At 35.2% G+C, this 57,671-nt stretch carries 51 protein-coding genes, 2 tRNA genes and 12 pseudogenes (2 of these 65 running past the window's edge); 27 read left to right on the forward strand and 38 right to left on the reverse strand.

Annotated features, from left to right (window positions below; genetic code table 11):
- A protein-coding gene (locus ABWU31_RS06325) for an IS5-like element ISWpi1 family transposase (protein ID WP_353271068.1) crosses the window boundary here: on the forward strand, positions 1-722 show its 3' portion. It extends 112 nt beyond the left edge of the window; only the last 722 of its 834 coding nucleotides appear in the window; its start codon lies beyond the left edge, outside the window; it ends in the stop codon at positions 720-722.
- Between the two features lie 426 nt (positions 723-1,148).
- Here the strand turns inward: ABWU31_RS06325 and ABWU31_RS06330 are convergent, their stop codons facing one another.
- A complete protein-coding gene (locus ABWU31_RS06330) occupies positions 1,149-1,418 on the reverse strand; it encodes a transposase (protein WP_353271208.1) in 270 nt (89 codons plus the stop codon).
- Positions 1,419-1,429: 11 nt separating this feature from the next.
- Positions 1,430-2,251 (reverse strand): annotated as a pseudogene (locus ABWU31_RS06335) (IS982 family transposase).
- A 133-nt stretch (positions 2,252-2,384) separates the two neighbouring features.
- On the opposite strand from ABWU31_RS06335, the pseudogene ABWU31_RS06340 reads away from it, so the two are divergent.
- Positions 2,385-2,657: pseudogene (locus tag ABWU31_RS06340) on the forward strand (transposase); the annotation flags it as partial.
- A 395-nt stretch (positions 2,658-3,052) separates the two neighbouring features.
- Entirely contained in the window at positions 3,053-4,960 is a 1,908-nt protein-coding gene (uvrB, locus tag ABWU31_RS06345) for an excinuclease ABC subunit UvrB (RefSeq protein ID WP_236515154.1), read from the forward strand.
- Positions 4,961-5,032: 72 nt separating this feature from the next.
- On the opposite strand, the pseudogene ABWU31_RS06350 reads toward uvrB, so the two are convergent.
- The 4 genes and pseudogenes from ABWU31_RS06350 to ABWU31_RS06365 all read right to left on the reverse strand — a co-directional run.
- Positions 5,033-5,386 (reverse strand): annotated as a pseudogene (locus ABWU31_RS06350) (IS66 family transposase); the annotation flags it as partial.
- 10 nt (positions 5,387-5,396) lie between these two features.
- Positions 5,397-6,408 (reverse strand): IS630 family transposase gene (locus ABWU31_RS06355; protein ID WP_353271209.1). Its coding sequence is split into 2 segments (ribosomal slippage): positions 5,397-5,945 and positions 5,947-6,408, totalling 1,011 coding nucleotides; the frame shifts between segments, so codons are not numbered across the junction.
- A gap of 81 nt (positions 6,409-6,489) precedes the next feature.
- Positions 6,490-7,521: pseudogene (locus tag ABWU31_RS06360) on the reverse strand (IS66-like element ISWen3 family transposase); the annotation flags it as partial.
- Between the two features lie 444 nt (positions 7,522-7,965).
- The gene (locus tag ABWU31_RS06365) at positions 7,966-8,466 is read right to left on the reverse strand and encodes a Smr/MutS family protein (protein ID WP_353271210.1); all 501 of its coding nucleotides are present in this window, start codon (positions 8,464-8,466) and stop codon (positions 7,966-7,968) included.
- A gap of 92 nt (positions 8,467-8,558) precedes the next feature.
- Here ABWU31_RS06365 and rlmB point away from each other — a divergent pair, with 92 nt between their 5' ends.
- From rlmB to ABWU31_RS06395, 6 genes and pseudogenes are all read left to right on the forward strand, one after another.
- The gene (rlmB, locus tag ABWU31_RS06370) at positions 8,559-9,323 is read left to right on the forward strand and encodes a 23S rRNA (guanosine(2251)-2'-O)-methyltransferase RlmB (protein ID WP_353271211.1); all 765 of its coding nucleotides are present in this window, start codon (positions 8,559-8,561) and stop codon (positions 9,321-9,323) included.
- A 79-nt stretch (positions 9,324-9,402) separates the two neighbouring features.
- Complete coding sequence (locus ABWU31_RS06375; protein WP_010962942.1) at positions 9,403-10,125, forward strand: Bax inhibitor-1/YccA family protein; 723 nt, start codon at positions 9,403-9,405, stop codon at positions 10,123-10,125.
- Positions 10,126-10,662, forward strand: coding sequence for a cytochrome c oxidase assembly protein (locus ABWU31_RS06380; RefSeq protein ID WP_006279376.1), 537 nt, complete (start codon positions 10,126-10,128; stop codon positions 10,660-10,662). It begins immediately after the preceding gene.
- A gap of 170 nt (positions 10,663-10,832) precedes the next feature.
- Positions 10,833-11,819 (forward strand): quinone oxidoreductase family protein, encoded by a 987-nt coding sequence (locus tag ABWU31_RS06385; protein WP_353271212.1) that lies wholly within the window; start codon positions 10,833-10,835, stop codon positions 11,817-11,819.
- A gap of 495 nt (positions 11,820-12,314) precedes the next feature.
- The gene (locus tag ABWU31_RS06390) at positions 12,315-13,283 is read left to right on the forward strand and encodes an IS110 family transposase (RefSeq protein ID WP_236514440.1); all 969 of its coding nucleotides are present in this window, start codon (positions 12,315-12,317) and stop codon (positions 13,281-13,283) included.
- Positions 13,284-13,463: 180 nt separating this feature from the next.
- A pseudogene (locus ABWU31_RS06395) lies at positions 13,464-14,445 on the forward strand (IS4 family transposase); the annotation flags it as partial.
- 208 nt (positions 14,446-14,653) lie between these two features.
- Here the strand turns inward: ABWU31_RS06395 and ABWU31_RS06400 are convergent.
- Complete coding sequence (locus ABWU31_RS06400) at positions 14,654-15,601, reverse strand: IS110 family transposase (RefSeq protein WP_353271213.1); 948 nt, start codon at positions 15,599-15,601, stop codon at positions 14,654-14,656.
- A gap of 216 nt (positions 15,602-15,817) precedes the next feature.
- Between ABWU31_RS06400 and ABWU31_RS06405 the strand changes: the two are divergent.
- Positions 15,818-16,225 (forward strand): annotated as a pseudogene (locus ABWU31_RS06405) (IS4 family transposase); the annotation flags it as partial.
- Between the two features lie 86 nt (positions 16,226-16,311).
- Here the strand turns inward: ABWU31_RS06405 and ABWU31_RS06410 are convergent.
- Positions 16,312-17,144 (reverse strand): IS5-like element ISWpi1 family transposase gene (locus tag ABWU31_RS06410; RefSeq protein ID WP_353271062.1). Its coding sequence is split into 2 segments (ribosomal slippage): positions 16,312-16,775 and positions 16,775-17,144, totalling 834 coding nucleotides; the frame shifts between segments, so codons are not numbered across the junction.
- A gap of 279 nt (positions 17,145-17,423) precedes the next feature.
- Positions 17,424-18,104: pseudogene (locus ABWU31_RS06415) on the reverse strand (RluA family pseudouridine synthase); the annotation flags it as partial.
- A 75-nt stretch (positions 18,105-18,179) separates the two neighbouring features.
- Between ABWU31_RS06415 and ABWU31_RS06420 the strand changes: the two are divergent.
- Positions 18,180-19,191, forward strand: a protein-coding gene (locus tag ABWU31_RS06420; RefSeq protein WP_265029767.1) for an IS630 family transposase whose coding sequence is annotated in 2 segments (ribosomal slippage) — positions 18,180-18,641 and positions 18,643-19,191 — 1,011 coding nt in all. Because the reading frame shifts where the segments join, the coding sequence is not laid out codon by codon here.
- Positions 19,192-19,201: 10 nt separating this feature from the next.
- Here ABWU31_RS06420 and ABWU31_RS06425 read toward each other — a convergent pair.
- From ABWU31_RS06425 to ABWU31_RS06435, 3 genes and pseudogenes are all read right to left on the reverse strand, one after another.
- A pseudogene (locus ABWU31_RS06425) lies at positions 19,202-19,423 on the reverse strand (RluA family pseudouridine synthase); the annotation flags it as partial.
- Between the two features lie 71 nt (positions 19,424-19,494).
- Positions 19,495-21,180 (reverse strand): hypothetical protein, encoded by a 1,686-nt coding sequence (locus ABWU31_RS06430; RefSeq protein ID WP_077188323.1) that lies wholly within the window; start codon positions 21,178-21,180, stop codon positions 19,495-19,497.
- Positions 21,181-21,241: 61 nt separating this feature from the next.
- A complete protein-coding gene (locus ABWU31_RS06435) occupies positions 21,242-23,401 on the reverse strand; it encodes a ComEC/Rec2 family competence protein (protein WP_236514433.1) in 2,160 nt (719 codons plus the stop codon).
- 62 nt (positions 23,402-23,463) lie between these two features.
- Between ABWU31_RS06435 and ABWU31_RS06440 the strand changes: the two genes are divergently transcribed.
- Positions 23,464-23,540: transfer RNA gene (locus tag ABWU31_RS06440), tRNA-Met, on the forward strand.
- Between the two features lie 3 nt (positions 23,541-23,543).
- Here ABWU31_RS06440 and pdxH read toward each other — a convergent pair.
- On the reverse strand, positions 23,544-24,137 hold the full coding sequence (pdxH, locus tag ABWU31_RS06445; RefSeq protein WP_353271214.1) for a pyridoxamine 5'-phosphate oxidase: 594 nt from the start codon (positions 24,135-24,137) through the stop codon (positions 23,544-23,546).
- Positions 24,138-24,153: 16 nt separating this feature from the next.
- Positions 24,154-24,969, reverse strand: coding sequence for a bifunctional DNA-formamidopyrimidine glycosylase/DNA-(apurinic or apyrimidinic site) lyase (mutM, locus tag ABWU31_RS06450; RefSeq protein ID WP_010963068.1), 816 nt, complete (start codon positions 24,967-24,969; stop codon positions 24,154-24,156).
- Between the two features lie 247 nt (positions 24,970-25,216).
- Here mutM and ABWU31_RS06455 point away from each other — a divergent pair.
- Positions 25,217-25,289, forward strand: a tRNA-Thr gene (locus ABWU31_RS06455).
- 53 nt (positions 25,290-25,342) lie between these two features.
- Here ABWU31_RS06455 and ABWU31_RS06460 read toward each other — a convergent pair.
- Entirely contained in the window at positions 25,343-26,869 is a 1,527-nt protein-coding gene (locus ABWU31_RS06460; RefSeq protein ID WP_077188322.1) for an acyl-CoA carboxylase subunit beta, read from the reverse strand.
- Between the two features lie 107 nt (positions 26,870-26,976).
- Entirely contained in the window at positions 26,977-27,279 is a 303-nt protein-coding gene (locus ABWU31_RS06465) for a hypothetical protein (RefSeq protein ID WP_231115838.1), read from the reverse strand.
- Between the two features lie 154 nt (positions 27,280-27,433).
- On the opposite strand from ABWU31_RS06465, the gene ABWU31_RS06470 reads away from it, so the two are divergent.
- A protein-coding gene (locus ABWU31_RS06470; RefSeq protein ID WP_353271144.1) for an IS630 family transposase occupies positions 27,434-28,445 on the forward strand; the annotation gives its coding sequence in 2 pieces (ribosomal slippage) (positions 27,434-27,895 and positions 27,897-28,445; 1,011 coding nt in all).
- Between the two features lie 36 nt (positions 28,446-28,481).
- On the opposite strand, the gene ABWU31_RS06475 is transcribed toward ABWU31_RS06470, so the two are convergent.
- Positions 28,482-29,314, reverse strand: a protein-coding gene (locus ABWU31_RS06475) for an IS5-like element ISWpi1 family transposase (protein WP_353271062.1) whose coding sequence is annotated in 2 segments (ribosomal slippage) — positions 28,482-28,945 and positions 28,945-29,314 — 834 coding nt in all. Because the reading frame shifts where the segments join, the coding sequence is not laid out codon by codon here.
- Between the two features lie 125 nt (positions 29,315-29,439).
- Between ABWU31_RS06475 and ABWU31_RS06480 the strand changes: the two are divergent.
- A pseudogene (locus ABWU31_RS06480) lies at positions 29,440-30,298 on the forward strand (IS630 family transposase).
- 28 nt (positions 30,299-30,326) lie between these two features.
- Here the strand turns inward: ABWU31_RS06480 and ABWU31_RS06485 are convergent.
- From ABWU31_RS06485 to ABWU31_RS06510, 7 genes and pseudogenes are all read right to left on the reverse strand, one after another.
- A pseudogene (locus tag ABWU31_RS06485) lies at positions 30,327-30,446 on the reverse strand (transposase); the annotation flags it as partial.
- A gap of 58 nt (positions 30,447-30,504) precedes the next feature.
- Positions 30,505-30,669, reverse strand: a complete 165-nt coding sequence (locus ABWU31_RS06490; RefSeq protein WP_010082072.1) for an IS3 family transposase — start codon at positions 30,667-30,669, stop codon at positions 30,505-30,507.
- Positions 30,662-30,823: a DDE-type integrase/transposase/recombinase gene (locus ABWU31_RS06770; RefSeq protein WP_010082071.1), complete on the reverse strand. Its 162-nt coding sequence runs from the start codon at positions 30,821-30,823 to the stop codon at positions 30,662-30,664. The genes ABWU31_RS06490 and ABWU31_RS06770 overlap by 8 nt, the downstream gene beginning before the upstream one ends.
- Positions 30,824-30,826: 3 nt before the next feature.
- A complete protein-coding gene (locus ABWU31_RS06495; protein WP_353271215.1) occupies positions 30,827-31,009 on the reverse strand; it encodes a transposase in 183 nt (60 codons plus the stop codon).
- Positions 31,006-32,017 (reverse strand): IS630 family transposase gene (locus ABWU31_RS06500; protein ID WP_353271077.1). Its coding sequence is split into 2 segments (ribosomal slippage): positions 31,006-31,554 and positions 31,556-32,017, totalling 1,011 coding nucleotides; the frame shifts between segments, so codons are not numbered across the junction. The genes ABWU31_RS06495 and ABWU31_RS06500 overlap by 4 nt, the downstream gene beginning before the upstream one ends.
- 44 nt (positions 32,018-32,061) lie before the next feature.
- A complete protein-coding gene (locus tag ABWU31_RS06505) occupies positions 32,062-32,355 on the reverse strand; it encodes an IS3 family transposase (RefSeq protein WP_353271396.1) in 294 nt (97 codons plus the stop codon).
- A gap of 51 nt (positions 32,356-32,406) precedes the next feature.
- Entirely contained in the window at positions 32,407-32,670 is a 264-nt protein-coding gene (locus ABWU31_RS06510; RefSeq protein WP_338482282.1) for a transposase, read from the reverse strand.
- 136 nt (positions 32,671-32,806) lie between these two features.
- Between ABWU31_RS06510 and ABWU31_RS06515 the strand changes: the two genes are divergently transcribed.
- Positions 32,807-33,514, forward strand: a complete 708-nt coding sequence (locus ABWU31_RS06515) for a pyridoxine 5'-phosphate synthase (RefSeq protein ID WP_006279877.1) — start codon at positions 32,807-32,809, stop codon at positions 33,512-33,514.
- On the opposite strand, the gene ABWU31_RS06520 is transcribed toward ABWU31_RS06515, so the two are convergent.
- From ABWU31_RS06520 to rplM, 3 genes are all read right to left on the reverse strand, one after another.
- Entirely contained in the window at positions 33,507-33,818 is a 312-nt protein-coding gene (locus tag ABWU31_RS06520; RefSeq protein WP_006279876.1) for an HU family DNA-binding protein, read from the reverse strand. The two genes, ABWU31_RS06515 and ABWU31_RS06520, sit on opposite strands and share 8 nt — an antisense overlap.
- A gap of 146 nt (positions 33,819-33,964) precedes the next feature.
- Entirely contained in the window at positions 33,965-34,420 is a 456-nt protein-coding gene (gene rpsI, locus ABWU31_RS06525) for a 30S ribosomal protein S9 (protein WP_006279875.1), read from the reverse strand.
- A 10-nt stretch (positions 34,421-34,430) separates the two neighbouring features.
- Positions 34,431-34,889, reverse strand: coding sequence for a 50S ribosomal protein L13 (gene rplM, locus ABWU31_RS06530; protein WP_010082596.1), 459 nt, complete (start codon positions 34,887-34,889; stop codon positions 34,431-34,433).
- Positions 34,890-35,018: 129 nt separating this feature from the next.
- On the opposite strand from rplM, the gene ABWU31_RS06535 reads away from it, so the two are divergent.
- The 3 genes from ABWU31_RS06535 to ABWU31_RS06545 all read left to right on the forward strand — a co-directional run bounded on the left by ABWU31_RS06535 (position 35,019) and on the right by ABWU31_RS06545 (position 37,492).
- On the forward strand, positions 35,019-36,242 hold the full coding sequence (locus tag ABWU31_RS06535) for a TolC family protein (RefSeq protein ID WP_353271216.1): 1,224 nt from the start codon (positions 35,019-35,021) through the stop codon (positions 36,240-36,242).
- Positions 36,243-36,261: 19 nt separating this feature from the next.
- The gene (locus ABWU31_RS06540; protein WP_353271217.1) at positions 36,262-36,837 is read left to right on the forward strand and encodes a PopZ family protein; all 576 of its coding nucleotides are present in this window, start codon (positions 36,262-36,264) and stop codon (positions 36,835-36,837) included.
- Between the two features lie 76 nt (positions 36,838-36,913).
- Positions 36,914-37,492, forward strand: coding sequence for an RlmE family RNA methyltransferase (locus ABWU31_RS06545; RefSeq protein ID WP_006279871.1), 579 nt, complete (start codon positions 36,914-36,916; stop codon positions 37,490-37,492).
- Between the two features lie 167 nt (positions 37,493-37,659).
- On the opposite strand, the pseudogene ABWU31_RS06550 reads toward ABWU31_RS06545, so the two are convergent.
- Positions 37,660-39,042, reverse strand: a pseudogene (locus ABWU31_RS06550) (IS66-like element ISWen3 family transposase).
- Positions 39,043-39,570: 528 nt separating this feature from the next.
- Here ABWU31_RS06550 and ABWU31_RS06555 point away from each other — a divergent pair.
- The 4 genes from ABWU31_RS06555 to ABWU31_RS06570 all read left to right on the forward strand — a co-directional run bounded on the left by ABWU31_RS06555 (position 39,571) and on the right by ABWU31_RS06570 (position 44,437).
- On the forward strand, positions 39,571-40,404 hold the full coding sequence (locus ABWU31_RS06555) for an IS5-like element ISWpi1 family transposase (protein ID WP_353271068.1): 834 nt from the start codon (positions 39,571-39,573) through the stop codon (positions 40,402-40,404).
- 330 nt (positions 40,405-40,734) lie between these two features.
- The gene (locus tag ABWU31_RS06560; RefSeq protein WP_353271218.1) at positions 40,735-42,705 is read left to right on the forward strand and encodes an ankyrin repeat domain-containing protein; all 1,971 of its coding nucleotides are present in this window, start codon (positions 40,735-40,737) and stop codon (positions 42,703-42,705) included.
- A 505-nt stretch (positions 42,706-43,210) separates the two neighbouring features.
- Positions 43,211-43,381 (forward strand): hypothetical protein, encoded by a 171-nt coding sequence (locus ABWU31_RS06565; protein ID WP_353271219.1) that lies wholly within the window; start codon positions 43,211-43,213, stop codon positions 43,379-43,381.
- 44 nt (positions 43,382-43,425) lie between these two features.
- A protein-coding gene (locus ABWU31_RS06570) for an IS630 family transposase (protein ID WP_353271144.1) occupies positions 43,426-44,437 on the forward strand; the annotation gives its coding sequence in 2 pieces (ribosomal slippage) (positions 43,426-43,887 and positions 43,889-44,437; 1,011 coding nt in all).
- 36 nt (positions 44,438-44,473) lie between these two features.
- Here ABWU31_RS06570 and ABWU31_RS06575 read toward each other — a convergent pair.
- On the reverse strand, positions 44,474-45,307 hold the full coding sequence (locus ABWU31_RS06575) for an IS5-like element ISWpi1 family transposase (protein WP_353271068.1): 834 nt from the start codon (positions 45,305-45,307) through the stop codon (positions 44,474-44,476).
- 58 nt (positions 45,308-45,365) lie between these two features.
- On the opposite strand from ABWU31_RS06575, the pseudogene ABWU31_RS06580 reads away from it, so the two are divergent.
- Positions 45,366-45,836, forward strand: a pseudogene (locus ABWU31_RS06580) (hypothetical protein); the annotation flags it as partial.
- A 72-nt stretch (positions 45,837-45,908) separates the two neighbouring features.
- Here the strand turns inward: ABWU31_RS06580 and thyX are convergent.
- From thyX to acpP, 5 genes are all read right to left on the reverse strand, one after another.
- Complete coding sequence (gene thyX, locus ABWU31_RS06585; protein ID WP_015589436.1) at positions 45,909-46,763, reverse strand: FAD-dependent thymidylate synthase; 855 nt, start codon at positions 46,761-46,763, stop codon at positions 45,909-45,911.
- Between the two features lie 9 nt (positions 46,764-46,772).
- Positions 46,773-48,050 (reverse strand): UDP-N-acetylglucosamine 1-carboxyvinyltransferase, encoded by a 1,278-nt coding sequence (gene murA / locus ABWU31_RS06590; RefSeq protein ID WP_006279833.1) that lies wholly within the window; start codon positions 48,048-48,050, stop codon positions 46,773-46,775.
- Positions 48,051-48,205: 155 nt separating this feature from the next.
- On the reverse strand, positions 48,206-48,802 hold the full coding sequence (locus ABWU31_RS06595; RefSeq protein ID WP_010082032.1) for a CPBP family intramembrane glutamic endopeptidase: 597 nt from the start codon (positions 48,800-48,802) through the stop codon (positions 48,206-48,208).
- A gap of 479 nt (positions 48,803-49,281) precedes the next feature.
- Positions 49,282-50,553, reverse strand: coding sequence for a beta-ketoacyl-ACP synthase II (fabF, locus tag ABWU31_RS06600; RefSeq protein ID WP_353271220.1), 1,272 nt, complete (start codon positions 50,551-50,553; stop codon positions 49,282-49,284).
- A 13-nt stretch (positions 50,554-50,566) separates the two neighbouring features.
- Positions 50,567-50,791, reverse strand: a complete 225-nt coding sequence (gene acpP, locus ABWU31_RS06605) for an acyl carrier protein (protein ID WP_213863337.1) — start codon at positions 50,789-50,791, stop codon at positions 50,567-50,569.
- A 181-nt stretch (positions 50,792-50,972) separates the two neighbouring features.
- Between acpP and ABWU31_RS06610 the strand changes: the two genes are divergently transcribed.
- Positions 50,973-51,764 (forward strand): polyprenyl synthetase family protein, encoded by a 792-nt coding sequence (locus ABWU31_RS06610; RefSeq protein WP_077188418.1) that lies wholly within the window; start codon positions 50,973-50,975, stop codon positions 51,762-51,764.
- The gene (locus tag ABWU31_RS06615; protein ID WP_006279838.1) at positions 51,757-52,698 is read left to right on the forward strand and encodes an FKBP-type peptidyl-prolyl cis-trans isomerase; all 942 of its coding nucleotides are present in this window, start codon (positions 51,757-51,759) and stop codon (positions 52,696-52,698) included. Before ABWU31_RS06610 ends, ABWU31_RS06615 begins: the two co-directional genes overlap by 8 nt.
- A gap of 68 nt (positions 52,699-52,766) precedes the next feature.
- Here the strand turns inward: ABWU31_RS06615 and hslU are convergent, their stop codons facing one another.
- Positions 52,767-54,257 (reverse strand): ATP-dependent protease ATPase subunit HslU, encoded by a 1,491-nt coding sequence (gene hslU, locus ABWU31_RS06620; protein ID WP_077188417.1) that lies wholly within the window; start codon positions 54,255-54,257, stop codon positions 52,767-52,769.
- Between the two features lies 1 nt (position 54,258).
- Entirely contained in the window at positions 54,259-54,813 is a 555-nt protein-coding gene (gene hslV / locus ABWU31_RS06625) for an ATP-dependent protease subunit HslV (RefSeq protein ID WP_077188416.1), read from the reverse strand.
- A gap of 115 nt (positions 54,814-54,928) precedes the next feature.
- Between hslV and gshA the strand changes: the two genes are divergently transcribed.
- The gene (gene gshA, locus ABWU31_RS06630) at positions 54,929-56,089 is read left to right on the forward strand and encodes a glutamate--cysteine ligase (RefSeq protein WP_006279841.1); all 1,161 of its coding nucleotides are present in this window, start codon (positions 54,929-54,931) and stop codon (positions 56,087-56,089) included.
- 3 nt (positions 56,090-56,092) lie between these two features.
- Here the strand turns inward: gshA and ABWU31_RS06635 are convergent, their stop codons facing one another.
- Together ABWU31_RS06635 and hemH are read right to left on the reverse strand one after the other, a co-directional pair.
- A complete protein-coding gene (locus ABWU31_RS06635; protein WP_265029904.1) occupies positions 56,093-56,914 on the reverse strand; it encodes a hypothetical protein in 822 nt (273 codons plus the stop codon).
- 78 nt (positions 56,915-56,992) lie between these two features.
- On the reverse strand, positions 56,993-57,671 hold the 3' portion of the coding sequence (gene hemH, locus ABWU31_RS06640; RefSeq protein WP_236514410.1) for a ferrochelatase. Its footprint extends 269 nt past the window's final position; the window shows 679 of its 948 coding nt (coding positions 270-948); its start codon lies beyond the right edge, outside the window; the stop codon is at positions 56,993-56,995.

Below are 57,671 nucleotides of genomic sequence, written 5' to 3' on the forward strand. Positions count from 1 at the left end.
AAATATTAGAAGCAATTTTCTATGTATTGCGTACAGGGTGTCAATGGCGGTATTTACCAAATGATTTTCCGCTATGGAAGACTGTGTATGAGCAGTTCAGGCAATGGAAGAAGCAGGGAATTTTTGAGAAAATGAATTATGAAATTACAAAATATAGTAGAAGAAAAATAGGAAGGAATGAGCAGCCGAGTGCCTGTATAGTAGATAGTCAATCTGTAAAGACTACAGAAAAGGGGGGATCAAAGGCTATGATGGAAGTAAAAAAAGTAAAGGGTAGAAAAAGGCATATAATTACAGACACTCAGGGTTTTATACTAGGTTGTTACGTAGGCGCTGCTAACGAAAATGATAGAGATGGTATTAAAATAGCATTAAACAATATGAGAACAAAATATACTAAAGTTAAAAAAATGTGGGCTGACATGGGATACCAAGGAAGAAATTCAAAGAATCACATAAAGGAAGAATATGACATAGATATTGAAATTGTTACAAGGCCTCCATGTAGATTTTGGGTGCACAAAGATACGCCACCTGAGCTACTACCAACAAGAGAACAAGGGTTTAAAGTACAGCCAAGAAGATGGGTTGTAGAAAGGACTTTTGCTTGGGTTAATAGGAATAGAAGGCTATCGAAGGAGTATGATTTACTCACAACATCCACTGAGAATTTCATATACCTAGCTATGAGTAGGGTTATGTTAAAGAGGGAATATGCTTGAATTTACTAGTTTCCGGACAACCTCTTAGGTTCTCTAATTGCACATAAGTCAACAATAATTTTCACACAAATCAAAACAGCATATCTTCTCCATAATCCTTGGTAATTTTACATAAGTTAAAAGTAGCATATGGTTCTCTCCGCGGTCTGAGATGACAATAAATTTGTCAAGCCGCATTATACTTGTTAGGCGGAAGTGGACGGCAACATATTTACCACGAAGTCTAACTAAGTTCTTGCTTGTCCCTTCCATCGGCATTGCTATCTTTATTTTCAATAAAATTATTGTCCTATGCTCTTTTGATGTTTATTGATAATAAAATTCTGTTTTATCAACCAACATCCTATGCATAATTATAGCTCTTTTTACAATAATCCGAACAGACCGTAATATGCTACTGGCCTGCTATAGCCATAAACACATATCTTATCGCATTCGGACTATTATAAGAAAGGCTATACAGCTAATTTTCTTGCTACTGCTACAATTGCTTTTTTCATTCCTTTTTTCTTCGCAACCCCAGTTTTTTAATTTAAATGTCCTCTTGGTAACTGTAAGCATTGTTTGTGCAGCTTCATATAACATACTTCTACATTCCGCTGGTCCCATCTTTGATATGCTGCCATGCCGATCAACTTCTCCAGAAGAATATTGCCTTGGTGTCAACCCTATATACCCCAGTTGCGGATTAGCCAACGAAGTAAAGCTTAGAAATGCAGCGGCTGCATGGAATATGAAACAAGCGTAGAAAAAATGTGTACCAAAAAATTTATCGGTGATCTGTGGCGAGTATGCTCAATCTCAAATTTGTTTTTCAGAGAGCCAAAAACTGTCTCAATAATCGATCTTTTTCTTAACAAAATCTTCTCATTTAGCGCCATTAATGAGTTTTTCATACCCTTTTTTATACTGGTTACAAGCTTTAACCCTCTATCGAATAATTCGTGAAAAAGATCTTTTTTGATATATCCTTTATCTCCAAACAATAATCCAGTCAATTTCTTAGTTAAATTTGGCACAGGTATCAACGTTGCCTTTTATCACCGTAACCCCTTGAATTTCGCCAGTTTCATTGATTACTAGATGTACCGAAAAACCACCCATAAGTAGTCTTTCCAATCTTTGCCAACCCTTTGAAAACTTTGTTTCTCGAGGTCCTTTTTGGATGGCAAACAGCGATAGATGTTGCATCTATGTACGAAATCCCTGTCACTTTTGACTGTTCGCAAAACCATTGCATTAAGAGCGCTAAATACCATAAAACCCGCGATTTTAGCCTGATAAACCTACTATAGGATGGCAATTTTGGAAACGCTGATTCGTATAATAATTTCAAATAATGCACATAGAAAATTTTAAAATTGTCGCACTTGATATAGCAATATTATGGTAAAAATCTCTGAATGCGTAATCTCTGGCGTCCTGGTTGGTTTTTTGCCACTTGGTAGAAGTTTTTCTGCAAAATTTTCATCGACTGTATTGCAAAAATCATCGACTATACAAAAGATTTCTGTTACTTTCTCTTTCATTGGTAACCTCCTATTTTAGGAATGAATATCAAATACCTCGGAGTTTACCCTATTTCCTTACCTTTTCTATTTTTTCTAATTTACAACTGGGGTTAGCAGTGCTGTGAGAATGGTTGAAAGCGCAAAAGAAAACCTCTCGGAAGTTAAAAATATACTGGTCGATGCAGGTTATACAGGAGAAAATTTTGCAACTCAAATAAAAACGATTATTGGAGCAACTGTAGAAGTAATAAAACGAAGTGAATTACATTCCTTTGCTGTATTGCCACAAAGATGGGTTGTAGAGCGATCTTTCGCTTGGTTAGAAAAATGCAGACGATTGTGGAAAAATTGCGAGCGAAAACTTAACACTAGCCTACAAATGGTCGTTCTTTCCTTCATTTCTCTTCTATTGAGAAGATTTTAAACAGGTTCTAAATCTTTATTTTAAAAATGTCATATTGACCACCGGTACCTGAAAATACTATTCCAATTGATCAGAGCTATCCATTTCCTTAATTTTTGTAACGTTGTCATAGGAGTACTATAACTTTAGTATCAACTATGTTTTATTGTTTTTGCATCTAAAAAAATTTAGCTTATTCAAGCAGCATTTTGCCTTTTTTTGGATGTAGGGATTTTTTAGGAATTGTCTTCTTGAATTCTATGGTATTTTGTTTAACATTGAAACAAGATTCCAGTGTCAGCTACTTGCATGACATTGTTGGTTAATGTTTTATGGCTTTACGATAGCTATACAACTTATCTTAAAAGCAATATAGTGTTTACTATACAATGAATCAAAGATAGTAAGTAAAGTCTATGGAATTTCAAATCGCTACACATTTTCAACCGGCTGGGGATCAACCACAGGCAATCGATAGCTTAATTGCAGGGCTAAATAGCAATAAAAGAGATCAGGTTTTGCTTGGAGTTACTGGTTCTGGGAAAACTTTTACTATGGCAAATGTTATTGCAAGGACAAACAGGCCTGCATTAATTATGGCACACAATAAAACTTTAGCAGCACAGCTTTATGAGGAAATGAAAGGATTGTTTCCCCATAATGCTGTTGAATACTTCATTTCTTATTATGATTATTATCAACCTGAAGCCTATTTACCACAAACTGATACTTATATCGAAAAAGATTCTGCAATTAACGAAAGAATTGAGATGCTGCGTTATTCCACCGTCTGCTCCCTTTTGGAGCGCAGGGATACGATCGTAGTTGCCAGTGTTTCCTGCATATACGGTCTTGGTTCGCCTGAGAGCTACCGCAGCATGATCATACCGCTTAGTGTTGGAAATAAAATTCGTATTAATGATTTCCTGAGCAACTTAACTGATCTTCAATACAAGCGCTCTGATGCCAGGTTTGAGAGAGGATATTTCAGAGTGCGCGGCGATATTGTTGATATATTTCCTTCCCATTATGAAAATAAAGCTTGGCGTTTATCGTTATTTGGCGATGAAATAGAAGAAATTTCTGAAGTTGATGCTATAACGGGCAATGTTACCAAAGGCGTAAATAAAATCACCATTTTTCCAAATAGCTATTACATAACCCCGCGTGAGGCTTTGTTGCAGGCAATTGAACTAGTCAAAAAAGAGCTGCATGAACGCTTGGATTATTACTACTCGCAAAACAAGATTGTTGAAGCAAAGCGCCTCGAGCAACGCACTAATTTTGATATCGAAATGATGAGAACAACAGGAATATGTAAAGGTATTGAAAATTATTCGCGTTATCTCTATGGAATGGAAGCTGGGGATCCACCGCCTACTTTGTTTGAATATTTACCCAAAGAAGTAATTTTATTTGTTGATGAGAGTCATGTCACCGTTCCTCAGGTTGGTGCGATGTACAGTGGTAATGAGGCGCGTAAAAAGAAATTGATTGACTATGGCTTCAGGCTCCCTTCCGCTTTTGATAATCGTCCATTAAAATTTGAAGAGTGGGAGGGAGTTAGGCCGCAGACTGTTTACATTTCAGCCACTCCAGGAAAGTATGAGTTGGCAAAGACCAGTAATGTATTTATAGAGCAAGTTATCCGTCCAACAGGGCTTACGGACCCAATCTGCATTGTAAAACCAATAGAGAGTCAAATTGATGATGTAATTCATGAGGCACAAGTGACAATAGGGAAGGGATTTTGTGTTTTAATCACTACATTGACGAAAAAAATGGCTGAAAATTTAGCTGAATATATGAGTGAATTGAATATGAAAGTGAGTTATTTGCATTCTGATATTGGTGCGCTGGAGAGAATAGAAATTATATGTAAATTAAGATCTAAAGAAATCGATGTTTTAGTAGGTGTTAACTTGCTGAGGGAAGGTCTTGATATTCCAGAGTGTGGGTTGGTTGCAATTTTGGATGCTGATAAAGAAGGATTTTTGCGATCGGAAACTTCATTAATTCAAACGATCGGTCGTGCTGCGCGTAATGCTGAAGGTAGAGTAATTTTGTATGCAGATAAAATCACTGGTTCTCTGGATCGTGCGTTAAAAGAGACCGAAAGAAGAAGAAAAAAACAAGAAGAACATAATATATTGCACAATATTGTCCCAAAGACTATAATAAAACCTATATCAAACACCTTACAGGAGAGGGCAATAGCAGAACCGAAAGTAAATACTAATAAGGATGATTTGAGAAAGCAAATGATAGAGCATGCTGAAAATTTAGAATTTGAAGAAGCAGCAAGAATAAAAAAATTATTGTAAGGTTAAATAACACATGATGTAATGTGCATAGTATAAAAATGTAAATAATTTGTATCCGTTCAGGAGAGTGGTTTAAGAAACAATAGATAGGAGATTTTGGAAAGGATTGAGACCCCTTTGTTTCCAAGTTAAGTATAATGAAATTATCCGCTCAAGGAATGTATTTCCCCGCTTTGATTGTGTAAAATATGAGTTTTTGCGATAAACGACATAATGCCGAATTTGCCGTTCAGCGTGGTTATTTGTCAGCGGAATATTTTCTGGGTCATCTAAAAATTTCCACATCATTCTTTCAGATCTCAGAACATTTTTTGCAACTCGAGAGGCTCCAATTGCTTCAGGTAAACGAGATATCTCCTTCAAGTAATACTTTGTACGTTTTCTTAATTTTCTGGCACGTCTGACAAACCTCAAAACATCTATCTCATACCAATTCTCATTGTTGTCCAGTCAAATAGGAAACATTGCAGAGTTGTTTAATTGTGGAGCTGGCAAGAGAAGTAATAAATTTGCACAAAGCACCCTCAAGTAGAGCAATTGTATCGTATATTTTATTGCGCAAAATGTTCTGTTTTATATATAACCAAAGCCTCTCAACAGGATTTAGCTCAGGTGAGTATGGAGGTAGGTATATAATGTCGATATTTTTAGGTACCTTTAAATTTTTTGACCTATGCCAACTAGCACAGTCCATAACGAGAAAAGCCTCTCGTGTTTCTAGATATTGCGAAATTTGCTCAAGAAATATGTTCATGCAATCAGTGTTGACATTTGGTGCAAATAAGCTAGAACTCTCTCCATTTCTAGGATTAACTGCACTATAGAGATAGAAATTTTGCCTACCTAATTTTGTTTTAACCTGTGCTCTAATCCCCTTTTTAAACCACCCATGTCCAACTTTTGAATGTGTGCCAAACCGTGATTCATCAAAGAAAAATAGCTCTTTTTCTGGATACTTGCTAATAGCTCCATTGAGATTTTTTTTTGAATTCCTCTTGTTTGCTTTTATCTTGTCCATTATGAACTGGTCTTGGTGTAATATATGAGAATTTCATCTTTTGCATATGGCGGTGTACTGTAGATTTGCTGATATTTAATCCGAACTTTTCCTGGATTCTTATTCTCATTTCTTTAATGGTGATATTAGGATTTTCTTCTATCCACTCTTCAATTTGCTGTAGTTGAGCCTGATTTAATTTAGTTTTTCTACGACGTTGTGAAGGAGCAAACAGTTTTTCTTCTCTGCCAATTTTCAAGAGTTTTACCCACGAAGTTAGTGCGCTTCTTGAAATGCAATATATTTTTGCTACAGCCGTTATACTGTACTTTTTTGCTGCAATTACAGCATTTAGTTTTTTTGAAACATATGCATTATTCATTACTTTCTTCAGCATTTCTTTTGCTGATTCTACTACTTTTTCATCCAATAATTTTGATCTTAATGCCATTTAAACCTCGCTATTTTACTTACTTCAGTATGGCTTTTCTTCCATCATTGTCCATCTGTTTGCCCTGTAATGGGAATTGGTATCACTTTTTAGTAAAGCTTTTTTTAGTGCAAATAATTCAGTGGCCACGTTTCTCAAGTAACAACCCAGAACTTTAACTTCAATATTCCAACTATGTGCTAATCTTTCAAAATCTCTTGATAAATGTGCCCAACAGATTTGCCTGTTTTTATCGGCAAAATAATTCTATGCTGCATACCTGTCAGTTATTACCAAGCTATTGCGATTGCAGAATTTACTATTTTGTAAAACTTTCATTCCTCTTGACTCTGTAAATTTTACAAAACTTGCCGTATTGCTTGCAAACATCCAACACCAAGCGAGTTTACCTTTGTTATAATGGCTCGTTTCATCAATATGTAGAACTTTACTCCTACTTATCTCTTGTTCGATCTGCTCATACATTTTTTTGCATTTTGAAGCAACTCTATGTTCACTATTTGATATGCTACCGACGCTTATGTTCAAATTGAAGATATCATTTACGACACTCGCTATTTCGCGTTTTGAATTTTTGTAGAATCCGCTGAACGCTGCAATTATTGACTTAACCCTTGGACCAAATGTATCTGGCGTAACACCTTCCGGTAACTTGCTACTTCTTCTCTTTCCGCATCTCCGACAACGGCCATGTTCTAACTGATATTCCACTACATAAGGCTTGATTTCTGGAAGATCAACTTTCTGATGAATATATGGTTTTTCACATATTGCAATTTCTCCTCCGCATTCGCAAGTATTAGGCAACTCTATCTTTACTACTTTATCTGCATCCATGTTGGCGCGAAAACTTCCTTTATGACCAACCTGACCGCCAATATTCCTTTCGCTTTTCGGCTTATTCTTTTTTATTTTATACAACTCTTTGGAACTTGGTATTGATGAATTTTTTGAGCTTAAACCGAGTCTTTCTCTTAACTCAGCATTTTCTATCTTTAAAGCCTTATTTTCTGCTTTTAAACTTTCATTCTCTTTTTCCAATCTTTCTATTTTTGCTTCTAACCTTTCTATTTTTTGCTGTAAATTTTTGCAAAGTTCTAAAAGGTTTACCATATTATTTCACTTTTGCTCTATGATTATCTTTTTAGATCACCTTGTCTACCTTATTCTGCCACTCCGCTGAACGGATACAAAAAATGAATGTTCGTACAGCTATGGAATAAATCGCGGTATGACGGTTCGCAGCGGTATAGTAACTCGTCACCCCGCTACTTGTTAGCGGCTGAGATACCGCGGCGGTATGACGTAGAAGCTATACTTTTATACTCACCAACTCAGTATCCAATCTGGATCCAAGTAGTCAAGCTATTCGGATGACACCCTCATAAAGTGAAATGAGATCCCGCTAACACGTAGCGGGATGACGGGAAAAGAGGTACTGGGAGACATCCTTCCTGGTAGACCCAAATCACAATGTTCGCACAGTTGTGCGTCACGCGCTGCCGAACACTGTATGGTTATACAAGAAAAATTAAGGCTTAAAAGGAATTTTAAGTATCAGGACTCAAGGTTTTTATTCCTTCTTAATAAAACATAAAAAGCCCCTTTACCACCATGTTTTTTCGTAGCTTGTTGGTAGTATAGAACCATATGCTGGATTTTAGTGTCATTTAACCATTTATTTAAGTTACTCTTTATAATGTCTGTTTTATTTGTTGCACTGCCGTATCCCGTAATTACCAATAAACATCTATTTCCTGCTCGATAATTTTTGATAATAAAATCTATCAATTTACAGTAAGCATCCTCTATATTATAGCCGTGCAAATCGAGCTTATCGCTTATAAAATATTTACCCCTATCAATCTTTGATTTTGTGTTGTAGTCAAGACAAAATGATGAGTTACTATTATTGGTATTAAGAAAATTCCCTTGTAAGTCGGAGGTACCTTTATCAACCATAGACTTTATATTTACTTTATGATCAACTTTCAAAGTAACTTTTCCACATTCTATTGGCTTAACATTTTTTTGCCAATCCAACTCATCGTCCGACATAAACGCATTAATCGAATTGTATAATTTTACAACAATATCCAAACATAGTAAAATGTTGCTTATTCTATAAAAACCCGATTTTCAATAATACGATGAAATCGTCAAAAACTAATGAGAATTTTTGGCTGTATGGAAAGCACACCTGCATGTCAGCACTGAAGAATAAAAATAGGCGGTGTATAGAACTGTTAGCAACAGAAAATTTCTATAGAGAGCACAAAAAAGAAATTAGGCAATGTGTAGACAGTAAGGGCATTAAAGTTCGATTAGTAGAAAACAAAATACTTAATGACGTTTTACCCAAAGGTGCTAACCATCAGGGAATTGCTTTAAATGTTGCCCCTATTCTTTATAACTTAAGCATTGAAGAAATAGCTAAAAGCTCAAACGACAGCTCTACTATAGTCATTTTAGATCAAGTCACTGACACGCACAATATTGGGTCGATTTTAAGAACTTCAGCTTGTTTTAATGTCAACGCATTGGTTTTACCACATAACCATTCACCGAGTGAAAATGCATCTATTGCAAAAGCAGCAAGTGGGGCTTTAGATATTGTTCCGCTAATATACGTTACAAATATAGTAAAAACTATGCAGTATTTAAAAAAGGTCGGCTACTGGTGTTACGGGTTTGATTGCAATGCTAAAGAAAATATAGATGAAATAAAGAGTCTTGAGAAAAAAAGAGTAATTATTTTTGGTTCTGAAGAGAAAGGAATGCGGAGGTTAGTTAAAGAAAATTGTGATTATCTTTTAAAGATCCCAATATCAAACGTAATTGACAGCTTAAATGTTTCAAATGCAGCAGCAATAGGCCTATATTCTATTTATATTAAAACAAATGCCAGCGCATAGCTGTTTATAATAAAAACACTTGATAAAAATGTGGTTTTATATTATAATGTGTTAAATAATGGACAAAAGGAGTTATATTATGTCTTATATGAGAAATGAACAGGATATTCGCTCTCAAGGCGTTTACTATAGCGCTGGGCTTAGAAGTTACCTAACTAAAGTATACAATTACATGGCTTTAGCTTTGGGCGTCACAGGGCTTGTTGCATTTTTAACAGTATTTTCTGGTCTTTTTCAAGTAATTTATTCTAATCCCGTTCTATCGCTTGTGGTAATGTTATCTCCGGTTGCATTGGTGTTCTACATGTCTTATAGAATTCAACACCTAAGTGCTCAGTCTGCCGTTACTATATTTTTCTCGTTCTCAGTGTTAATGGGGCTTTCCTTATCTTATGTTTTTATAGTTTATACTGCAGAAAATATAGCAAGGGCGTTTTTCATTACATCAATCATGTTTGGCTCTATGGCTTTATATGGCAATACTACAAAAAGAGATCTTACAAGTATGGGCTCTTTCTTGATTATGGGAGTTTGGGGGTTAATCATTGCGTCTATAGTAAATTTATTTCTTGGAAGTAGTCCTCTCCACTTTGCAATATCGTTCATATCAGTAATAGTCTTTACCTTAATGACTGCGTATGATGCTCAAAGAATCAAGGACGTTTATTATAAACATAATGACGGATCAGAAGTTGCTACTACTAAATTGGCAATACTCGGTGCAACTAATCTTTATTTTGACTTTATTAATATATTTCTCAATCTACTCAGGTTACTTAACTTGTTCAACAATAGGGATTAGATGTTTTCCTTTTTAAGGAAAGGCAGTAAGAATTCTATAGTTTTCTTTTTAGTATCTTTAGTTGTGTCGATGATATGTCTTGCATATGCATCGGTACCTCTATATAGCATTTTCTGTAAAGCTACTGGGTATGGTGGCACAATAAGAAAAGTAACTAACACAACAACAAATATAACTAACCAAAAGATCAGGGTCCATTTCAATGCTGATATAATGTCCGATCTACCTTGGGAGTTTAAATCAGAAACTAACTACGTTGACGTAAACATAGGAGAACAAAGTTTAGCGTTTTATTACGCAAAAAATCTATCTGATCAGCCTTCATTTGGAATGGCGGTGTATAACGTTACGCCTTTCAAAGCAGGTAAGTATTTCAATAAAATTGCATGCTTTTGTTTTGAAGAACAAATGTTGCTACCAAAACAAAAAGCAGCTATGCCCGTATCTTTTTATATAGATCCTGAGATAATGCTTGATAACAATACAAAAGATTTGAGCGAAATAACACTGTCATACACGTTTTTTAAGCTTAAGTAACAGAATGTTTGCAAACCATGTCATTTCAGTAATCAATAGGGTGTCATCCAAGTAGCTGACACTGGAATGACAGGAGGTAACGCAAGAAGTCTATTGATTGTGAAAACAATAACTTTGCAAAATATTAATTGTTAGATAACATAATCAAAGTTTTTGTCTTAATATTCATCATGGTTAGAGCTATACAAATTAAAAAAACTGGGGGACCAGAAGTATTAGAATTTGTAGATAAGAGCATAGGTGAGCCAAAAGGCGAGGAAGTCTTAGTGCGTCACACAACTATCGGCTTAAATCGTTATGATTTAGAGCACAGAAAAGGTACACGCAAAATTAAAAATTTACCATCAGTGCTTGGAGTGGAAGCAGTTGGGGTTATTGAAAAACTTGGTAAAAAAATCAGTGATGGATTCAAAGTTGGAGACAGAGTTGGATATTGCACAGCTCCTCCAGGGGCATATTGTGAAAAGCGCATTATACACCAGAAATATCTGATAAAAATTCCAGATGACATATCTGATGAAGTTGCTGCTGCAGTGCTGTTTAAAGGTATGACAGCTCACTATTTAGTTAATCAATCTTATAAAATCAGGCCTGGTGCTTTCGTGCTAGTTCATGGAGCTAATGGTGGCTTAGGGCAAATAATATGTCAATGGGCAAAGGATAAAAAAGGTGTAGTGATAGGTTCTGTAAGCTCTGATGAAAAAATGAAGATAGCTTTACAAAGTGGCTGCACATACGCAATAAAATACAATGATAAAGACTTCGTTTCTAAAATTATGGAGATTACGCAAAACAGAGGAGTAGGTGCAGTGTATGACCCCATAGGTTACGCTACAAGTAAGCTCTCTTTTGAATCTTTAGGCAGGTTCGGCATATACGTTTCCTATGGGCAGATATCAGGTAACGCTCCTATTAGTTTTTCTTTACTTAGTTCACGTTCGTTATTTGCAACTGGAACCTCAATATACCATTATAAGCATGATAGATTCACATTAGTGCTTACCACAATGGAAATCTTCGAGATGATAAGAAAAAAACTTTTAACTGTACGGATCAATAAAAAATATAAATTTGATGAAATAATTCAAGCACATCACGATATGGAAAATAGAAAAACGAGTGGGTTAAATATTATTAAAATCTCTCAAATAAATTAATAGTTAAAATTAACCATTCATTAAATTATATCAACTAGAATTTCACATATTTAATTCTCCTTTTGGGGGAATTAAAAGCATATAGCTAAACTGACTTAGGCTTACCGACGATTTGAAAAACCATCATTTCGCTACTCGTTAGCGGAATCTATACCGCGAATAGACTTCTTGCATAACCCAAATTAAGTAGAAAGAGGTATCATCCGAGTAGCTGACACTGGTTCCTTTATGACGGTAGTAGCCCCCCTTCTCCTGTCATTCCAGTGCTCTCTTCTTGTCATCCCAGTGCCCAGACACTTGTATCTTTATGATGTGAGGCATTAGAGCTAAAATACCTCACAGGGAGGGTGAAGCTGATGCGACACTAATGCCATTAAGCCAGACTTTGCTTCCCTCCCATAGAGTTAAAGACTGAACAGTATCTTTTGGAATTATATCCCGTATTACAAGGTTAGTCTAAACTCTCAGTTTATTTATAGTCTTGGAGGCAATTTTATGCAAGTAAATGCTATTTTGGGTGTGGATATTTCAAAAAAGAAATTTGATGTTTGTTTGTTAGTGGACAGTAAAAAACGACACAAAGTCTTTCAAAATAATCAAGATGGTTTTGCAAAACTTGTAGTTTGGTGCAATGGCCATGGAGCAAATCTTACTCATTTATGTCTTGAAGCAACTAGTTGGTATGGAGAAGATTTGGCTACTTTTATGCACGATTTAGGACATAATGTCAGTATAGTAAACCCAGCCCAAATCAAAGCTTTTGGCAAAAGTGAGCTGCTCAGAAATAAGACAGATAAATCAGATGCAGCTATGATAGCTAGATTTTGTATCGCCAACAAACCTGCTCTTTGGAAGCCCATTGCACCTGAAATGAGGCATTTGAGGGAGCTTTACCGTTGCATGCAATCGCTAAAAGATGATAAGGTGCAACAGACAAATCGCTTGGAAAACAAAAATATGCATTCCAGTTGCAAAGAAGCTATATCTAAAGTAATTTTGGCAATAGAGGAGCAAATTATTGTTCTCGAAAAAGAAATTAATGAGCATATAAATAACTATCCACATCTAAAAAATATGGTGGAAAACCTTAAGACTATAAAAGGTATAGGATATCTTACTGCTGTTGCTGTTGTCGCAGAAATGCCATCAGTTGATAACTTTGACAATGCTAAACAATTTACAGCTTTTGCTGGTCTAAATCCAGGACATTATCAATCGGGATCGTCAGTAAGTAAGAGAAGTTGCATATGCAAAATAGGATCTGAGCGTATTCGAAAAGCTCTTTATATGCCAGCTATAGTAGTCAAAAACCATAATAATCATTTTCAAAAGTTTTGTCAGCGTCTAGCAAGTAAAGGCAAATGTCCAAAAGTCATAGTTCTTGCGTTAATGCGAAAATTAATGCATGTCTTTTTTGGTATTCTTAAAAATAATCAACCATTTAATTGTAATTTTGTTGGATAATTTGTTTGACAGCAGAGACAGTATCTGGGATCCAGTTTCACCTTGTGATGGTGTCATGAAAGTAGCTGACACTGGTTTCCATCCAAGACGGTGTCATTCCTTACTATTACCCACAAATATAAATGTACTTATAAATAAAGTATTACAATATTAGAGTTTGCAAATATTGAGGGTATAAAAATGGCAAACGAGAGTAATGAATGGGCTAAAAATGAATTTGGAGATGCTGTACTTGGAGATAAAAGATTAACTGACCGATTAGTAAATATTGCTGACAGTTTGATAAGTTTACCTGAAAGCTCAATTAATGAGGCATGCGGAAGTTGGTCAGAAGCAAAAGCAGCATATCGTTTTTTTTAAAATGAGAACGTAAAAGAAGTCGATATTCTAGCTTCACACATTGATAAAACAGTTGAGAGAACAAAAGCTCACAAGAGGGTTCTTGTCATTCAAGATACCAGTTACATTGTATATAATAACCATAAAAAAACAAGCGGATTAGCAAATTTGTCCAGTTATGATACTGCAAAAGGTATTATAATGCATACAGCTCTTGCCGTTAGTATAGAAGGTTTGGTACTAGGGATACTAGATCAAAAAGTTTATTCAAGACCTGAAGAAACTGAGAACCTTAAAAAAAAGAGCGATCGCATTGAAGATAAAGAAAGCGTAAAGTGGTTGGAAACTTTAAGAAAAACAAATAATATTATTGATCCAACTCAAACTGAGACTATAACTGTATGCGATAGAGAAGCAGATATATATGACTTTTTTGAGCTTGCACATAGTCTTAATTCGGCAGTGCTAGTTAGAGCATGCAGAGATAGAGCAGTAAATAGAAAATCTCGATATCCTGAAAAAGGTGAGCAGAAGTTATGGGCATTTATTAAATCCTCTCATTGTGCAGGTACGGTAGAAGTTGAAGTTCCTGTAAAAGATAATAAGCCAAAAAGAACAGCACGTTTGGAAGTTAGATTTGGAAAGTTTATGATGAATCCATCTAAGAATAATATTAGGCATAAGACGGAAGAACTACCTAAATTACCACTTTATGCAGTTTATGTTGTTGAGAAAACTCCCCTTCCCTTAAAAAAAACCGCTAGAATGGATGCTATTAACGAATCTTTCAGTTAATACTTTCGATGAAGCTGTTGAAAAAATTAGTTGATATCAACTATGTTTTTTAAAAATTTTTTTATTTGTGTAATTTTGCAAATTATATGGGCAATAAAAACCCGTTTGTCATAGAAATAGAATTTTATATCAAACAGCTACCACAGCAATTTCTGCTTAAGCTAATGAATATGTGCTTTAAGTCTGTGTGGACGCACATATTCATTAGCCAATTTCAGTTACCGTTGTGAAGATTTTTAAGTATGCAAATTAATTGCTTCTTTAAGTCTTGTATTAGCAATTACTATAATTTTACGCATTAGGGCTGTTATAGCCACCATCTTCTTCTTACCACTTTCAACAAGCTTAGAATAAAAGGCGCCAAGTATAGATTTTGACCTTGTAGCAGCCATAGCGGCTGTAAACAGCTTTGAACGAACGTTACTTCTACCACCTGTAATCCTTCGGTAACCAACAGCTTTACCACTTTCTTTTGGATGCGGTGCAACTCCGGCAAGACTTGCTACTTCTTTTCTATTTAAGTAACCAAGCTCTGGCATTAAACACAAAAAATCTTGTGATAACTTTTTACCTATTCCAGGAACTGTTTTAAGAATTTTTTGGCGTTGTTGTAATGCGCGGCTTTCATCAATAATCTTTTGTATAGTATCATTGAGTTCGTTTATTTGACTATCGAAAAACTCAATGGTCTTTTGACAGCTTTCTTTTATATGATCATTTTCCGGTGCTTCAAGTCTGCATTTTTCTTGAGTTCTCATTTGCGTAATATCATCACGACGTTGACAAAGTGCAGCCAAAGTTGATTGTTCTGTAGAGGTAGGTACAAATAGAGAGATAGTTCTATGGCGTTCAAATCCATATTGAGCAAGAGCTCTTGCATCTGATCTATCAGACTTTGCTAAAGTTCCGTGAGATAAAATAAAGCTTTTTACTTTACGAGTATTAGCTCGATGCACGGCAATATTTTTGTCGGTAAGAAAATGTGATAAGCCAAGCTCATATTTCCCTGTATTTTCTAAAGTCACTAAAGCATTAGGTAGAATATCTGAAAACTCTTGAAATAATTGTTGCCAACCAGAAGCATTATTATCAAATTCGACAGCATTCTTCTGTTTGTGAATTGCAACGACATTTTTAAATTTTCCGATGTCAATGCCAATAAAATTTTGATAAGATGTAACCATAATAAACCTCGATAGTTTTAGTTAATTTAAGATTGTAAACGGGTGCATATATATGTCCCAAGCAACTATTCAAACGTATCGAGAGATAGGGCTAGCGTACCTTGATACCAACGGTTGTAATACCAATTTCCTTTCGGTCGCGCACGCCCGCTATTCCTAGTGAGCAGGGTTATCTTTCTCTCTTATCTCTTTTATATCACGTTTTTAACTTACAATTGCCTTAGATGGAAAATAGAGATATTACATAAAATTTTAAATCCGGTCTCAAAGTTGAGGAATGTAGACTTGGAACAGCAGAAAGATTAATGAGGTATTTAACAGTCATGAGCATTATTGCTTGGAGAATTTTCTTTATTACATCAATTGCAAGAACTAACCCAACATTACCATGTACTGCCTTATTAGCTGAGGAAGAATGGAAAGTTTTATATGTTAAAATACACAGGAAACCATGTCCAAATATAGCCCCTACTATAAAAGAAGCCGTTTCGTGAACTTGGAGGTCATTTAGCAAGAAAAAGCGACCCAAAACCAGGACCAATTACTCTTTGGAAAGGATATAAACGTCTCTTTGATTTAGCAGAAGGATGGCGACTTGCTCACGAACCTCATATTTGTTGGTAATAGTAAGTTGTTAGCGGTATCTGGAGATACCGCGGCGGTATGACGTAGGGAAATCTTACTTAGAGGTTGTCCGGAAACTAGTAAATTCAAGCATATTCCCTCTTTAACATAACCCTACTCATAGCTAGGTATATGAAATTCTCAGTGGATGTTGTGAGTAAATCATACTCCTTCGATAGCCTTCTATTCCTATTAACCCAAGCAAAAGTCCTTTCTACAACCCATCTTCTTGGCTGTACTTTAAACCCTTGTTCTCTTGTTGGTAGTAGCTCAGGTGGCGTATCTTTGTGCACCCAAAATCTACATGGAGGCCTTGTAACAATTTCAATATCTATGTCATATTCTTCCTTTATGTGATTCTTTGAATTTCTTCCTTGGTATCCCATGTCAGCCCACATTTTTTTAACTTTAGTATATTTTGTTCTCATATTGTTTAATGCTATTTTAATACCATCTCTATCATTTTCGTTAGCAGCGCCTACGTAACAACCTAGTATAAAACCCTGAGTGTCTGTAATTATATGCCTTTTTCTACCCTTTACTTTTTTACTTCCATCATAGCCTTTGATCCCCCCTTTTCTGTAGTCTTTACAGATTGACTATCTACTATACAGGCACTCGGCTGCTCATTCCTTCCTATTTTTCTTCTACTATATTTTGTAATTTCATAATTCATTTTCTCAAAAATTCCCTGCTTCTTCCATTGCCTGAACTGCTCATACACAGTCTTCCATAGCGGAAAATCATTTGGTAAATACCGCCATTGACACCCTGTACGCAATACATAGAAAATTGCTTCTAATATTTCTCTTTTGCTATACTTTGGCGGCCTTCCTCCTTTCTTGTATGATACTCTGAAGTGTTTTTCTATTCTTGCCCATTCCCTTTCGCTTAGATCTGTTGGATACTTTTTTCTCATCTTTACCCCGTACTAAAATTTCAGATATTATAGCCTTTTACTTGTTTCCGGACAACCTCTAAGGCGTTTAAGGAATTGGGAAAAGATGGAATGTGCCTGTATAAAATGGAGGATGACAATTATCAATCAGTATTTATAAGAAAGAATGATGCTATACTCACGTTCTATCCTGACTTAACACCAAAATGTGATGATAAGAGCACTTATTGTAGTTGCAGTAAATCTTAATTTATTTTAGCCAAAGATATATACCAGCAATGATGCCGTTGATTTTATACTTCAAAAATCAGGTAACCCTTTCTTAGGTATATTTTCAAACTCACCAATTAAAGTTTTTATATCTTGTGGTAAATCAGAGACAAATTCCATGTATTCCTTACTTTTTGGGTGGTATAAGCCCAGTGTATAAGCATGTAGTGCTTGTCTGTTGAAATTACGAATAAAACTAGAGTTTTTAGCATATTTTGTGCTTTTACTACTATTTTTCCCATAAACTTGATCACCAACTATAGAATGTCCTATGTGGCTCATGTGGACTCGAATTTGGTGCGTTCTACCTGTTTCTAAAGTGCATTTAACGAGGCTTGCTTGTCCTATAACTTTCTCTACTGAGTAATGAGTGATTGCTAATTTGCCCGTTGTTTTTGTAACACACATCATTTCTTTATTACCACGCTTTGGAGCAATGTTAGTTTCTATAGTTCCCTGCTGGGAAGATAATATTCCCCAAACTACTGCTAAGTATTCCCGCTTTATTTTGCGATTCGATAACAATTCAGACAAAAAACTATGGGCTGCTTCATTTTTTGCAATTACCATTAGCCCACTAGTATCTTTATCGAGTCTATGAACAATTCCTGGTCTTACATCAAGGTGAGCGATAACTGCGTTCAAAAGCGTATCATTGTTTGTCCCAGCACCTGGGTGCACTGTTAATCCACTTTGTTTACTCATACCAATTCCCATTACAGGGCAAACAGATGGACAATGATGGAAGAAAAGCCATACTGAAGTAAGTAAAATAGCGAGGTTTAAATGGCATTAAGATCAAAATTATTGGATGAAAAAGTAGTAGAATCAGCAAAAGAAATGCTGAAGAAAGTAAGGAATAATGCATATGTTTCAAAAAAACTAAATGCTGTAATTGCAGCAAAAAAGTACAGTATAACGGCTGTAGCAAAAATATATTGCATTTCAAGAAGCGCACTAACTTCGTGGGTAAAACTCTTGAAAATTGGCAGAGAAGAAAAACTGTTTGCTCCTTCACAACGTCGTAGAAAAACTAAATTAAATCAGGCTCAACTACAGCAAATTGAAGAGTGGATAGAAGAAAATCCTAATATCACCATTAAAGAAATGAGAATAAGAATCCAGGAAAAGTTCGGATTAAATATCAGCAAATCTACAGTACACCGCCATATGCAAAAGATGAAATTCTCATATATTACACCAAGACCAGTTCATAATGGACAAGATAAAAGCAAACAAGAGGAATTCAAAAAAAAATCTCAATGGAGCTATTAGCAAGTATCCAGAAAAAGAGCTATTTTTCTTTGATGAATCACGGTTTGGCACACATTCAAAAGTTGGACATGGGTGGTTTAAAAAGGGGATTAGAACACAGGTTAAAACAAAATTAGGTAGGCAAAATTTCTATCTCTATAGTGCAGTTAATCCTAGAAATGGAGAGAGTTCTAGCTTATTTGCACCAAATGTCAACACTGATTGCATGAACATATTTCTTGAGCAAATTTCGCAATATCTAGAAACACGAGAGGCTTTTCTCGTTATGGACTGTGCTAGTTGGCATAGGTCAAAAAATTTAAAGGTACCTAAAAATATCGACATTATATACCTACCTCCATACTCACCTGAGCTAAATCCTGTTGAGAGGCTTTGGTTATATATAAAACAGAACATTTTGCGCAATAAAATATACGATACAATTGCTCTACTTGAGGGTGCTTTGTGCAAATTTATTACTTCTCTTGCCAGCTCCACAATTAAACAACTCTGCAATGTTTCCTATTTGACTGGACAACAATGAGAATTGGTATCAGAACTATAATGTCCTCATCTTCATAGACGATATCAAGTTTTATGTCATAATTAGGCTCAATTGATGTGGATATGTCAGGTTGAACGAGATGCACCACATACTCTTCATCTGGTTTTACTATGTAGTCATTATTAATTATCGGTGTGCCAAGTAATTTCACCTGCTCATTTTGTATCAATCTTTGCGCTTTGCTGCGTGATATGTTGCATTTTTCAGCTATATAGGTGTCTAACCTTAATTTCTCTTTATCATTATTAACACTTAAGGTTACTTCTAAGTGGTCTATAACAACTACCCCGCGCGAGCTACTGCAAATGCTGCTTGAATATTTTGATCTACAAAATCAACTTTTGTACTAGGAAGATCACCTTGTTTTTTAATATGGCAAATTGTTTGAGAGCCATCTTTCCAGTGAATTATTATTTTGTTATCAAAATCCCGTAATGTTGCCTCAACCTTTTTTTCTTTATTATCTTTTTCTTCCAGCTTAATAGATTCTAATAAATAATATAGAAAGTCACTTGGGTTGCCATTGATTTTTTCTTTCCATTCATCTGTTTTTTCTTGTTCAGATTTTTTTTGCTCTAACTTTTCCTTCTTTTGCTGCAGCTTATTTTGTTCTGCTTCCAGCTCTAACTTTCTAACTGTGTCACGTAGTTCTTTGACTTTATTTTCTAACACTAATAATTTATTAGTATTATTTCCATTGTTAGCTTCTAAATCAGGCGTACTTGGTTGAGCTTGCTTCTTTTTTATTTCTTCTAATTCATTCCTTACTACGTTTAATTGCATCTTCAATTCCGTTTTTTCCTTTTCTGTATCCTCTTTTAACTTTTTTAGCATGCTAAGGAACTCGTTATTATTAGACTGCGTAGTTGATTGAAGCCAGCCTACAAAGCGGCTTGGTTCAAATCGTTCAATCTTATCTTCAGCAATTTTAATAGCATTCTCTAACCTAGAAAAAGTACCTTCAATATCTAGTGAATGTGCTTTTTTTGTCAATTCTTTAGTGTTGTTTAAAACTTCTGAAATTTCTGCATGTAGCCAATCTAAATCTTTTTTGATGTCTTCTCTGATTTTTTTTAGGTGATCAAGCGTTTCTTTAATGTTAATATTTGCAGGCTTTAAAAGACTATTATCAAGTAAATCGCAAGCTTTTTTAAGGTTACTGTCAAATGAGTTGCAAAGCGGACTAAGTAGTTTTTTCATTAGAGATATTAGTTCATTTTCCCTTTTACCAAGCTTATTTTCTACTACTGATACAACCATGCCCTTTCCAGACCAGTATGGAAATAGAAGACCTAAAGAACTGTGTTTTCTAATAGTATGATTTTCATGATCCACGCTATTACTTATTAGATTGCTAAGTGTTGATATGATGCATAAAAGAATAGCGACTAATAAAGCTATTAATATTATTGGAGCATTAATGGATTGTGATATTGCTGAAACTACTATAATAGCACCAAATACATATGATCCTGTAAACAAGAGAATCCTATTTCTATTTTCTGCTTCTATATCTTCTAGTATTTTTCTCTGCGTCTTAGAAATTGGTAAAACTATTGAAAGCTTTTTCCTCTTACGATCTAAATTTGTTACAATTTCAATTTTTTCGGCTTCTTGAACAATCTGGCTGTACTGTTCATCAACTTGATAGTTTCCTACTTTTTTATCTATCTCATTCTCTTTTATTTTTTGTGTATTTATAAAGTTTATAACAGCAGTAAATAAGAAAACTGCAAGAGGAATAAAGGCAAGAGGTGCTGGCGTGAACGCAAATCCAGCAATACTTACTATAACAGGCTGAATAGAAAAGGTAGTAAATGCTATAAGAGTAGCAATGGTACTTGCTATCGATATAGTACCAGAATACTTTCTTATAGAGCTCAAAATTCTACTGGGCTGGTCAGAAAGTTTTCTAAATCCTAAAAAATCAAAATAGTCTTTGAAAGGATCTTTAGTGTCTGTAACCATAACATTTTTCTAGTTTAAACTTATTTAGGTATACATTAACCAAACCTTAAAATCAAGTTTCTTAATTTTTCAACATGTGCCAAGGCCTATTAGAGCGCACTTTATTAATCTTTATGTAACGATTTGTTAACCAAATTGAATGTGTGCCATATGTTTTTAGATTGGCATATTTGATAGTTTTAGTATTACAAACTGAATAGTCGAATTCACTTAATTGAATTATTAAATCAACTTTATCACAATTTTCTAGAATATCTTCTTCCTTATAAGCTAGCAACACTGATTTATTATTTCCTTTATTATATATGCAGCCATAATCGTTACACTTTAGCCTTTTATCTGAGTTATTGTATTTTTTATGATTCAAAATTTGGTTCTGCCCATTTTGCTTCGCCCATGTTTTGACAACAAAGTTCCTATTTTTCCTGGTGAGAGAATATAGTAAGTTATCACTTTCTTTTACAGCAACATTATCAGCATTTATTAGTATGTCGGGGGTTTTATATGCGGTGCTAAAGCAAATACCCAGCACAATAAAGAAAATTCCGAAGAAACGCCAATTTCTTTCCCACAAGCACAGCCACAATAAACCAAGTGTTATTATAATAATTGATGATGCAGGAAAAGTGCGAATGGGAATAACCAAATACTGAAGACTAGCGATAGCGTTTGTTATATACAAAATGCTGTCAATTGGGCGTTCTATAAGTGGCGCTATAATCCATTCAATACCGAAAGGAATCAACAAAACATAGATTATTCCAAGTGGAATAATAATTAATGTAACTATTGGTATAGCAACTAAATTTGTGATAATGCCACTAATTGAAAAATAATTAAAATTGTATATCGTGTACGGAACAGTTGCTAAACTTGCTATTACTGAGCTAATCATTATCGACACAAAATATTTCATTATTTTTATTTTGAACAATTTATTAGCATTAATTTGATAACTGGCAACCAGTGCCAAAACAGCAGAAAATGACATCTGAAAGCCAGGCTTTAAAATTACTTCTGGTTCTATGATAAGTATCACTGCAGCAGCAAACGCAATTGCTATTAACCCTCGATATTTTCTCTCTATCATTATTGCAACGAGTACTAAAATCACCATGATGTAGGCACGCTGAGCAGAAATTTGCATACCGGTAATCAACAAATAAAACGTGGTTGGCAAAATGGTAAGAAATGCAGATATTTTCTTGGTGTTATACTTAAGAGTCAAAGTTTCAGATATTGCGAATAAATTACGAAACACTACAAAAAACAGACCAGCAACGAATGATAAATGCAAACCAGATATGGCAAACAAATGTGCTATACCTGAATCTCGTATCGCGTCCATAGTTTTTTGATCTATGCCGTCTTTTTTACCGATCAGTAATGCAGAAATTATGTCTACATGTGGTTTTTTGATATTTTGCTGCAGGTTTTCATAAATGTATTGACGGAAAGATTCTATATACTCTAGAAATTTCCTTGCTTCAGCCTTTTTGTGCAGGGTTATTTTGCTTGTTGCAAAACCTGTTGCACTTATTTTCTGGTAATATGCTATTCTTGCAAAATCGTATGCATACTCCGAAGGCGCAATTTTTGGAGGGAAGAGTTTTGCTGATAATTTTACTTGATCGCCTATTTTAATGCCTTTTTCCACTTTGGTTCTAACTGATATTCTGATGTTATCTAGAGCTCTATCCGGTGTCATTCCAGCGCGTGACGCTGGAATCCATATCTTTTTTTTCTGGGTAAGGTCAAGTACTGGGATGACAAAAGGGGGCGCTGGGATGACAGGAGAGGATTTTGAGATAGTAGGGGATTTTTCAACAGAAAGCAGAAATTGTTTATATGAGCCCCTGTCGTTAATATCCTTCACTGTGGCAACGATATCTTTTACATATCTCTCTTTATCAAGAATTTGAGTATCAACTAAAGCTGTTCTTAATTTACTAGCTGTAAATCCTATGAGCACTGCAATTAAAGCGATACACAATATCGCGTACCTTTTATACAATATTGCAATCAAAATTAGTGTGGGTAAAAGCAAAAGAAAAATAGATATGCAGCTTGGTTCAAAACTTAGGGAAAAATAGGTTAGAATTCCTACACACTGAAAAACAGGAAACCACAGTATCAAGTTATATTGTTCATTGCGCAGATTGTTACGTATATAACTAACTATTATGTCAAGAAAAGTTAATAAGTGTGTCGATATTTGCATGTGGTGAAATTTTATTTTTCTTTTTTCATTATTTGTATATATAATAACTAAATAAGCAACGACGCGGGATGGAGCAGCTCGGTAGCTCGTCAGGCTCATAACCTGAAGGTCGTAGGTTCAAATCCTACTCCCGCAACCATTTTTAAGGATATAGTTGTTCCACTTTCCAATCGCTTCCCTCAACAAGAGTGTATCTAAATCTAATATGCTTCCTATATTCACCTTCTTGCCAAAATTCAATTACTTTTGGGATTACGAAAAATCCCACCCAAAAATCAGGACGAGAAACTTGTGTATTGTGAAATTCTTTTTCCTTCAATTTTATAGCTTGCTCAAAATCTTGCCAATCTTTCAGAATGCTCGATTGTTTTGAGCACCATGCGCTAATTTGACTACCCAGCGCTCGAGAAGAGAAGTATTTGTCAGTTCTTTCATCGTTTAGAAGTTTAACCTCTCCTTCAATTCGCACTTGCCTAGCAAATTCTATCCAATGAAACACTAACGCAGCTTTGGGGTTCTCAGTCAATTCTTTCCCTTTTTTACTGTTTACGTTAGTGAAAAACACAAAACCTTCTTTGCTATATTCCTTTAGTAATACCACTCTTGCAGATGGAATACAGTCTTTGCTACAAGTTGCTAGCGTCATTGCAGTTGGTTGTTCACACGGAGAATTAAGTACTGCTTTGTACCACTTTGAAAACAAATCAAATGGATCTTTTTCAAGTGAAAATATCATATCAAAAAATAAAATCTTAATTCTGGCACGCGTTGCAAAAATAAGTGCTACGGCCATTTTGTCGTATAAGTGTTATGATATTATTGCAAATCTTGCAAGGTTTTTGAACTTTACCATATACGTAAAAGTTATTTTGAAAGTATCCAGCAGATCCAGATGGCTGTGCATAATCTTTCAGTGTTGAACCACCTGCAGCAATTGCATCACTCAGAGTATTTTTTATTTCAGCAGCAAGTTTTTCGCACTCTCTATAGGTCAAGTTTTTTGCTGACCTGAGTGGTGATATACGGGCTCTAAACAAGCTCTCAGAAGCATATATGTTGCCTACGCCAACTATTGATTTATTGTCCATTAACGCTGATTTGATATTCACTTTTTTGTTTTTCAGCAACTCCTGTAAATAGTCTCCACTGAATTCATCCGTGAGGGGCTCTATTCCAAAATCGCTAAAAAAATCCGTTTCTTGTTCTTTATTTAAAACGATAACTAATCCAAATCTTCTTGGGTCATTAAAAATTATTGAAGTATTGTCAGAAAATAAAAATACCACGTGATCATGCTTATTCCGCATTTGATCGTGGTCAGCATATATAAGCTTTCCGCTCATGCCAAGATGTATGATTACAGCCACACTACCATCTGTATTCCAGATGGTATACTTACCTCTACGCTTGATGTTGCGTATGACTTTGCCCTTTAGCATATCATCAATATTTTTTGTTATTGGGGCACGTAAATTCCAATTATTCACTATAACATTACTGATTTGCTTGTTTTTAATTTTATCAAGCAAAAAATTAGAGATTACTTCCACTTCCGGTAGTTCTGGCATGATACCTCCTTCAAAACTTAAGTTTCTGATGGTAATTTTGTCGTTCTCAAATACATTCGAGTATTCTGCGGTGCTTTCTCCTAAAAATTCCTCACCACAAACGAGTTTTGAAAGGGTTCTCTGTCTACTCTGTTGCTGCTTTTTTCTTTTCAAAATATTTTGCTTTAAAGCTTTCGCTAATCTTTTTTTCTCCTCTTCTTTTTCCTTATTCTTTTTTGTGTTATTCATTATCATAATATATAAACTTGCCGTTGTAGCTCAGGTGGTAGAGTACGTCATTGGTAATGACGAGGTCCCAAGTTCGAGTCTTGGTAACGGCACACTGATTATACTTATAATATTGCATAACTTGTAAGCAAGGCTTAGAAGAAAGTTACAGAGGTAAGTTGTCATGCTTTTTCCATATCCTTTCTACCTTCTTGTTTTTGAGTAGCTCTAATGCTTTACAAAAGTGATACCTTGTTTTACTTGGCACTATAATGTCATCAATGTATCCATATGATGCAGCAAAAAATGGGTTAGCAAATTTTTCTTTATATTCTTTAATTAACGTTTGCTGATCTTTTTCGTGTCGAAATATAATCTCAACTGCACTTTCAGGGCCCATCACAGCTATTTCAGCAGTTGGCCAGGCATAATTTATATCACCTTTTAGATGTTTCGAATTCATAACAATGTATGCACCACCATACGCTTTTCTAGTGATAAGGCTAATTTTCGGCACGGTCGCTTCAGCGTAAGCGTAAAGCAGTTTCGCTCCGTGTTGTATTATATTATTGTATTCTTGATTTGTACCCGGCAAAAATCCTGGAACATCAATAAGTGTGATGATCGGAATGTTAAATGCGTCACAAAACCTTACAAACCTCGCAGCTTTTCTTGAAGAATCAATATCCAAACATCCTGCAAGGTGCATAGGTTGATTTGCAACAATACCGACAGTATTTCCTCCAATTCTACCAAAACCAGTTATGATATTACGAGCAAAATCAGGTTTCAGTTCAAAGAAATTCCTTTCATCACAAACTTTTTCAATGAGTTCATACATATCATAAGGAGTATTAGGATTGCTAGGAATCAGAGTATTTAAAGATTCATCAATATCATTAACTGAATCACAGGTTGATTTAGGTTTCGGTGATTCTTGATTATTTGCTGGTAAGAAAGTAAAGAATTCACGCATTTTTAGCAGCATTTCAACATCATTATTGAATGCAAAATCCGCTACTCCTGTTTTGCTTGTATGAATTTTTGCTCCACCGAGGTCTTCGAAACTTACATCTTCGTAGGTAACCTTTTTTACTACATCTGGCCCGGTTATAAACATATATGAACTGTTTTTCACCATGAAAGTAAAGTCAGTTAATGCTGGGGAATAAACTGCACCTCCTGCACATGGGCCCATAATTAAAGAAATTTGTGGTATAACACCCGATGCATTTACGTTTCTTTGAAAAATTTCTCCATAACCAGCAAGAGAATTTACTCCTTCCTGAATTCTGGCTCCACCAGAATCATTTAGTCCGATAATTGGAACTCTGGCATTAATTGCCATATCCATAATTTTGCATATTTTTTTTGCATGTGACGCACCAAGTGAACCACCAAAGACAGTAAAATCCTGAGAATAAACAAAAACTTTTCTGCCATAAATAGTACCATGACCAATCACTACCCCATCACCTAAAAAATTAGCATTTTGCATGCCAAAATCATTTGCATGATGTTTTACGAATTTATCGTATTCTGCAAAAGAACTTTCATCGAGCAATATACTGAGCCTTTCTCTAGCAGTTAATTTCCCTTTTTCATGTTGTTTGGTAATCCTGTCAGAACCGCCTCCTTTTTCAGCTTCTAGTGCTTTGGTTTTTAGATTTTCTAGTATTTTAAAGTCTTGCATACAATAAAGTAGTTTTCAAATTAGTTGTAGACTTTATTAAGTTTACAAACCCTACTAACTATACACATACACTATTGCTATATGCAACAATGTATGTATGATAATTGTTAATGCTCTGGTGATTCATGGTCACTACTTTGAAAATGTTGCGATGTGTCAACACTTTTCATATTAGAAAGAGGTGGACTAACTGCACTGCTTTTCGTTTGTGCAAAACTTTTAGCAGCTTCAACAACCTTGCTTATACGAGGTTCTTTTTCTAGCTCTTTTAGGTACTTTGAGAAGATTTCACAACTTTTGTCATCCATATGTACCATTATTTTACCAAAACTTTCAGCTTTTTCAGAAGATAAAATCATTTCGATCTTTTCATCGCCTACCCTAAAGGTCATTTTTACTTTGCCTTGCATATCATGATATTGCCAGCTTTTTATTCAGATTAGATTATCTCCTTCTCCTATTCGCAATGCACCATATTCTAATACCAATTCCCATTACAGGGCAAACAGATGGACAATGATGGAAGAAAAGCCATACTGAAGTAAGTAAAATAGCGAGGTTTAAATGGCATTAAGATCAAAATTATTGGATGAAAAAGTAGTAGAATCAGCAAAAGAAATGCTGAAGAAAGTAATGAATAATGCATATGTTTCAAAAAAACTAAATGCTGTAATTGCAGCAAAAAAGTACAGTATAACGGCTGTAGCAAAAATATATTGCATTTCAAGAAGCGCACTAACTTCGTGGGTAAAACTCTTGAAAATTGGCAGAGAAGAAAAACTGTTTGCTCCTTCACAACGTCGTAGAAAAACTAAATTAAATCAGGCTCAACTACAGCAAATTGAAGAGTGGATAGAAGAAAATCCTAATATCACCATTAAAGAAATGAGAATAAGAATCCAGGAAAAGTTCGGATTAAATATCAGCAAATCTACAGTACACCGCCATATGCAAAAGATGAAATTCTCATATATTACACCAAGACCAGTTCATAATGGACAAGATAAAAGCAAACAAGAGGAATTCAAAAAAAAATCTCAATGGAGCTATTAGCAAGTATCCAGAAAAAGAGCTATTTTTCTTTGATGAATCACGGTTTGGCACACATTCAAAAGTTGGACATGGGTGGTTTAAAAAGGGGATTAGAACACAGGTTAAAACAAAATTAGGTAGGCAAAATTTCTATCTCTATAGTGCAGTTAATCCTAGAAATGGAGAGAGTTCTAGCTTATTTGCACCAAATGTCAACACTGATTGCATGAACATATTTCTTGAGCAAATTTCGCAATATCTAGAAACACGAGAGGCTTTTCTCGTTATGGACTGTGCTAGTTGGCATAGGTCAAAAAATTTAAAGGTACCTAAAAATATCGACATTATATACCTACCTCCATACTCACCTGAGCTAAATCCTGTTGAGAGGCTTTGGTTATATATAAAACAGAACATTTTGCGCAATAAAATATACGATACAATTGCTCTACTTGAGGGTGCTTTGTGCAAATTTATTACTTCTCTTGCCAGCTCCACAATTAAACAACTCTGCAATGTTTCCTATTTGACTGGACAACAATGAGAATTGGTATCAGAGGTTGTCCGGAAACTAGTAAATTCAAGCATATTCCCTCTTTAACATAACCCTACTCATAGCTAGGTATATGAAATTCTCAGTGGATGTTGTGAGTAAATCATACTCCTTCGATAGCCTTCTATTCCTATTAACCCAAGCAAAAGTCCTTTCTACAACCCATCTTCTTGGCTGTACTTTAAACCCTTGTTCTCTTGTTGGTAGTAGCTCAGGTGGCGTATCTTTGTGCACCCAAAATCTACATGGAGGCCTTGTAACAATTTCAATATCTATGTCATATTCTTCCTTTATGTGATTCTTTGAATTTCTTCCTTGGTATCCCATGTCAGCCCACATTTTTTTAACTTTAGTATATTTTGTTCTCATATTGTTTAATGCTATTTTAATACCATCTCTATCATTTTCGTTAGCAGCGCCTACGTAACAACCTAGTATAAAACCCTGAGTGTCTGTAATTATATGCCTTTTTCTACCCTTTACTTTTTTACTTCCATCATAGCCTTTGATCCCCCCTTTTCTGTAGTCTTTACAGATTGACTATCTACTATACAGGCACTCGGCTGCTCATTCCTTCCTATTTTTCTTCTACTATATTTTGTAATTTCATAATTCATTTTCTCAAAAATTCCCTGCTTCTTCCATTGCCTGAACTGCTCATACACAGTCTTCCATAGCGGAAAATCATTTGGTAAATACCGCCATTGACACCCTGTACGCAATACATAGAAAATTGCTTCTAATATTTCTCTTTTGCTATACTTTGGCGGCCTTCCTCCTTTCTTGTATGATACTCTGAAGTGTTTTTCTATTCTTGCCCATTCCCTTTCGCTTAGATCTGTTGGATACTTTTTTCTCATCTTTACCCCGTACTAAAATTTCAGATATTATAGCCTTTTACTTGTTTCCGGACAACCTCTTATAGCTCTTTCCACAGAAGTCCGGATATGATAAGATTAAGGATAGATGGCGATAAGGAGGTTGGATGCCGGCAGCATATAGTTATGATTTAAGAAAAAAAGCAATGGAAGCACTAGACGAAGGGGAAAGCAGAGAAGCAGTGGCAGCAAGATTTAAAATTGGACGAACTACTTTGTGGGAGTGGCAGCAAAGAAAAAAAGAAACAGGCGACTTTCAGTCAAAAAAACTCGGTAATGGAGGTTACAATCAGAAAATTATCGACTGGAATAAGTTTATCGAATTTGCTAAAAAACACGGTAGAAAAACTCTGTCGGAAATGGCTAAACTTTGGGGCAACGTTAGTATCCAAACGATCCACCGAGCTCTCAGAAAAATTGGATTTACGCGCAAAAAAAGACATATGGATACAAGGAAAGGAACGAAGAAAAACGTGCTGAATTCTTAAAAATTATAGCAACAAAAGAACCAGAAAACTTAGTGTATATAGATGAGTCTGGGATTGATAACACGGAGGACTATCCATATGGGTATTGCCAGAAAGGACAGCGATTTTATGCCCTAAAATCTGGAAAAAAACTCAACGAATCAGCATGGTTGCAGCCTTAAGTAGAAGAAAGATAGTTGCTCCATTAACATTTGAAGGCCACTGTAATATGGATATTTTTAATGGATGGTTTGAGCAATTTTTGGCACCGATCTTAGAACCTGGACAAACTGTCATTCTTGATAATGCTACTTTTCATAAGTCTGATAAGCTTATCAAGCTCGCTAAAGGAGTCGGTGCAGAAATTTTGTATCTGCCGCCTTATTCTCCAGATTTTAACAAAATTGAGCATCATTGGTTTGCTATAAAAAACAGAGCCAGGAAAAACATTCCTCTATTCGAATCCTTTCGTCGTGCTGTTGATTCTGCCTTCCTATGACCTATTCGGACTATTATGAGAAATGCTATACTATCTCACACTTACTGTATTTTGGTGGCCTTCCTCCTTTCTTGTACGATACTCTGAAGTGTTTTTCTATTCTTGCCCATTCCCTTTTACTTAAATCTGTTGGATATTTTTTCCTCATCTCTTACCTCAATATTCTTTCTTTATATACTACGTATTCCTTGGTTTGTGGACAACCTCTAATAGTGACGTTGTTTGTTATAAAAAATTTCTATGTATTCAAATATTGCAGTTCTAGTTTGTTGAGCAGAGTGTTGTGAAGTATCAATAAGTATTTCTCTTTTCAATGAGCTAAAGAAGCTTTCTGCAACAGAATTGTCGTAACAACAGCCTTTATTACTCATCTATATTCTTTACAGCTAAGAGATATTGATACCCTTGCGCAGTATATTGTGAACCTTGGTCACTGTGCAGCAGTAGATTTTTAACAGGTTTACGCCTATTAATGGCCATTAATAAAGAGTTCATAACCAATTGTTTATTTATTGCACTACTCATTAACTACCATACGTGAGAATTATTGCTGCCAAATATAGCCATCCCTCCTTGGTTTTGATGTAAGTAATCCCATACTTTATTTGGTTGATCAACAATAAAGTTTTGATCTAGTATATTGGGAGCTACAGCTCTATTATCTGTTTGTTGTTTTTTAATTTTAAACTTTCTTCTCATACCAATTCTCATTGTTGTCCAGTCAAATAGGAAACATTGCAGAGTTGTTTAATTGTGGAGCTGGCAAGAGAAGTAATAAATTTGCACAAAGCACCCTCAAGTAGAGCAATTGTATCGTATATTTTATTGCGCAAAATGTTCTGTTTTATACATAACCAAAGCCTCTCAACAGGATTTAGCTCAGGTGAGTATGGAGGTAGGTATATAATGTCGATATTTTTAGGTACCTTTAAATTTTTTGACCTATGCCAACTAGCACAGTCCATAACGAGAAAAGCCTCTCGTGTTTCTAGATATTGCGAAATTTGCTCAAGAAATATGTTCATGCAATCAGTGTTGACATTTGGTGCAAATAAGCTAGAACTCTCTCCATTTCTAGGATTAACTGCACTATAGAGATAGAAATTTTGCCTACCTAATTTTGTTTTAACCTGTGTTCTAATCCCCTTTTTAAACCACCCATGTCCAACTTTTGAATGTGTGCCAAACCGTGATTCATCAAAGAAAAATAGCTCTTTTTCTGGATACTTGCTAATAGCTCCATTGAGATTTTTTTTTGAATTCCTCTTGTTTGCTTTTATCTTGTCCATTATGAACTGGTCTTGGTGTAATATATGAGAATTTCATCTTTTGCATATGGCGGTGTACTGTAGATTTGCTGATATTTAATCCGAACTTTTCCTGGATTCTTATTCTCATTTCTTTAATGGTGATATTAGGATTTTCTTCTATCCACTCTTCAATTTGCTGTAGTTGAGCCTGATTTAATTTAGTTTTTCTACGACGTTGTGAAGGAGCAAACAGTTTTTCTTCTCTGCCAATTTTCAAGAGTTTTACCCACGAAGTTAGTGCGCTTCTTGAAATGCAATATATTTTTGCTACAGCCGTTATACTGTACTTTTTTGCTGCAATTACAGCATTTAGTTTTTTTGAAACATATGCATTATTCCTTACTTTCTTCAGCATTTCTTTTGCTGATTCTACTACTTTTTCATCCAATAATTTTGATCTTAATGCCATTTAAACCTCGCTATTTTACTTACTTCAGTATGGCTTTTCTTCCATCATTGTCCATCTGTTTGCCCTGTAATGGGAATTGGTATCAGTATAGCCCTGATGTCATTTTTCTGCATAATACTTTGCACCGTTTTCAAATTGCAACTTTTACCCAAAGCCTTCAATTCAGCATGAATTTTAGGAGCTCCATATCTACATTTAGAAACTTGATATATTTTTTGAATAGCTTCGAGTAGCTCTTTATTTGCTGATTCTCTACTGCTTATTTTTCTTGTGGTCCACTTATAGTAGCCACTAGCAGAAAATCCTACATAATTCCTGTACTTTATAGCAGTTACTATGCTCTTTTATAAAAAAATATTTTACTCTTTTTGACTGGCCAGGGCTTTTTTTTAAATGTCTCTTTCCCTTGTTACTCTTGCTAACTCTCTTTGTAAATCAAACCTCTCTTTGTTGTAAGGAGCCATGTTACCTCTACCTGGAAATGCATTTGCCGCTGACTTTTTTTCGTTATATTTCTTCATCCATTTTCCTAATACACTATCTCTTATTCCTAGATCTCTTGCTACTTTTGCAACTGGTTGACCTACCTTTCTTTGTTCATTTGCCAGCTTAACAGCTTCCAATTTGAATTCTGCCGTATATTCTCTTACCATTTCTAATCCTCCAAAATTTTATTTTACCCAAAAAAACTCTTTTCTTTCTCTCCACTTTTTCTGGATAAGGTCAAACAATGACTATGCAAAAAACCTAATAACATGTATAATCTATAAATAATTTCTGAGGTAGATTGTGAAACTAGGTGTTAATATCGATCACGTTGCAACCCTCCGCAACGCACGCGGAACTTCTTATCCAGATCCATTGAAAGCAGCAGAAATAGCCATTGACGCTGGAGCAGACTTTATTACTGTACACTTACGAGAAGATAGAAGGCATATTAGAGATGAAGACGTATTTAACCTAAAAAAAAGCATTAGCACTGAGCTAAATCTTGAAATTGCAGCCACGGAAGAAATGCTTGAAATAGCAAAAAAGGTAAAACCCTATTCGATTAGTATAGTACCAGAAAAAAGAGAAGAATTAACAACCGAAGGTGGCCTGGATATCGTGAATATGCACAGTAAACTTTCTAGTATAATAGAGGAAATGCATAGCTCTAGCATAAAAGTCTCACTGTTTATCGATCCAAATATTGATCAACTAAAATATCTTGAAAAGCTAGGGACAAAACCTGACATAATAGAAATTCACACAGGGGATTACTGTGATAATCCATCAGAAAAAAAGTTACAGTTAATTACTAATGCTGCAGAGTACGTCAATAAATTAGGAATAGAATGCCACGCAGGACATGGCATAACTTATAAACACGCTAAGAAGATGACAAGAATACCTCACATCTCAGCTCTTAACATAGGCCACTATTTAATTAGCGAAGCTGTATTTTACGGCTTACACAGCGTAGTAAAAACAATGAAAATGACAATGTCTAACTAACTGCTGCTTTTTCCTTCTCATTTAAAATACTTAAAAGAGTTTGGCTTGCTTTAAATTTTACCCTTGTCTTTTTAGGAACAGTCATGATCTCACCACTTTGGGGGTTACGACATTGTTTTTCCTGACTGATAGCAGTAGAAAATGTTCCTATTCCATGCAAACGTATTTCACCTTTCCCATGCAGCTCATTCTTTATTATTTTAATAAACGCATCATGAATCTTGCTCAAATCAGATTTTGTTATATCTATATTCTGACTAGAACAATCTTCCTTTAATTGTTTTATTATATCTTCTTTACTCATAAATTACCTTAATATTGAAAAAATCACATAAATAGCATATTATGTTGACACCGATAGTCAACTAAATTCATCACAAAAATAGAGGATATCATACATTTTTGCAAATATTTGTATAATACTTACAAAAAAACACCCCTATAAAATAACTATCTCTTAGAAAATTGACACTTTTTCCGAGCTTTATGTTGACCATATTTCTTACGTTCAACAACACGTGAATCTCTAGTTAAGAACTCACCATTACGTAGTATAGAATGCAAATCTTGGCTTACACTACTTAAAGCTCTGCTTATTCCATGAGCTAGAGCACCTGCTTGACCAGATAGCCCTCCACCTTTTACAGTTGCAAATACATCGTATTTATCCAATGTGGAAGTTGCAACAAATGGCATTTTTACTATTTGGCACACTGACTCTCTTTTAAAATAAGAAATTAGATCGCCTTTTTTGTTAACACTAAATTTTCCACTCCCCGGCTTTATCCATACTCTTGCTACAGATTCTTTTCTTCGGCCTGTAGCATATAAACGACCAAGCGAATCAACTGCTGATTTAATTGTCTTTTCTGACCAATCATTGTTATTTATTGTAGAACTCTTCATTTTTACTCCATTACTTTTTATTTTTACGATTCAAAGAGGCAAAATCTATCTTTTCAGGTTGCTGTCCTTGATGCTTATGCTCTGAACCAGAATAAACATACAAATTTTCAAAGCGTCTACGTGCCATAGGCCCATCATCAAGCATCCTTTTCACTGCCATTTCTATTACACGCTCAGGAAATTTGCCATTTAAAATATTATCTGGAGTAGTTTTCTTCAAACCACCAGAATAACCTGTATGCTTATAGTAAATTTTATCTTTAAGCTTCTTTCCGGTGAAATGCACCTTTTCTGCGTTGATAATAATTACATTATCGCCACAATCCATATGAGGTGTATACTCAGGTTTATGCTTTCCACGTAATAGTGTCGCTACAAATGCTGCAAGCCTCCCTACCACTAACCCTTCTGCATCTATGACAAACCACTTTTTATTGATTTGTTTCTCCTTTAAGAAAAAAGTCTTCATTATTTGATCCAACAATAGTAAGCTATGATATACTTAATTTCTCAATAGTGTCAACAATATTAGTTATTGATTATTAAAGTAATTTATGTTAGTAATTGAGCTGCGCAACCAATATGCATAGGAATTAGAATGTTTCGATTGATTATCACACTTGCGATCATTTTTAATACTATAAGTTGCTATGCAACCGATGTGGGAGAAGTGATAAGCAAAGCCATCAAAAATAGCTCAAAAATAAAGTCTCAATTTTACCAATATAAAAGCGCAGAAAAACACTATAAATCTTCTGGGTTAGCTGGATTTTTACCTGACATTAATTTGCAATACAATTTCGATAGTAACTTTAATCTTGATACATCTGAAAAAAAACTTACATTGCGCCAGAAATTAATCGATGGCGGTGGTACCTTTGCCACATTCAGTCGATCAAGCCATCTTCTCAAAGCAGAAAAGATGCGATTTCAGCAATTAAAACAAGAGCTTGCACTTAATGCTGTGAAAGCATATGTTAATGTTTTACAAAAGACAGAAATATTAAAGCTCAGAGAACATAAAGAACGCGTTTCTTTGGAACATTTGTCAGCTATGAAAAAACGCTTTTCCCTTGGAGAGGTAACCAATGCTGAAGTTTTGTTAGCAAAAGCAAAATTTTCGTCTTCTATATCCGAAAGAGTTGATGCTGAAGGTAAATTAAAGTTGGTAAATATTGCTTATTATCATTTGATTGGCGAAGATGCTGATGACCTTTCTGAAGCTAATGATAAACTACCTTCTGTTCCAGAGCTAAATGAATGTTTACAGTTAGCAAAAACCAATAATTTATCTCTAAAAGCAGCAGTTTATCAAAAAAGAGCAGCCGGAATGGAAGTGATTGCTGGAAGCTCCAAGTGGCTTCCTTCTTTAAATCTAAGTGCAAGCAAAAATTTTGGGGAGGATGGTATGAAGGTAGACAAACTATTAGAAAATGTTCATGTAGTTTTTACTCTTGATGTTCCGATCTTTAAGAGAGGAGTTAATGCTTTTGGTGTCAGTAAAGCTAAAATGGATGCAAAAAAATCTACCTACGATTATTATGAAACGGTAAAAAATATAGAACAAGCAGTTGTAAATGCTTGGAATAATGTGTTGACAGCAAAGGCCATTATCAAAGCAAGTCAAGAAGCGGAAAAAGCAGCAGCTCTAGCATTGGAAGGAGTTGAGCAAGAAGTAAACTTAAATTTAAAGAGTACATCTGACCTTTTGGACACTGAAGATGCATTATTTAAAGCACGTTCAGACTTAGTTGAAGCAAAAAGCAATTATGTGATTAGTGTTTACAACTTGCTTTTTATGATAAATAGTATAGACCTCTAAATTTAATGGTATTAGCACTATGCATGATGAACAAGGCAATCAATCTGTAAAAGATATCCTAGAAGATATAAAAAAAGCTATATCGGGTAAAAACGCGAGTAACGATAAAGCAGAAATAAAGGATGAAAATGATGATGTGCTATACCTTGAGGAAGAGTATCCAGAAGAAATAGAAGAAGATGGCAAAAAAGAAAATAATGAAAAAGAGGACATTGATAATGATGACCAAAGTGAGGAAATGGCTTGCAACAATAACCAATTTAATGGCCATAGCTACAATTCAGAAGAAAAAAAAGATATTTATTTGTACGATAATATCCAAATGAGTAATAACAAAGCGAGTAATAGCGGCTTACAAGCGCAAAATAACGATCATCTAATTTTAAAAGAGAATATGGAAGAGATCAAAGCGTTGCTTGGAAAAATGCAAAACGAATTACAGCATAAACAACAAAAAAAAGCGAACCTTACTGTTGAAGAATTAGTTACATCTCTTTTAAAACCTCAGCTCTCAGAATGGCTGAATAAATATCTACATGCACTGGCAAAAGAAGTAGTTGAAAAAGAGCTTAAAGATATAATCAATAATAAGTAGGGTATTAGCAATAAAAACTAGAGTAAAGACGGCTAGAGGCAGAAAACTATCTTCAACAAGGTGGCTACATCGTCATTTGAATGATCAGTATGTGCAAAAAACTAGCAAGGATGGTTATAGGTCACGCTCAGCATATAAGCTGGTAGAAATGGATAACAAATTTAAATTATTCCAAGAAGGGCAAAAAATTATTGATCTTGGTGCTTCTCCTGGTGGATGGTCACAAGTTGCATCTCAGAAAGATGCAAATGTAGTTGCTCTTGACGTAAAACCAATGAATGCAATTAATGGAGTAGAGTTTATACAATGCGATATTATCAATGAGCTTGAAATTTTAAGAGAAAAATTCAAAGATCAAAAATTTGATGTAATTTTATCTGATATGGCCCCCGAATCTTGTGGTTTAAAATCGTTGGATCATATCAGAATTATGCTTTTATGCGAAGCAGCGCTCAATTTTGCAAAGCATTTCTTGAGTCATGGTGGCACGTTTGTAGTAAAAATTTTCCAAGGAGAATCTGATAAAGATTTTTGTAACGAGCTAAAAAAAATGTTTAAAACAGTAAAATACTTTAAACCAAAGTCAAGTAGATCTGAATCTACAGAAATGTATTTGGTAAGTTTAGGCTTTATTGGCAGCAAACCTTCTATATAATATTAATCCAGGTAGTCCGCAGAAACAAAAAACTTACTTGACAAACTCCGCCAGCGCCCTTATCATGAAACTGAAGCTATTTATTTATCTTCTCTGTACAGATTAAATGACAAAAAAACTCACGTATCTGGCGTCCCATGTTTAATGTATCCGTTCAGGAGAGTGGTTTAAGAAACAATAGATAGGAGATTTTGGAAAGGATTGAGACCCCTTTGTTTCCAAGTTAAGTATAATGAAATTATCCGCTCAAGGAATGTATTTCCCCGCTTTGATTGTGTAAAATATGAGTTTTTGCGATAAACGACATAATGCCGAATTTGCCGTTCAGCGTGGTTATTTGTCAGCGGAATATTTTCTGGGTCATCTAAAAATTTCCACATCATTCTTTCAGATCTCAGAACATTTTTTGCAACTCGAGAGGCTCCAATTGCTTCAGGTAAACGAGATATCTCCTTCAAGTAATACTTTGTACGTTTTCTTAATTTTCTGGCACGTCTGACAAACCTCAAAACATCTATCTCACTTTTTAGTAAAGCTTTTTTTAGTGCAAATAATTCAGTGGCCACGTTTCTCAAGTAACAACCCAGAACTTTAACTTCAATATTCCAACTATGTGCTAATCTTTCAAAATCTCTTGATAAATGTGCCCAACAGATTTGCCTGTTTTTATCGGCAAAATAATTCTATGCTGCATACCTGTCAGTTATTACCAAGCTATTGCGATTGCAGAATTTACTATTTTGTAAAACTTTCATTCCTCTTGACTCTGTAAATTTTACAAAACTTGCCGTATTGCTTGCAAACATCCAACACCAAGCGAGTTTACCTTTGTTATAATGGCTCGTTTCATCAATATGTAGAACTTTACTCCTACTTATCTCTTGTTCGATCTGCTCATACATTTTTTTGCATTTTGAAGCAACTCTATGTTCACTATTTGATATGCTACCGACGCTTATGTTCAAATTGAAGATATCATTTACGACACTCGCTATTTCGCGTTTTGAATTTTTGTAGAATCCGCTGAACGCTGCAATTATTGACTTAACCCTTGGACCAAATGTATCTGGCGTAACACCTTCCGGTAACTTGCTACTTCTTCTCTTTCCGCATCTCCGACAACGGCCATGTTCTAACTGATATTCCACTACATAAGGCTTGATTTCTGGAAGATCAACTTTCTGATGAATATATGGTTTTTCACATATTGCAATTTCTCCTCCGCATTCGCAAGTATTAGGCAACTCTATCTTTACTACTTTATCTGCATCCATGTTGGCGCGAAAACTTCCTTTATGACCAACCTGACCGCCAATATTCCTTTCGCTTTTCGGCTTATTCTTTTTTATTTTATACAACTCTTTGGAACTTGGTATTGATGAATTTTTTGAGCTTAAACCGAGTCTTTCTCTTAACTCAGCATTTTCTATCTTTAAAGCCTTATTTTCTGCTTTTAAACTTTCATTCTCTTTTTCCAATCTTTCTATTTTTGCTTCTAACCTTTCTATTTTTTGCTGTAAATTTTTGCAAAGTTCTAAAAGGTTTACCATATTATTTCACTTTTGCTCTATGATTATCTTTTTAGATCACCTTGTCTACCTTATTCTGCCACTCCGCTGAACGGATACTGTTTAATTTTTTGCACTATGTGCACCTTATGTCTTTATAAAATTCTAGGTTTTTACCTAATATAAGCTGAAATGCGCTATTTAAAACATCAAAAAACGCCGATTTAAAAAATGGATAGTGAATAACTAGCTACCCTAGGGTTTCTTTTGCCTTTTTTTCTGTTTAGTAAATTTCTTAATGTTTATAATTTAGATTAGTTGCGGCTTAAAAGCAACTAAATCGCGGTTATTAAGCGTTTAGAATAAAAAAACGCCATACTTGAAAGTATAATGTAAGTAATTAGCCAACCACGAGGCTTCTTTTGCCTTTTTTTTCGTTTGGTAAATTCCTTAATGTTTATAGCTAAACGACAACCGTCATCCCGCTACTTGTTAGCGGGATCTATGTTAAGAGGTTGTCCGGAAACAAGTAAAAGGCTATAATATCTGAAATTTTAGTACGGGGTAAAGATGAGAAAAAAGTATCCAACAGATCTAAGCGAAAGGGAATGGGCAAGAATAGAAAAACACTTCAGAGTATCATACAAGAAAGGAGGAAGGCCGCCAAAGTATAGCAAAAGAGAAATATTAGAAGCAATTTTCTATGTATTGCGTACAGGGTGTCAATGGCGGTATTTACCAAATGATTTTCCGCTATGGAAGACTGTGTATGAGCAGTTCAGGCAATGGAAGAAGCAGGGAATTTTTGAGAAAATGAATTATGAAATTACAAAATATAGTAGAAGAAAAATAGGAAGGAATGAGCAGCCGAGTGCCTGTATAGTAGATAGTCAATCTGTAAAGACTACAGAAAAGGGGGGATCAAAGGCTATGATGGAAGTAAAAAAAGTAAAGGGTAGAAAAAGGCATATAATTACAGACACTCAGGGTTTTATACTAGGTTGTTACGTAGGCGCTGCTAACGAAAATGATAGAGATGGTATTAAAATAGCATTAAACAATATGAGAACAAAATATACTAAAGTTAAAAAAATGTGGGCTGACATGGGATACCAAGGAAGAAATTCAAAGAATCACATAAAGGAAGAATATGACATAGATATTGAAATTGTTACAAGGCCTCCATGTAGATTTTGGGTGCACAAAGATACGCCACCTGAGCTACTACCAACAAGAGAACAAGGGTTTAAAGTACAGCCAAGAAGATGGGTTGTAGAAAGGACTTTTGCTTGGGTTAATAGGAATAGAAGGCTATCGAAGGAGTATGATTTACTCACAACATCCACTGAGAATTTCATATACCTAGCTATGAGTAGGGTTATGTTAAAGAGGGAATATGCTTGAATTTACTAGTTTCCGGACAACCTCTAAGGTATGACGGTTAAGTAACTCGTCATCCCGCTACGTGTTAGCGGGATCTGGAGATACCGTGACGGTATGATGAGGGAGAACAGTTAGCGGCTGAGATACCGCGAATGAATCGCGGTATGACGGTTCGCGGTGGCATGATGTAGGACTGCTGTGACACCATTATAGAGTGAACCAGTGTCAGCTACTTGGATGACAGACAAGAAAATGTTTATGACTAATTTTTAGATCAAACATGGAATTTCGACAAACTTAACTTTTTTGTGAGACTGTTCAGCAATAATAAATAAATTGAGAGGAAAGGTTATGGCAATAAAAAAGGAAAAGTTTTTTGAAATAATAAATGAGGTAAGCAAGAGTGAAGGTTTAAATGAGAATAATTTACTTGAAAGAATAGGAAGTGAGCTAAAAGATGCAGACTCAATAGTATATAGCACTTATAACAATTTGAAGATAGATAAGATGTTCAGTATATTAGATTCAGACAAAATTGTAAATTATATGTTGGTACATCTTGCTGTGGAATGTAACAGTGTACCAATAGTAAAACTCCTACTAGCAAAGGAAGCAAAAGTTAATGAACCAATATATGAACTTGATGAAGCTAAGTCTAAGCTAACTGCTTTGCACATTGCTGCTTTGCATGGTCATCAAGAGATAGTTCAGCTTTTATTGAATAATGACGCAAATCCTTTACTAAAAGATAGTCAAGGCCGAACTCCAAGGGATATTGTCGGTGATGTAAAAGGTAAAAAGGCTATAATAGAAATGTTAGAGGAAGGAGAACAACGTTATGCTGAGGCAGGAGCTACGAGAAGACAAAATAGACAAGGCACTTTACCGCAGCCTAATAATAAAACTCCAGGAAATTTAGCTGTGAACGGAAATAACGCAACTGCTGCAGTGCAAGCATGTAATGCAAGAGATCAGGAAGAGAACAACGGAACTACACCAAACAACAGAAAAATCTATGTACAAGATGAGGATGAACAGACTTCTTCAAACTCAATCGTTAATGAAAACAATACAGACAAAGTAGATGATACATTAGAAAAAGAACAGGCTATAAGAGAAAGAGATGCTATGGCGCAAAAGTTGCAAGAGGCAGAACAAAGACTTGCCAATAATCAGAAGCGCATAGAACATAATGACTTGCACAGTCAACATCCAGAGCAGTATACTACATATAATGGGGAACAGATCTTTTTAAATAAAAGTAATAGTGGCGATAGTGGAATATATTTTGATGCAGATGAATCTGAAGCTTTAGACCAATCTATATTAGAAGATGGAGAAGACATTAATGCACAAGATAAAGATGGCGTGACCCCTTTACACTATGCTGCTGCAAAAAGCGCTAAAGAATCAGTAAAACTTTTGATAAAATATGGAGCAGATCGCTCATTGATAAAGGATGAAGACCTAATAGATAGACTAAACAGTATGTGTGATCAGCCATCTGAAGTTGTACCTAGTACCTTTTCTCATTCCAAAACACACAACGCAACGGAAACTCCAGAAAAAGCAGAAAAGGTTGAAAAACGTAAAGCTAAGTTAAAAGAATTACGTACTCAGCTAAAGGATGAGCAGAAAAAGAATGAATTGCTAAAACAAAAAATACAAGATCTAGAAAGTAAAAACACAACACTTGAGGGTGGACTAGGAAAAGCGCAAAAGGAACTAACAGAATTGAGAAATTGTGTCACTGAACATGAGACTAAATTGGAAGTACTGGAGAAACTCAATGAAGAGAATGAATCACTAGAACAAAAAATACAAGATCTAGAAAGTAAAAATACAACGCTTAATAGCGAATTAGAAGAAAACGAAAATAAGCATTCTAAAACAAAAGTGTTGTTAGAAAAAGCGCAAAAGGAACTAGCAGAATCAAAAAGTTGTATAGCTAGACATGAGACTAAGTTGAAACAATTCAATAAAGAGAATGAATCACTAACACAAAAAATAAGAAGTCTGGAGAATGAAAACACACCACTTGAGGGTGAACTGGGCAAAACTAAAACAAATGAAGTGTCACTAGAAAAAGTAGGAAAAAGACAATTTTCCCCAAAAGTTGCCTACGCGAGCCTTGCAGCTATGTTAGCAGTAGGTGCTGCTCTTAGTATTGCTTCCGGATTGTCTGCTCTATTAATAGTTGCAGCTTCTGTGGTATCTGCATTGATAGCTGGTGGCATTACATACACAATATCAAAACCCATCGCTCCTGACACTGAATTGAAAGAAGTGGATATTCAAGGTTCAGCACAACGGTGTTTGTAAAACTTAGCACCCACAGTTGTACGAACATTGCAATTTGCAGATGCAAGTAGCTGCACTGGAATCCCAAAAAAGGATGATGTCATTCCAGTGCTTGACACTGGAATGGCTTTGTTGCATCGCTACTTATGAAAGGCTAACTATAGTTAGGATTATAAGCAACCTATTGAAAATCTTGTTTTTTTGCAATCAATCTGATCAAATTTAAGAATAGTAATTTGTTATTTATATTAATAAATTTAATTCTATTGAAAATAGCTAAAGCATTGAAATTCTTGAATTTTAGCCGGATTAGTGAGTGGTAGTGAAATTTCTTTTACTCAAATTTAGGTATTCACTGACCGTTCTTGTTATAAATACCAGAATAATAAGCTACTGATATTCCCTATCTTTTTTATCTTTAATCCATCATAGCTAGCGATGCAACAAAGCCATTCCAGTGTCAAGCACTGGAATGACACCATCTGCCACCTGCAAATTGCAATAGCCGTGTCTGTGAGGGTTAATTATGGAAAAAATTCAAGCTATAAATGAGTTGTACAATAGCATTTATGCAGCACTAAAGGCAAATTCTGATTTAAGAAAATATGTTACTAACATTTATGACTACTTACCTAAACAGGTCACCATTCCTTACCTAATACCAATTCCCATTACAGGGCAAACAGATGGACAATGATGGAAGAAAAGCCATACTGAAGTAAGTAAAATAGCGAGGTTTAAATGGCATTAAGATCAAAATTATTGGATGAAAAAGTAGTAGAATCAGCAAAAGAAATGCTGAAGAAAGTAATGAATAATGCATATGTTTCAAAAAAACTAAATGCTGTAATTGCAGCAAAAAAGTACAGTATAACGGCTGTAGCAAAAATATATTGCATTTCAAGAAGCGCACTAACTTCGTGGGTAAAACTCTTGAAAATTGGCAGAGAAGAAAAACTGTTTGCTCCTTCACAACGTCGTAGAAAAACTAAATTAAATCAGGCTCAACTACAGCAAATTGAAGAGTGGATAGAAGAAAATCCTAATATCACCATTAAAGAAATGAGAATAAGAATCCAGGAAAAGTTCGGATTAAATATCAGCAAATCTACAGTACACCGCCATATGCAAAAGATGAAATTCTCATATATTACACCAAGACCAGTTCATAATGGACAAGATAAAAGCAAACAAGAGGAATTCAAAAAAAAATCTCAATGGAGCTATTAGCAAGTATCCAGAAAAAGAGCTATTTTTCTTTGATGAATCACGGTTTGGCACACATTCAAAAGTTGGACATGGGTGGTTTAAAAAGGGGATTAGAACACAGGTTAAAACAAAATTAGGTAGGCAAAATTTCTATCTCTATAGTGCAGTTAATCCTAGAAATGGAGAGAGTTCTAGCTTATTTGCACCAAATGTCAACACTGATTGCATGAACATATTTCTTGAGCAAATTTCGCAATATCTAGAAACACGAGAGGCTTTTCTCGTTATGGACTGTGCTAGTTGGCATAGGTCAAAAAATTTAAAGGTACCTAAAAATATCGACATTATATACCTACCTCCATACTCACCTGAGCTAAATCCTGTTGAGAGGCTTTGGTTATATATAAAACAGAACATTTTGCGCAATAAAATATACGATACAATTGCTCTACTTGAGGGTGCTTTGTGCAAATTTATTACTTCTCTTGCCAGCTCCACAATTAAACAACTCTGCAATGTTTCCTATTTGACTGGACAACAATGAGAATTGGTATCAGAGGTTGTCCGGAAACTAGTAAATTCAAGCATATTCCCTCTTTAACATAACCCTACTCATAGCTAGGTATATGAAATTCTCAGTGGATGTTGTGAGTAAATCATACTCCTTCGATAGCCTTCTATTCCTATTAACCCAAGCAAAAGTCCTTTCTACAACCCATCTTCTTGGCTGTACTTTAAACCCTTGTTCTCTTGTTGGTAGTAGCTCAGGTGGCGTATCTTTGTGCACCCAAAATCTACATGGAGGCCTTGTAACAATTTCAATATCTATGTCATATTCTTCCTTTATGTGATTCTTTGAATTTCTTCCTTGGTATCCCATGTCAGCCCACATTTTTTTAACTTTAGTATATTTTGTTCTCATATTGTTTAATGCTATTTTAATACCATCTCTATCATTTTCGTTAGCAGCGCCTACGTAACAACCTAGTATAAAACCCTGAGTGTCTGTAATTATATGCCTTTTTCTACCCTTTACTTTTTTTACTTCCATCATAGCCTTTGATCCCCCCTTTTCTGTAGTCTTTACAGATTGACTATCTACTATACAGGCACTCGGCTGCTCATTCCTTCCTATTTTTCTTCTACTATATTTTGTAATTTCATAATTCATTTTCTCAAAAATTCCCTGCTTCTTCCATTGCCTGAACTGCTCATACACAGTCTTCCATAGCGGAAAATCATTTGGTAAATACCGCCATTGACACCCTGTACGCAATACATAGAAAATTGCTTCTAATATTTCTCTTTTGCTATACTTTGGCGGCCTTCCTCCTTTCTTGTATGATACTCTGAAGTGTTTTTCTATTCTTGCCCATTCCCTTTCGCTTAGATCTGTTGGATACTTTTTTCTCATCTTTACCCCGTACTAAAATTTCAGATATTATAGCCTTTTACTTGTTTCCGGACAACCTCTAACTGTGGAAACTGACAGTAGCAGTAATAAGACTGAAAAACAAACAAAACCAACAGAAGATGAACAAGAAACTGTTATGGCAAGTGTGATAGAAAATATGGATAAAAATTCTGATATTGAAGCAGAAACTTCTAACAGTGTTGCAAATTCACAACATCCCTTAAAAATAAAGACAGGAAGTCCTCTTGAAGTGGGAAAGTATAAGGTGGAGCTGCAAGTGACATATGATGATGTAAAGAATTTTTATGATACCGTACGTGGTAAATATCATGCTGGCGATGGATATAACTACGAACAAGTAATGGTTTTATATAATGAAATTGTTAGGCCCGCTCACAATCATCATTACGAGCTGTTTACTCTTGATGAAGCACATGTTGCTAATGATCACCTGTTTATCAAGGGTCAGGATTTTGGAACTCTAAATGATTTTAATGAGATGTTCTATAAAAGTGATGAGTTAATGTGATGTAAAAAGCAAGATTCAATCTGGTGAACGAGAGTTAACTGACAGAGGAGATTGACACGTATGCCTTTATCTTTAAGATTGTTTATCAAGTATAGACATCAGCTCGCCCCATTCTCTTTTACCAATATTACTTTCTTCTCTAGTAACGTTTTCCCCTTTAATTAATTTGCGAATTATTTCTAGACCAGTTCTTGAAATACAGGCTGATTCTAGGCAATATTCAACAAAGGCATTGTAGGCCAGTGGAACCCATTTTTTTATTATATCCAGCATAACTTCTGCATAAACTCTGATTTCATATTGGGCATGCTTATCAGCTCTAAGCTTCAAAAAATGAAGGAGATTATGCAGATCTATTTTCCAATAAAATTGCGTGTAGTAATTAAGCATTAGGTTAGTTCTGGCAATTTCTCTTGCAAGCCCCTGCTCAATAAATTTTTCATAATGAGAATATACTAAATTAGAGTCATTTGTTAGAGAATCTATTATTTCCTTTGAGGTATCTGGATCAAAAGCTTCCCCGCTACCTTGTTTATTATTGTCAGATTGTTTTGCAACTTGTTCTGGTTTAGGTGTATAAAATTCATTATCAAGTATTGAATACCTTGCTGAATATTCATTCACATTTGCAGTTCTATGCCTTATCCATTGCCTTGCAACAAAAATTGGAAGTTTCACGTGAAACTTAATTTCACACATTTCAAATGGAGTTGTATGATGATGTCTCATTAAATACTTTATAAGTGCTTCATCCTGACTTATCTGTTTTGTTCCCTTACCATAAGAAACACGAGCAGCTTGAACTATAGCGCTATCAGAGCCCATATAATCCACTACTCGAATAAATCCATGGTCTAATACCTTATGTTCTTCATATAAGATTGCATCTATTTCTTTTACTATAGTTCGTTTGGTTGCTTCATTCATAAAATATCCTCAAGACGAAATGGAGATATCAGCTCCACATGAATTGAGTTTTTCATGCATTGCTTCATATCCTCTCCATAAATGATGTGAATTGTTTATTATAGTTTCTCCACCGGCTACCAAAGAAGCAAGCACCAAAGCTGCTGTTGATCTTAAGTCAGTAGCATATAGATTAGCTCCAGATAAGCTTTTTATTCCACTTATAGTAGCTTTGCTTTTCTCGATGCTGATATTAGCACCTAACTTTCTCAATTCATCTGCATGTGTAAATCTGTTTTCAAAAATGTTCTCTTCAATTACTGATATCCCATCAGCGATGCACATTGCAGACATCAGTTGTGGTTGCATATCACTGGGAAAATTGGGGTATGGATCTGTCGCAACGTTAGCAGACTTAATAGAGCCATTTTTTCTGGAAATAACAATGCCTCCATCATACAGTTCAACCATAGCTCCTATAGTCTCCAACTCATTTGTAATACACCTTATATCAGATAGATTTATTCCTTCCAACTCCAACTTACCACCGGTTATTATAGCAGCTAGTGCATAGGTGCCTGCTTCTATGCGATCTGGTATTATTTTATGAACACATCCATTTAGTGCTTCAACTCCTGTTATTATGACCTTTGTATTATCAATTTCAATATCAGCACCCATTTTCTTCAGAAAATCTATTAAATCAAGAACTTCCGGCTCAGTTGCAGCATTGTTTATTGTTGTCACTCCTTCTGCAAATGTTGCTGCCATTATTACATTTTCTGTTGCGCCAACACTTATTTTCTCAAATGTGATTTCTTTTCCTTGTAGCTTTCCTTTCACTGTTGCAATTATATTATAGCCGTCAATTTCAATTTTAGCTCCCATTTCTTCTAATGCTTTAATATGCATATCAACGGGACGCTTTCCAATGTTGCATCCACCAGGAAATGCTGTTCTCGCTTTGCCAAATCTGCTAAGCATTGGACCCAATATTAGAAAAGAAGTTCTTAGCTTACTTGCGGTTTTATATGGCATCACGTGATTGTTGATATTGCTGCAGTCAATTTTCAAAGTATGGTTCGCTTTATAATTTTTATTGTGCATAAAGTTTACTTCTGCTCCAAGACTTTCAAGCAACTTAGACATTAGATGCACATCAATTAAATCAGGTACATTATGCAAAATTACCGGGGAGCTACTTAATAGACTTGCTGCCATTATTGGTAAAACAGCATTTTTTGAGCCATTAATCTTGATTTTTCCGACCAAAGGTTTGTAGTTATTTCTTATTAATATCTTGTGCATTTAATTAGATATAAAGTATAATTCATTAGTTTATTGAAGTCTTACTAAGTATAATAGATTGACCGTAAAAGGCAAAATTTGCTTTTTCTTCCTCATCATCCCAGTGTCATGCTACCTGCATGACACCTGATGCGAATTGCCCCCGAAATTTTATACTATGAATTACTCAAATGACGCTCTCGAGCTTTATCAAACCAAATAACACCAATTGCAACAATGAAATAACCAGCTGCTCCTAATGTAAGGCGAATTACTGCATCGAAAGTTGACAGAGGAGGAGACGGCATTAGAATGCTCAAAACACTATACACAAGATTATTTGTTGCATGAGCAATAGTTACTGGCCAAATCGAGTTGTCTTTTTCAAACAACCAGGTAAACATTATAGACATTGCACAAATATAAAGGGTATAAGCACAAATAGTCGGGAATGTAAAGCCATCCTTCCACAAAGCTGAGCCAGCAACCACATAAGTTGGTATGTGCCATACTGACCAAATAATACCGACAATAATTGCTCTGATATAAAAATTTGATATTTTGCTTTTAAGATTTTTCAAAAGATAGCCACGCCAACCGATCTCTTCACCAAGAGACATAATGATCCACATCACAAAGGTTGATAATAAAACAAATAACATCACTAATGGACTCAAAACTGCACTCAAATCCTTTACACGGTCTAACGTAAAAGACTCTCGGAAAAATGAAAAACCGCAGTAAATTGACAAAAGACCATTGGAAATTAGCATACTTACCAGAATAAGTATAAACCCTAATAGACAGTTTTTTGGCGAACTAAGTTTAAAAAGATCCCTTACCTTCTGTTTATTATAAATGGTTAGCAAAATTGCAACTGAAGCCGGAACAAATGTTGTTAATAATGTTATGTCTTTGAAAGGTAAGCACCAAGCTATAATGCACGTCAAAAAATATGTAATTACAACAAATAATGTACAATTAATAGTGGTTAAATTCATTCATACGCCTATCAATTCCTTTTCTGCATTATTGATCTTTATTCATAAATTGTCAATAAAATACTTCTTCAGGGATGAATAGAATATTTTTTCTTTTTGAATTGCTATTGATAGTTTAATTTTTATATGTATTCCCTTTCACAACCGTTTGTCATCCCAGTGTCACGTGCTGGGATGACAGTAGGAGAGCTGCTTGCATGACAAGAGGAGGGTACTGGAATGACAAGAGGAAGACACTGGGGTGACATCAACTAAACTTGTCCAAATATGAGCGATGCATTAGTGCCACCAAAACCAAACGAATTAGAAAGTGCATATTGAATTTTATGCTCCTGAGCTTTAAACGGTACAAAATTTAAATCACATCCTTCTGAAGGCTTGTGTAAATTTAAGGTTGGCGGAATAATTCCATTATTTAACGCAAGAATACTGAATATTGCTTCAATGCTCCCTGCAGCACCAAGTAAATGTCCTATAGAAGATTTAGTTGAAGAAACAGGTATTTTATAAACGTAGTCACCGAATAACTGTTTCATTGCTATTACTTCAATTTTATCTCCAAGTGGCGTTGAAGTTCCATGTGCATTGATATACCCTACTTGATTGGGATTAATTTGTGCGCTCTTTAAAGCAAGCTGCATTGCCTTAAATGCGCCTCTTCCTTCTGGATGTGGTGCTGTAATGTGGTGCGCATCTCCTGTGAGTCCGTACCCAACCAGTTCAGCATGTATTTTTGCCCCCCTTTTTTTTGCATGTTCGTATTCTTCCAACACCAATATACCTGCTCCTTCACCCATAACAAAACCATCGCGTTCTGCATCCCATGGTCTTGAAGCTTCTTTGGGTTTATCATTGAATTTAGTTGATAACGCCTTCATAGATGCAAAACCTGCAATTCCAACTCTACACAGTGCACTTTCTGCTCCACCTGCAATCATAACATCCGCTTCACCAAGTTTTATAGTTCTTGCTGAGTTTATGATTGCATGCGCACCTGTTGCACATGCGGTTACTGCTGAATCGTTTGGACCTGTAAATTCGTATTTAATAGAAATATGGCCAGATATCAAATTTATTAGACTTGCAGGGACAAAAAATGGACTGACACGTCTGGGCCCTTTTTCCTGCATGGTAATTACATTTTCCTGAATTGACGGAAGACCACCTATACCAGAGCCAATAGTTACACCAACACGTTCCCGATTGATATTTTGGCTTTCCAAAATTAATGAATCATCTACTGCCTGAATAGCTGCTGCAATACCGTAATGAATAAAACGATCTGTCCTTTTTGAGTCTTTCTCAGAAATATAATCTAGTGGATTGAAATGGTGCTCAATGTTGTCTGATTGCAACGGCACCTGCCCTGCAATTTTGCAAGCAAGATCAGAAGAGTCAAATCTATCCGTATTGATTGCTTTTATGCCAGACTCACTTTTTATTAGCCTTGACCAAGTGTTGCCAACATCTGCCGCTAGTGGAGTGATTAAACCAACACCAGTGACTACTACTCTTCTGCTCATTTAACACTAACTATTAGCCTTTTTTATTATTAATGTACTCAACTATTTGCTCCATAGTTTCCATTTTTTGTGCGTCTTCATCTGGAATTTCTATTCCGAACTCTTCTTCTGCCGCCATGATGATTTCAACTGCATCTAAACTGTCTGTACCATGCTCCGAAAGCTTTGAAGAGCTGTTGAATTTCTCTACATCCTTACTAATGTGCTCTAGTATAATCTTTTTTACTTTTTCTTCTATGTCTTCTCTAGTGCTCTTTGCTAGTTCGCTATTCACATTTCTTACCAAAAAAATAACCTATTCTTTGATGTTATAAAAAATTTTTATGTTTGCAATATCTTTTATAACTGGTAAACTACAGTAAAGTTTTCTACTGCCCTAGCTGGCTAGCGTTACGTGCTAAACAATTAACAATTCAAAAATGCTAGACGAAACAACAAAAAATTTGCTTATTGTAGAAGTAAATAAACTCTTACCCGAAAATAGCGAGAATAAGCTTATATCAGCTATGCGTTATATACTCCTTGCTCCTGCAAAACATATACGCTCCTTTTTAGTCGTAGCTTCATCTCGAGTGTTTAACGCGGAAGCTAAAAAAGTAATATCAGTTGCTGCAGCAATTGAATTTGTTCATGCTTACTCTCTAATTCACGATGATTTACCGTGCATGGACAACAGTGATACTCGCAGAAGCCAGCTAAGCTGCCATAAAAAATTTGATGAAGCAACAGCAGTGCTTGCCGGAGATGCACTACTTACTCTGGCTTTTGAGGTATTATCTTCGTTAAATGAGAAACGCTGTGAGATCATAAAAGTTCTTTCTCAGGCAATAGGAATTAGGGGAATGGTGGGAGGACAGGCTTTAGATATTGGTGCAGATTTTAACAAAATAAAAGAAATTCATTTGATGAAAACCGCAAAACTATTTGCAGCTTCATGTGAAATAGGCGCTATAATAGGAAATGCTATAGACAAGCAACGTAAAGCGTTATATAACTATGGAATAAATCTAGGGCTTATCTTTCAAGCTAAGGATGATATTGAAGACTACGAACAAGATAAAACAAATAATCTTATGTCTGTGCTTGGTAAAAGTGAAGTAGAGAACTATATAGACGGCCTCTTTAAACAAGGCTTGGATAATTTGAGTGCGCTTTCAGGGGATACTAATTATTTATATGATTTATTGAATCAAGTAAAGAAAGATGGTTAGAAAAATTATATTACAAATGCTTATTTCCATAGTAATGATTCTCACTTTAACTTCTGCTTTTGTGTTTACTATTGTCTATATAAACAAAGGTAAACCGGAAAAAAAGGACAAGCTTTATGAGATAAGTGCCACGCATGGTGGTTTGATACAGACGATAGCACATTACCTAGTGAAGCCAATACTTGAATCAGCACTTGACCGCTATATTGAAAAGCATGGGCTAACAGAATATTTAGAAGAAATGACGCAGCAAAAAGAAGAAGATTCGATAAATTTTTATGAAATTACTGAAGGCAGTGGCAGCAAGGCTTTCTGCGGCCTGGAAGTCCTACTGCAAATATATAAAATTTCTAATAATAACTTAGCAACACTCCCTAGCAAAGTTTCTGATGTTACTTTGAAAATAGGTCAAGATAACCTAAAAGAAGTGAGTTTAGGGGTAATAGGTATGAAAGAAGGCGGAGAGCGTGTAGTTACTATTGCCAATGATAACAAAATGAATTTTAATTCTTATTACGTCAAACTGATCGAAGTAAAGGATAAATATCCCGACTCAGTAAATAATCTGATGGTTTTTAATGACTTAATTAACAAGACTGGAAAACAAGTAAGGTGCGGTGATGAGATATCGGTTAAATATAGCGTAAAGGAGCATAATGGAGAATATATAGCCAAAGATCAAACAGTGCAATTTAGGGTTGGCGATAAAAAAATACCACTTGCTATAGAGCTTGGAGTTGTGGGAATGAGAGCTGGTAATAAAAGAACTATTCTTTCTCCGCCTGACCTTTTGACTATTACTGACGATATGTTAATAAAAGACATAGATTATGATGAAGAAAATATCTCAATAATTGACTTAAGCTTAGATGTTAAGCAAGAGGTCGCAGCACACCATTCTACTGTTGAAAAACAGCCTAAAGAATATAGCTGAAATTTTAGGTCTACTGGCTGACCTTCTGAACACTTTCTATACTACTTAAAGTAGGCTTTTCGTTTTTCCTAAAGTATAAACTTAGATAAATCAAGCTGCTTCGAAATTGACTCAAGTTTATCTTTTACATACTTGCTGTCTATAATGAATTTTTCGCTATTTTTCTCAGAAGCAATGAAACTTATCTCATCTAAAAGCTTCTCCATAACAGTGTGAAGCCTTCTTGCGCCTATATTTTCCACTTGCCTATTAACTGTAAACGCTATTTCAGCTATGGTTTTTATACCATCATCAGTGAACTCAAGTGTCACATTTTCTGTTTTCATTAAAGCTATGTACTGCTTTAACAAACTAGATTCTGGTTCCTTTAATATTCTTATTAAATCTTCTTGAGTAAGTGCCTTAAGTTCTACCCTGATCGGTAATCTGCCCTGCAATTCCGGTAAGAGGTCAGATGGTTTAGACTGATGAAAAGCACCAGATGCAATAAATAATATATAGTCTGTTTTTACATGGCCATACTTAGTTGTAACAGTTGTTCCTTCAAGTAATGGTAACAGATCGCGTTGCACTCCTTCTCTGTTTACTTCACCTTTTACTTCTGTACGCGCTGCAATTTTGTCTATTTCATCCAAAAATACTATACCGTCATTACTAACAAGATCAATGGCTTCTTTGATTATCTTATCTTCATCCATTAGCCTTTCACTTTCTTCATTAATTAATATTTCACGCGCTTCTTTTACCTTCACCGTAATAGTTTTTGTTTTTTTGCTCCCGTTAAACATCTTGCCCATTATTTCTGTTACATTCATCACACCAACTTGCCCACCTGGCATGCCTGGTATATCGAAAGTAGGTAACATACTCTTGCTCTCTCTGACGTTAATAGAAACTTCTCCGTCCTCAAACTCTTTATTCCTCAACCTTTCTCTAAAAATTTTTTTACTCTCTTCGGTTGCATCTTCGCCTACCATAGAGTTTACTATTGTTTTCTCAGCTAAAATTAAAGCCTTTTTAGCTAAGGCTTTACGGGCTTTCTCTTTAACTAAAACTATTGCTGCATCAACTAAATCACGTATTATCGAATCAACGTCACGTCCAACGTATCCTATTTCAGTAAACTTCGTTGCCTCAATTTTTATAAACGGTGCACCGGCAAGTTTTGCTAAGCGGCGAGCTATTTCAGTTTTACCAACCCCTGTATGACCGATCATCAATATATTCTTAGGTATGATTTCATCACGCAATGGAAATGGAACCTGATTGCGACGCCAACGATTTCTGAGCGCAATAGCAACAGCACGCTTTGCATCATCCTGTCCGATTATGAATCTGTCCAACTCTTTAACTATCTTCTGTGGTGGCAGGTCATCTAACAAAACTTGAGTACTGTCATTAACTTGAACATCGCTGTCATTTGAATCAAAACCACTCTTAGTATCTTTATAGAGGTCATTTTTTTCATCGTAGGTGTCACTACTACAAGACCGTCCTTCTGAAAGGGTTATAGGCTGATTGGAAAAATTGGTGCATAAAGTTTTTTGCTTGGAAGACATATCACTCCTCTATTTTTTCAATAATCACATTATGATTTGTATAAACACATATATCAGCAGCTATCTTCATAGCCTTTTTCGCAATTTCCTCTATTGATATTCCTTTAATGTCAATTAAAGCTCTTGCTGCAGATAGAGCAAAATTTCCCCCAGAGCCAATAGCTGCGATTCCATCTTCAGGTTCAAGAACATCACCTGTTCCCGTAATTACTAATGAAATAGATTTATCTGCAACGATCATCATAGCTTCTAATTTCCTCAGATATTTATCCATTCTCCAGTCTTTTGCAAGTTCAACACATGCTCTCATTAATTGCCCTGGGTGCTTGTCAAGTTTAGATTCTAATCTTTCAAAAAGAGTAAATGCGTCGGCTGTTGCCCCGGCAAATCCAGCAATTACGGAATCACCAGAAAGACGCCTAACTTTTTTTGCTCCAGATTTTATAACAGTGTGGCCCAGTGAAACTTGTCCGTCACCTATTACTACTACACTTTTATCTTTTCTAATTGACAGTATAGTAGTGCCATACATTTTATTGTTATCGTGTTGAATCATTTTTCTATCACTTTAAATAAGAATCTCATTATACTTTAATCTTTAGTCAAATTTACTAAATATGTTCAACTATAGCTTATAATATAATACCTTCCTTATAACATTTAAAGTGCAGATGCAAAACATAATTCACCCAGATTTGGAAAAAAGTATAAATAATTGGTTCGAAGCAAAATTTAATGGCCTTACATCGCCATTTTATAGCTCTATAGATCTTAGAAACTCCAGCTACAAAATTGCCCCAGTGGACGCTAATTTATTTCCTGCAGGATTCAATAACTTAAGTGAAGAATCAAGAACAATGGCAGCAAGATTGATAGAAAGCTACTTTAAAAGACATCAATACAAAAAGGTTCTTATAATACCGGAAAATTATACACGCAATAAAATGTATATAGAAAACGTATTTGTTATAGAGAAAGTACTGCAACTCGCAGGTTTTGAAGCTAGAATTGGCCTTTTACATAATGAAGTATACAATTTAATAGAACAGTATGAAACTGTTGTGAAAGAAAACTCTCTGCTAAAGACAACTTCAGGATTTGTGCCTGATGTTATTATACTGAACCGTGATATGACGAGCCACATTCCAGACACGCTGAAAGACGTAAAGCAAGATATAGTACCAAGCCCACTATACGGTTGGCATAGCAGGCAGAAATTTAAGTATTTTGAAATCTATCAAGAATTAGCATCTGAGTTTTGTGGCGAATTTAAAATAGACCCATGGCTAATTTCTGTGCTTACAGAGAGCTGTGATGGAGTTGATTTTGATGATGATTTGTCACTAGGAGCAGTAGCAACTAAAGTTGACCAAATATTATCTCTAGTGCAAAAAAAATATGAGGAATATGAAATAAAAACACAACCTTACGTTTTTATCAAAGCAAGCAATGGCACATATGGGATGGGCATTATAACAGCAACAAGTGGAGAGGAAATATTAAACCTCAATAAAAAAAAGCGTCATAAAATGAAAAAGATAAAAGAAGGAATAGCAATCAATAGCGTTATTATACAAGAAGGTGTACCAACCATTGACATGTTTAAAAGCAGTTCTGCAGAACCGCTAATATACTATATAGGAGATACTCCAACATGTTACTTATACCGATGTAATAGCAGAAAAGATGTATATTCTAGCTTGAATGCCACTGACTGTGAGTTTCATGATGTTAGCCAGGTTGTGGAAGGTAAAATTCTGTCACTTTGGAGTATTGTTAGCAAATTAGCAGTACTAGCGTTGGCAGTAGAAATAAAATCTTTTCACCTCTAACCCTTACATTCCCACAGCGTTACCATCGGGCAGATCATTACCATCATTACCGTGCTGAATATGGTTATGGCCAGCACTATCAAGTTCAGTGGAAGGATCATCATTGACAGGTTGTTGAAACAATTTGTCAAGCTGAACTGCCAGAAATACTGCACTATATATTATGCTAACTGTTACGCTTAAGTTGAAATTATAGATTATACCATTACCTAAGTTTATTGGTATGGTTGCAGTCTCCATTCTTTTTAATATGAAGTTTAACAAACCTAATGACAAAGTTAATGTGCTGATAATAAGGTCCTTCTTACACTTAGCAGACTTTTCAGGATCCTTATTATCTAGGTATTTTCTCCATGAATAATAGTAGCTTATAGGTTCCGAAATAAACAGAAATAGGATCGTTGATGTTAAGTGAATGTGACTTATTACGTCTGCATTACTCCTAGTAAAAAAATGGATGACTTTCAACATCATCAATGCTTCTATGATGCTGCTTGCAAGATTAGCCGATTTACCCACAATTTTTGCCAGCTCTTTTTTACTCTCAGGGTTTCTGTAATCCTTAATTAGATCCTGTAGAGTAAATGCAGAATGGGCAATGTATAGAATAGATGTCGGAAACTTTACTAGTCGAGCAACATTCCGTATAAGAAAGATATTGGATCTATTATTGTCAATGAACTCGCAGCAAAATTGCAGTGAAATCTTACACAATAGGGCTGTTAAACCTGTTGTGATGCAGATTACCTTCCTGATATCATGATTATAAGCATCATGTACCTTTTGTGCAACCGTATTTGATTTTTCTTTTAGCTTGCTTGGCATGAAATAGTTAATAAAATAATAACTTTCTGTTATTCTATCACATAAAATCCTAAAAGAAAAGCACTATAAATCAGGGCTTTAAGGGAGATTTATGCATAAATCAGCCAAGCATTTAATAAACAAAGAATCGGCACTGAGAGTTGGCACGCGAAAGTAATATCCATCCTTGATAATTGCTTTATATTCTATATCAAGTTCAACTAGAGTTTCTGAATGCTCAGAAACAAAAGATATAGGTGATAGAACTACAGGTACACCATCAATTTTTGCGCGTAATAGCTCACTTTCAGTGCTTGGCTCTAGCCAGTTTACAGGACCAATCTTACTCTGATAACATATTGACCAATCTAAGTTATTAATAGCTAACTTTTCTACTATTAACTCTACGCTTCTTTCTACCTGTGAAGCGTAAGGGTCGCCTTTTTTAATAATACTAAGAGGTAAGCTATGGGCTGAAAATAGGACTCTTGGTTTACCGATTTTGCTAGCCAATTTATAGTACTTAGCTATCAGATTAGCGTGAGCTTCAATAAAATCTTGGTTATCATAATAACGGTAAATCATTTTTGTATTGCATTTTAGGCCATACCGTTTAGCATTTTTTTGCCAATTCTCGATGGATGACAGAGTTGTGGTAGTTGAATATTGTGGATACAGTGGCAGCAGAATCACTTCATCAGGATCAAACTGTTTTACACTTTCAATAACTTCGTCAGCAAATGGACGCCAATAGCGCATGCAGATGAATACCTTGTGT

The organism is Wolbachia endosymbiont (group A) of Alloplasta piceator, assembly GCF_964028505.1.
GTDB lineage: Bacteria > Pseudomonadota > Alphaproteobacteria > Rickettsiales > Anaplasmataceae > Wolbachia > Wolbachia pipientis.

Excerpts from the sequence above, each read along its gene's own strand:
- rlmB (WP_353271211.1), top strand. The coding sequence starts at position 8,559 with ATGAAATCGTCAAAAACTAATGAGAATTTTTGGCTGTATGGAAAGCAC.
- ABWU31_RS06635 (WP_265029904.1), bottom strand. The coding sequence starts at position 56,914 with ATGCCAAGCAAGCTAAAAGAAAAATCAAATACGGTTGCACAAAAGGTA.
- mutM (WP_010963068.1), bottom strand. The coding sequence starts at position 24,969 with ATGCCAGAACTACCGGAAGTGGAAGTAATCTCTAATTTTTTGCTTGAT.
- gshA (WP_006279841.1), top strand. The coding sequence starts at position 54,929 with ATGCAAAACATAATTCACCCAGATTTGGAAAAAAGTATAAATAATTGG.
- ABWU31_RS06565 (WP_353271219.1), top strand. The coding sequence starts at position 43,211 with ATGGAAAAAATTCAAGCTATAAATGAGTTGTACAATAGCATTTATGCA.
- pdxH (WP_353271214.1), bottom strand. The coding sequence starts at position 24,137 with ATGATATTTTCACTTGAAAAAGATCCATTTGATTTGTTTTCAAAGTGG.
- ABWU31_RS06495 (WP_353271215.1), bottom strand. The coding sequence starts at position 31,009 with ATGAGAATTGGTATGAGAAGAAAGTTTAAAATTAAAAAACAACAAACA.
- ABWU31_RS06380 (WP_006279376.1), top strand. The coding sequence starts at position 10,126 with ATGTTTTCCTTTTTAAGGAAAGGCAGTAAGAATTCTATAGTTTTCTTT.
- ABWU31_RS06770 (WP_010082071.1), bottom strand. The coding sequence starts at position 30,823 with ATGAGTAGTGCAATAAATAAACAATTGGTTATGAACTCTTTATTAATG.
- rpsI (WP_006279875.1), bottom strand. The coding sequence starts at position 34,420 with ATGAAGAGTTCTACAATAAATAACAATGATTGGTCAGAAAAGACAATT.
- ABWU31_RS06595 (WP_010082032.1), bottom strand. The coding sequence starts at position 48,802 with ATGCTAATTTCCAATGGTCTTTTGTCAATTTACTGCGGTTTTTCATTT.
- rplM (WP_010082596.1), bottom strand. The coding sequence starts at position 34,889 with ATGAAGACTTTTTTCTTAAAGGAGAAACAAATCAATAAAAAGTGGTTT.
- ABWU31_RS06365 (WP_353271210.1), bottom strand. The coding sequence starts at position 8,466 with ATGTCGGACGATGAGTTGGATTGGCAAAAAAATGTTAAGCCAATAGAA.
- fabF (WP_353271220.1), bottom strand. The coding sequence starts at position 50,553 with ATGAGCAGAAGAGTAGTAGTCACTGGTGTTGGTTTAATCACTCCACTA.
- ABWU31_RS06575 (WP_353271068.1), bottom strand. The coding sequence starts at position 45,307 with ATGAGAAAAAAGTATCCAACAGATCTAAGCGAAAGGGAATGGGCAAGA.
- ABWU31_RS06385 (WP_353271212.1), top strand. The coding sequence starts at position 10,833 with ATGGTTAGAGCTATACAAATTAAAAAAACTGGGGGACCAGAAGTATTA.
- ABWU31_RS06375 (WP_010962942.1), top strand. The coding sequence starts at position 9,403 with ATGTCTTATATGAGAAATGAACAGGATATTCGCTCTCAAGGCGTTTAC.
- ABWU31_RS06435 (WP_236514433.1), bottom strand. The coding sequence starts at position 23,401 with ATGCAAATATCGACACACTTATTAACTTTTCTTGACATAATAGTTAGT.
- murA (WP_006279833.1), bottom strand. The coding sequence starts at position 48,050 with ATGCACAAGATATTAATAAGAAATAACTACAAACCTTTGGTCGGAAAA.
- ABWU31_RS06555 (WP_353271068.1), top strand. The coding sequence starts at position 39,571 with ATGAGAAAAAAGTATCCAACAGATCTAAGCGAAAGGGAATGGGCAAGA.
- ABWU31_RS06465 (WP_231115838.1), bottom strand. The coding sequence starts at position 27,279 with ATGCAAGGCAAAGTAAAAATGACCTTTAGGGTAGGCGATGAAAAGATC.
- ABWU31_RS06460 (WP_077188322.1), bottom strand. The coding sequence starts at position 26,869 with ATGCAAGACTTTAAAATACTAGAAAATCTAAAAACCAAAGCACTAGAA.
- ABWU31_RS06520 (WP_006279876.1), bottom strand. The coding sequence starts at position 33,818 with ATGAGTAAAGAAGATATAATAAAACAATTAAAGGAAGATTGTTCTAGT.
- ABWU31_RS06430 (WP_077188323.1), bottom strand. The coding sequence starts at position 21,180 with ATGGTTACAGACACTAAAGATCCTTTCAAAGACTATTTTGATTTTTTA.
- ABWU31_RS06535 (WP_353271216.1), top strand. The coding sequence starts at position 35,019 with ATGTTTCGATTGATTATCACACTTGCGATCATTTTTAATACTATAAGT.
- ABWU31_RS06610 (WP_077188418.1), top strand. The coding sequence starts at position 50,973 with ATGCTAGACGAAACAACAAAAAATTTGCTTATTGTAGAAGTAAATAAA.
- ABWU31_RS06560 (WP_353271218.1), top strand. The coding sequence starts at position 40,735 with ATGGCAATAAAAAAGGAAAAGTTTTTTGAAATAATAAATGAGGTAAGC.
- hslV (WP_077188416.1), bottom strand. The coding sequence starts at position 54,813 with ATGATTCAACACGATAACAATAAAATGTATGGCACTACTATACTGTCA.
- ABWU31_RS06400 (WP_353271213.1), bottom strand. The coding sequence starts at position 15,601 with ATGGTTACATCTTATCAAAATTTTATTGGCATTGACATCGGAAAATTT.
- ABWU31_RS06510 (WP_338482282.1), bottom strand. The coding sequence starts at position 32,670 with ATGGTAAGAGAATATACGGCAGAATTCAAATTGGAAGCTGTTAAGCTG.
- thyX (WP_015589436.1), bottom strand. The coding sequence starts at position 46,763 with ATGAATGAAGCAACCAAACGAACTATAGTAAAAGAAATAGATGCAATC.
- ABWU31_RS06540 (WP_353271217.1), top strand. The coding sequence starts at position 36,262 with ATGCATGATGAACAAGGCAATCAATCTGTAAAAGATATCCTAGAAGAT.
- ABWU31_RS06615 (WP_006279838.1), top strand. The coding sequence starts at position 51,757 with ATGGTTAGAAAAATTATATTACAAATGCTTATTTCCATAGTAATGATT.
- hslU (WP_077188417.1), bottom strand. The coding sequence starts at position 54,257 with ATGTCTTCCAAGCAAAAAACTTTATGCACCAATTTTTCCAATCAGCCT.
- ABWU31_RS06490 (WP_010082072.1), bottom strand. The coding sequence starts at position 30,669 with ATGAGTAATAAAGGCTGTTGTTACGACAATTCTGTTGCAGAAAGCTTC.
- uvrB (WP_236515154.1), top strand. The coding sequence starts at position 3,053 with ATGGAATTTCAAATCGCTACACATTTTCAACCGGCTGGGGATCAACCA.
- ABWU31_RS06390 (WP_236514440.1), top strand. The coding sequence starts at position 12,315 with ATGCAAGTAAATGCTATTTTGGGTGTGGATATTTCAAAAAAGAAATTT.